Annotated in this window: 58 protein-coding genes and 1 tRNA gene (2 of these 59 only partly in view); 32 read left to right on the top strand and 27 right to left on the bottom strand. The window is 67.7% G+C overall.

The features are described from left to right. The 3 genes from ACW18C_RS15775 to rplS form a co-directional block, all read left to right on the top strand. Positions 1-1,358, top strand: partial view of a DUF885 domain-containing protein gene (locus ACW18C_RS15775; protein WP_492071914.1) — the 3' portion only. 490 nt of this gene lie to the left of the window's left edge; 1,358 of the gene's 1,848 nt are visible here — the last part of the coding sequence; the start codon falls outside the window, past its left edge; its stop codon occupies positions 1,356-1,358. Positions 1,359-1,575: 217 nt separating this feature from the next. Continuing rightward, on the top strand, positions 1,576-2,331 hold the full coding sequence (gene trmD / locus ACW18C_RS15780) for a tRNA (guanosine(37)-N1)-methyltransferase TrmD (protein ID WP_492071915.1): 756 nt from the start codon (positions 1,576-1,578) through the stop codon (positions 2,329-2,331). Position 2,332: 1 nt separating this feature from the next. After that, positions 2,333-2,755, top strand: a complete 423-nt coding sequence (rplS, locus tag ACW18C_RS15785) for a 50S ribosomal protein L19 (RefSeq protein ID WP_008262119.1) — start codon at positions 2,333-2,335, stop codon at positions 2,753-2,755. A gap of 97 nt (positions 2,756-2,852) precedes the next feature. On the opposite strand, the gene ACW18C_RS15790 is transcribed toward rplS, so the two are convergent. The 5 genes from ACW18C_RS15790 to ACW18C_RS15810 form a co-directional block, all read right to left on the bottom strand. Then, a complete protein-coding gene (locus ACW18C_RS15790) occupies positions 2,853-3,338 on the bottom strand; it encodes a PA2169 family four-helix-bundle protein (RefSeq protein WP_492071917.1) in 486 nt (161 codons plus the stop codon). Between the two features lie 73 nt (positions 3,339-3,411). Further along, complete coding sequence (locus ACW18C_RS15795; protein ID WP_492071918.1) at positions 3,412-4,209, bottom strand: tryptophan 2,3-dioxygenase; 798 nt, start codon at positions 4,207-4,209, stop codon at positions 3,412-3,414. A gap of 40 nt (positions 4,210-4,249) precedes the next feature. Further along, positions 4,250-4,780 (bottom strand): CHAP domain-containing protein, encoded by a 531-nt coding sequence (locus ACW18C_RS15800; RefSeq protein WP_492071919.1) that lies wholly within the window; start codon positions 4,778-4,780, stop codon positions 4,250-4,252. A gap of 48 nt (positions 4,781-4,828) precedes the next feature. Further along, positions 4,829-5,956: an acyltransferase family protein gene (locus ACW18C_RS15805; RefSeq protein ID WP_492071920.1), complete on the bottom strand. Its 1,128-nt coding sequence runs from the start codon at positions 5,954-5,956 to the stop codon at positions 4,829-4,831. Positions 5,957-6,100: 144 nt separating this feature from the next. Beyond that, positions 6,101-8,263 (bottom strand): primosomal protein N', encoded by a 2,163-nt coding sequence (locus ACW18C_RS15810; protein WP_492071921.1) that lies wholly within the window; start codon positions 8,261-8,263, stop codon positions 6,101-6,103. Positions 8,264-8,293: 30 nt separating this feature from the next. On the opposite strand from ACW18C_RS15810, the gene fsa reads away from it, so the two are divergent. Genes fsa through ACW18C_RS15825 form a run of 3 tightly spaced genes read left to right on the top strand, consistent with a single transcriptional unit; the run spans position 8,294 to position 10,608 of the window. After that, positions 8,294-8,947 (top strand): fructose-6-phosphate aldolase, encoded by a 654-nt coding sequence (gene fsa / locus ACW18C_RS15815; RefSeq protein WP_271165077.1) that lies wholly within the window; start codon positions 8,294-8,296, stop codon positions 8,945-8,947. Positions 8,948-8,983: 36 nt separating this feature from the next. After that, on the top strand, positions 8,984-9,697 hold the full coding sequence (locus ACW18C_RS15820) for a DUF484 family protein (protein ID WP_492071923.1): 714 nt from the start codon (positions 8,984-8,986) through the stop codon (positions 9,695-9,697). Then, on the top strand, positions 9,679-10,608 hold the full coding sequence (locus ACW18C_RS15825; RefSeq protein WP_492071925.1) for a tyrosine recombinase XerC: 930 nt from the start codon (positions 9,679-9,681) through the stop codon (positions 10,606-10,608). Before ACW18C_RS15820 ends, ACW18C_RS15825 begins: the two co-directional genes overlap by 19 nt. Before the next feature lie 23 nt (positions 10,609-10,631). On the opposite strand, the gene ACW18C_RS15830 is transcribed toward ACW18C_RS15825, so the two are convergent. Beyond that, positions 10,632-11,003 (bottom strand): hypothetical protein, encoded by a 372-nt coding sequence (locus ACW18C_RS15830; protein ID WP_008263403.1) that lies wholly within the window; start codon positions 11,001-11,003, stop codon positions 10,632-10,634. 50 nt (positions 11,004-11,053) lie between these two features. Continuing rightward, the gene (locus tag ACW18C_RS15835; RefSeq protein WP_492071927.1) at positions 11,054-11,845 is read right to left on the bottom strand and encodes an SDR family oxidoreductase; all 792 of its coding nucleotides are present in this window, start codon (positions 11,843-11,845) and stop codon (positions 11,054-11,056) included. A 139-nt stretch (positions 11,846-11,984) separates the two neighbouring features. Here ACW18C_RS15835 and ACW18C_RS15840 point away from each other — a divergent pair, with 139 nt between their 5' ends. Next, positions 11,985-12,362, top strand: coding sequence for a hypothetical protein (locus tag ACW18C_RS15840; protein ID WP_492071929.1), 378 nt, complete (start codon positions 11,985-11,987; stop codon positions 12,360-12,362). Positions 12,363-12,425: 63 nt separating this feature from the next. After that, complete coding sequence (locus tag ACW18C_RS15845; RefSeq protein WP_492071930.1) at positions 12,426-12,983, top strand: lipocalin family protein; 558 nt, start codon at positions 12,426-12,428, stop codon at positions 12,981-12,983. 38 nt (positions 12,984-13,021) lie between these two features. On the opposite strand, the gene ACW18C_RS15850 is transcribed toward ACW18C_RS15845, so the two are convergent. Further along, a tRNA-Ala gene (locus ACW18C_RS15850) sits at positions 13,022-13,097 on the bottom strand. 166 nt (positions 13,098-13,263) lie between these two features. Between ACW18C_RS15850 and ACW18C_RS15855 the strand changes: the two genes are divergently transcribed. The 6 genes from ACW18C_RS15855 to ACW18C_RS15880 all read left to right on the top strand — a co-directional run bounded on the left by ACW18C_RS15855 (position 13,264) and on the right by ACW18C_RS15880 (position 19,323). Continuing rightward, the gene (locus ACW18C_RS15855; RefSeq protein WP_008262663.1) at positions 13,264-13,569 is read left to right on the top strand and encodes a YggT family protein; all 306 of its coding nucleotides are present in this window, start codon (positions 13,264-13,266) and stop codon (positions 13,567-13,569) included. Between the two features lie 122 nt (positions 13,570-13,691). Continuing rightward, positions 13,692-14,573 (top strand): 3-hydroxybutyryl-CoA dehydrogenase, encoded by an 882-nt coding sequence (locus tag ACW18C_RS15860; protein ID WP_492071933.1) that lies wholly within the window; start codon positions 13,692-13,694, stop codon positions 14,571-14,573. Continuing rightward, a complete protein-coding gene (locus ACW18C_RS15865; protein ID WP_154725830.1) occupies positions 14,570-15,127 on the top strand; it encodes a phthalate transporter in 558 nt (185 codons plus the stop codon). The genes ACW18C_RS15860 and ACW18C_RS15865 overlap by 4 nt, the downstream gene beginning before the upstream one ends. Before the next feature lie 37 nt (positions 15,128-15,164). Then, positions 15,165-16,418 carry a DUF418 domain-containing protein gene (locus tag ACW18C_RS15870; RefSeq protein ID WP_492071935.1) on the top strand — a complete coding sequence of 418 codons (1,254 nt, stop codon included), beginning with the start codon at positions 15,165-15,167 and terminating at the stop codon, positions 16,416-16,418. 41 nt (positions 16,419-16,459) lie between these two features. Then, the gene (cobT, locus tag ACW18C_RS15875) at positions 16,460-18,343 is read left to right on the top strand and encodes a cobaltochelatase subunit CobT (protein ID WP_492071937.1); all 1,884 of its coding nucleotides are present in this window, start codon (positions 16,460-16,462) and stop codon (positions 18,341-18,343) included. Further along, on the top strand, positions 18,340-19,323 hold the full coding sequence (locus tag ACW18C_RS15880; RefSeq protein WP_492071939.1) for an esterase-like activity of phytase family protein: 984 nt from the start codon (positions 18,340-18,342) through the stop codon (positions 19,321-19,323). Before cobT ends, ACW18C_RS15880 begins: the two co-directional genes overlap by 4 nt. A gap of 6 nt (positions 19,324-19,329) precedes the next feature. Here the strand turns inward: ACW18C_RS15880 and ACW18C_RS15885 are convergent, their stop codons facing one another. The 3 genes from ACW18C_RS15885 to otsB are packed head-to-tail and all read right to left on the bottom strand — an operon-like array spanning position 19,330 to position 23,314. Next, the gene (locus tag ACW18C_RS15885) at positions 19,330-20,742 is read right to left on the bottom strand and encodes an alpha,alpha-trehalose-phosphate synthase (UDP-forming) (RefSeq protein ID WP_008264209.1); all 1,413 of its coding nucleotides are present in this window, start codon (positions 20,740-20,742) and stop codon (positions 19,330-19,332) included. A 54-nt stretch (positions 20,743-20,796) separates the two neighbouring features. Continuing rightward, on the bottom strand, positions 20,797-22,581 hold the full coding sequence (locus ACW18C_RS15890) for a glycoside hydrolase family 15 protein (protein ID WP_492071940.1): 1,785 nt from the start codon (positions 22,579-22,581) through the stop codon (positions 20,797-20,799). A gap of 4 nt (positions 22,582-22,585) precedes the next feature. Further along, on the bottom strand, positions 22,586-23,314 hold the full coding sequence (gene otsB, locus ACW18C_RS15895; protein WP_492074048.1) for a trehalose-phosphatase: 729 nt from the start codon (positions 23,312-23,314) through the stop codon (positions 22,586-22,588). A 198-nt stretch (positions 23,315-23,512) separates the two neighbouring features. On the opposite strand from otsB, the gene ACW18C_RS15900 reads away from it, so the two are divergent. Genes ACW18C_RS15900 through truA form a run of 9 tightly spaced genes read left to right on the top strand, consistent with a single transcriptional unit; the run spans position 23,513 to position 30,615 of the window. Next, entirely contained in the window at positions 23,513-24,505 is a 993-nt protein-coding gene (locus ACW18C_RS15900; protein ID WP_426025821.1) for a KpsF/GutQ family sugar-phosphate isomerase, read from the top strand. Positions 24,506-24,515: 10 nt separating this feature from the next. Further along, positions 24,516-25,799, top strand: a complete 1,284-nt coding sequence (locus ACW18C_RS15905) for a glycosyltransferase family 4 protein (protein WP_492071941.1) — start codon at positions 24,516-24,518, stop codon at positions 25,797-25,799. Between the two features lie 30 nt (positions 25,800-25,829). Continuing rightward, entirely contained in the window at positions 25,830-27,002 is a 1,173-nt protein-coding gene (locus tag ACW18C_RS15910) for a polysaccharide biosynthesis/export family protein (RefSeq protein WP_492071942.1), read from the top strand. Between the two features lies 1 nt (position 27,003). Continuing rightward, positions 27,004-27,621: a hypothetical protein gene (locus ACW18C_RS15915; RefSeq protein WP_492071943.1), complete on the top strand. Its 618-nt coding sequence runs from the start codon at positions 27,004-27,006 to the stop codon at positions 27,619-27,621. A gap of 33 nt (positions 27,622-27,654) precedes the next feature. Then, positions 27,655-28,056, top strand: coding sequence for an acyl-CoA thioesterase (locus ACW18C_RS15920; RefSeq protein WP_008260913.1), 402 nt, complete (start codon positions 27,655-27,657; stop codon positions 28,054-28,056). Positions 28,057-28,100: 44 nt separating this feature from the next. Further along, positions 28,101-28,679, top strand: a complete 579-nt coding sequence (gene def, locus ACW18C_RS15925; RefSeq protein WP_492071945.1) for a peptide deformylase — start codon at positions 28,101-28,103, stop codon at positions 28,677-28,679. After that, the gene (locus ACW18C_RS15930) at positions 28,679-28,921 is read left to right on the top strand and encodes a hypothetical protein (protein WP_426025816.1); all 243 of its coding nucleotides are present in this window, start codon (positions 28,679-28,681) and stop codon (positions 28,919-28,921) included. The genes def and ACW18C_RS15930 overlap by 1 nt, the downstream gene beginning before the upstream one ends. A 27-nt stretch (positions 28,922-28,948) precedes the next feature. Next, the gene (gene fmt / locus ACW18C_RS15935) at positions 28,949-29,872 is read left to right on the top strand and encodes a methionyl-tRNA formyltransferase (protein WP_492071947.1); all 924 of its coding nucleotides are present in this window, start codon (positions 28,949-28,951) and stop codon (positions 29,870-29,872) included. Continuing rightward, positions 29,872-30,615: a tRNA pseudouridine(38-40) synthase TruA gene (truA, locus tag ACW18C_RS15940; RefSeq protein WP_492071949.1), complete on the top strand. Its 744-nt coding sequence runs from the start codon at positions 29,872-29,874 to the stop codon at positions 30,613-30,615. Before fmt ends, truA begins: the two co-directional genes overlap by 1 nt. A gap of 18 nt (positions 30,616-30,633) precedes the next feature. Here truA and ACW18C_RS15945 read toward each other — a convergent pair whose 3' ends face one another. After that, entirely contained in the window at positions 30,634-31,677 is a 1,044-nt protein-coding gene (locus tag ACW18C_RS15945) for an aspartate-semialdehyde dehydrogenase (RefSeq protein WP_492071950.1), read from the bottom strand. A gap of 747 nt (positions 31,678-32,424) precedes the next feature. Here ACW18C_RS15945 and ACW18C_RS15950 point away from each other — a divergent pair. Continuing rightward, positions 32,425-32,586 (top strand): hypothetical protein, encoded by a 162-nt coding sequence (locus ACW18C_RS15950; protein ID WP_492071951.1) that lies wholly within the window; start codon positions 32,425-32,427, stop codon positions 32,584-32,586. Positions 32,587-32,769: 183 nt separating this feature from the next. On the opposite strand, the gene ACW18C_RS15955 is transcribed toward ACW18C_RS15950, so the two are convergent. The 5 genes from ACW18C_RS15955 to ACW18C_RS15975 all read right to left on the bottom strand — a co-directional run bounded on the left by ACW18C_RS15955 (position 32,770) and on the right by ACW18C_RS15975 (position 36,543). Further along, positions 32,770-33,357, bottom strand: coding sequence for an IPTL-CTERM sorting domain-containing protein (locus tag ACW18C_RS15955; protein WP_492071952.1), 588 nt, complete (start codon positions 33,355-33,357; stop codon positions 32,770-32,772). A 254-nt stretch (positions 33,358-33,611) separates the two neighbouring features. Beyond that, positions 33,612-34,055: a GNAT family N-acetyltransferase gene (locus tag ACW18C_RS15960; protein ID WP_492071953.1), complete on the bottom strand. Its 444-nt coding sequence runs from the start codon at positions 34,053-34,055 to the stop codon at positions 33,612-33,614. Positions 34,056-34,074: 19 nt separating this feature from the next. Continuing rightward, entirely contained in the window at positions 34,075-35,292 is a 1,218-nt protein-coding gene (gene fabB, locus ACW18C_RS15965; RefSeq protein WP_492071955.1) for a beta-ketoacyl-ACP synthase I, read from the bottom strand. Between the two features lie 64 nt (positions 35,293-35,356). Continuing rightward, on the bottom strand, positions 35,357-35,893 hold the full coding sequence (fabA, locus tag ACW18C_RS15970; protein WP_008263519.1) for a 3-hydroxyacyl-[acyl-carrier-protein] dehydratase FabA: 537 nt from the start codon (positions 35,891-35,893) through the stop codon (positions 35,357-35,359). Between the two features lie 77 nt (positions 35,894-35,970). Beyond that, positions 35,971-36,543, bottom strand: coding sequence for an SH3 domain-containing protein (locus ACW18C_RS15975; RefSeq protein WP_492071957.1), 573 nt, complete (start codon positions 36,541-36,543; stop codon positions 35,971-35,973). A 66-nt stretch (positions 36,544-36,609) separates the two neighbouring features. On the opposite strand from ACW18C_RS15975, the gene ACW18C_RS15980 reads away from it, so the two are divergent. After that, positions 36,610-37,596, top strand: coding sequence for a 2-hydroxyacid dehydrogenase (locus ACW18C_RS15980; RefSeq protein WP_008262236.1), 987 nt, complete (start codon positions 36,610-36,612; stop codon positions 37,594-37,596). Here ACW18C_RS15980 and ACW18C_RS15985 read toward each other — a convergent pair. Beyond that, positions 37,593-38,798 (bottom strand): DUF6880 family protein, encoded by a 1,206-nt coding sequence (locus ACW18C_RS15985; protein WP_492071959.1) that lies wholly within the window; start codon positions 38,796-38,798, stop codon positions 37,593-37,595. The two genes, ACW18C_RS15980 and ACW18C_RS15985, sit on opposite strands and share 4 nt — an antisense overlap. A gap of 119 nt (positions 38,799-38,917) precedes the next feature. On the opposite strand from ACW18C_RS15985, the gene ACW18C_RS15990 reads away from it, so the two are divergent. Continuing rightward, positions 38,918-39,169: a hypothetical protein gene (locus ACW18C_RS15990; RefSeq protein ID WP_492071960.1), complete on the top strand. Its 252-nt coding sequence runs from the start codon at positions 38,918-38,920 to the stop codon at positions 39,167-39,169. 3 nt (positions 39,170-39,172) lie between these two features. Here ACW18C_RS15990 and ACW18C_RS15995 read toward each other — a convergent pair whose 3' ends face one another. From ACW18C_RS15995 to ACW18C_RS16005, 3 genes are all read right to left on the bottom strand, one after another. Further along, the gene (locus ACW18C_RS15995; protein ID WP_492071961.1) at positions 39,173-39,910 is read right to left on the bottom strand and encodes a HesA/MoeB/ThiF family protein; all 738 of its coding nucleotides are present in this window, start codon (positions 39,908-39,910) and stop codon (positions 39,173-39,175) included. A gap of 38 nt (positions 39,911-39,948) precedes the next feature. Then, entirely contained in the window at positions 39,949-40,359 is a 411-nt protein-coding gene (locus tag ACW18C_RS16000) for a BLUF domain-containing protein (RefSeq protein WP_154725820.1), read from the bottom strand. An 82-nt stretch (positions 40,360-40,441) separates the two neighbouring features. Then, a complete protein-coding gene (locus ACW18C_RS16005; protein ID WP_492071962.1) occupies positions 40,442-40,885 on the bottom strand; it encodes a BLUF domain-containing protein in 444 nt (147 codons plus the stop codon). 99 nt (positions 40,886-40,984) lie between these two features. Between ACW18C_RS16005 and hslV the strand changes: the two genes are divergently transcribed. Beyond that, the gene (hslV, locus tag ACW18C_RS16010; RefSeq protein ID WP_492027115.1) at positions 40,985-41,539 is read left to right on the top strand and encodes an ATP-dependent protease subunit HslV; all 555 of its coding nucleotides are present in this window, start codon (positions 40,985-40,987) and stop codon (positions 41,537-41,539) included. A 49-nt stretch (positions 41,540-41,588) separates the two neighbouring features. Here the strand turns inward: hslV and ACW18C_RS16015 are convergent, their stop codons facing one another. Further along, the gene (locus ACW18C_RS16015; RefSeq protein ID WP_492071964.1) at positions 41,589-41,795 is read right to left on the bottom strand and encodes a DUF805 domain-containing protein; all 207 of its coding nucleotides are present in this window, start codon (positions 41,793-41,795) and stop codon (positions 41,589-41,591) included. 147 nt (positions 41,796-41,942) lie between these two features. On the opposite strand from ACW18C_RS16015, the gene hisS reads away from it, so the two are divergent. Continuing rightward, positions 41,943-43,433, top strand: a complete 1,491-nt coding sequence (hisS, locus tag ACW18C_RS16020) for a histidine--tRNA ligase (protein WP_492071965.1) — start codon at positions 41,943-41,945, stop codon at positions 43,431-43,433. A gap of 373 nt (positions 43,434-43,806) precedes the next feature. Here the strand turns inward: hisS and ACW18C_RS16025 are convergent, their stop codons facing one another. Next, on the bottom strand, positions 43,807-45,927 hold the full coding sequence (locus ACW18C_RS16025; protein WP_492071967.1) for a M13 family metallopeptidase: 2,121 nt from the start codon (positions 45,925-45,927) through the stop codon (positions 43,807-43,809). A 155-nt stretch (positions 45,928-46,082) separates the two neighbouring features. On the opposite strand from ACW18C_RS16025, the gene ACW18C_RS16030 reads away from it, so the two are divergent. Both ACW18C_RS16030 and ACW18C_RS16035 read left to right on the top strand, forming a co-directional pair. Beyond that, complete coding sequence (locus tag ACW18C_RS16030; protein WP_008264369.1) at positions 46,083-47,918, top strand: cation:proton antiporter domain-containing protein; 1,836 nt, start codon at positions 46,083-46,085, stop codon at positions 47,916-47,918. 200 nt (positions 47,919-48,118) lie between these two features. Continuing rightward, a complete protein-coding gene (locus ACW18C_RS16035; protein WP_008261977.1) occupies positions 48,119-48,760 on the top strand; it encodes a TetR/AcrR family transcriptional regulator in 642 nt (213 codons plus the stop codon). Positions 48,761-48,832: 72 nt separating this feature from the next. Here the strand turns inward: ACW18C_RS16035 and ACW18C_RS16040 are convergent, their stop codons facing one another. The 3 genes from ACW18C_RS16040 to ACW18C_RS16050 are packed head-to-tail and all read right to left on the bottom strand — an operon-like array spanning position 48,833 to position 50,348. Then, complete coding sequence (locus tag ACW18C_RS16040) at positions 48,833-49,432, bottom strand: Smr/MutS family protein (protein WP_287927542.1); 600 nt, start codon at positions 49,430-49,432, stop codon at positions 48,833-48,835. Beyond that, positions 49,429-49,668 (bottom strand): helix-turn-helix domain-containing protein, encoded by a 240-nt coding sequence (locus ACW18C_RS16045; protein ID WP_008258757.1) that lies wholly within the window; start codon positions 49,666-49,668, stop codon positions 49,429-49,431. Before ACW18C_RS16045 ends, ACW18C_RS16040 begins: the two co-directional genes overlap by 4 nt. Positions 49,669-49,691: 23 nt before the next feature. Then, positions 49,692-50,348: a DUF2975 domain-containing protein gene (locus ACW18C_RS16050; RefSeq protein ID WP_492071969.1), complete on the bottom strand. Its 657-nt coding sequence runs from the start codon at positions 50,346-50,348 to the stop codon at positions 49,692-49,694. Between the two features lie 460 nt (positions 50,349-50,808). Here ACW18C_RS16050 and rdgB point away from each other — a divergent pair, with 460 nt between their 5' ends. Then, on the top strand, positions 50,809-51,411 hold the full coding sequence (rdgB, locus tag ACW18C_RS16055; RefSeq protein WP_292148375.1) for an RdgB/HAM1 family non-canonical purine NTP pyrophosphatase: 603 nt from the start codon (positions 50,809-50,811) through the stop codon (positions 51,409-51,411). Next, positions 51,404-52,564, top strand: coding sequence for a radical SAM family heme chaperone HemW (gene hemW / locus ACW18C_RS16060; RefSeq protein WP_492071971.1), 1,161 nt, complete (start codon positions 51,404-51,406; stop codon positions 52,562-52,564). Before rdgB ends, hemW begins: the two co-directional genes overlap by 8 nt. Positions 52,565-52,622: 58 nt before the next feature. Here the strand turns inward: hemW and secA are convergent, their stop codons facing one another. After that, positions 52,623-54,526: the 3' portion of a preprotein translocase subunit SecA gene (gene secA, locus ACW18C_RS16065; protein WP_492071973.1), read on the bottom strand. It continues 946 nt past the right edge of the window; the window shows 1,904 of its 2,850 coding nt (coding positions 947-2,850); its start codon lies beyond the right edge, outside the window; its stop codon occupies positions 52,623-52,625.

Raw genomic sequence — 54,526 nt, forward strand, 5'->3', positions numbered from 1 at the left:
AGGCCTATGTCGCCCGGCTGCGCGCCGCCCAGGTCCAGATGAGCCAGGTCGCCGACGAACTGCGCCAACGCGCGGCGGCCGGCGTGGTGTCGCCCCGTTTCGTTTTTGCACCCTCCATCGCCAATACCCGCAACGTCATCTCCGGCGCCCCGTTCGACGATGAGCCGGACAATCCGGTCTGGGCCGACTTCAACAAGAAGGTCGCGGCGCTGGAGGCCGACCAGGCGACCAAGGACCGGTTGCTGTCCGAGGGACGCGCCGCCCTGACCGGCCCCTACAAGGCCGGGTTCGACACCGTGCTGGCGGCCCTGGCCGAGGTTCAGCCTCTGGCCGACAGCGACGCCGGCGTATGGCGTCTGCCGCAGGGCGAGGCCTATTACAACGCCCGGCTCCAGCTCTCGACGACGACCGACCTGACCGCCGACCAGATCCATCAGATCGGCCTGGACGAGGTGGCCCGCATCCAGGCCGAGATGGAAGTCATCAAGGCCCAGGTCGGCTTCGCCGGCACGCTGCAGGACTTCTTCGTCTTCCTGAAGACCGATCCGCGCTTCCAGTATCCGAACACGCCGGAAGGCAAGGAACAGTATCTGACAGACGCGCGCGGCTTCATCGCCCAGGTGATGGCGGCGGCCCCTCAGTGGTTCTCGACCCTGCCCAAGGCGGCGCTGGAGGTGCGGGCGGTCGAACCGTTCCGCGAGGCGACGGCCTCGATCGCCTTCTATAATTCGCCGGCGCCGGACGGGTCGCGGCCGGGCATCTATTACGTCAACCTGTCGGACATGACCCAGGTGCTGAAGCCCCAGATCGAGGGCATCAGCTATCATGAGGGCGCCCCAGGGCACCATTTCCAGATCGCCTACGCCCAGGAGATCGAAGGCCTGCCGCGCTTCCGCCGCTTCGGCGGCTACGGCGCCTACGCGGAAGGGTGGGGGCTGTACGCCGAGCAGCTGGGCAAGGAGATGGGCTTCTATCAGGACCCCTATTCCGATTTCGGCCGGCTCTCGACCGAGCTGTGGCGCGCGGTGCGGCTGGTGACCGACACCGGCCTGCACGCCAAGCGCTGGAGCCGGGAACAGGCGATGGACTATTTCCGTCAGAACTCCCTGCTGTCCGAGCGCGACATCGAAAAAGAGGTCGAGCGCTACATCACCAATCCCGGCCAGGCGACCAGCTACAAGATCGGCGAGCTGAAGATCGAGGAACTGCGCGACCGCGCCAAGGCGGCGCTGGGCGACCGGTTCGACATCAAGGACTTCCACGCCGTGGTCCTGGGCTCCGGCTCGGTGCCGCTGGACGTGCTGGAAGACCAGGTCGATGGCTGGATCGCGGCAGGCGGCGGGGCGCCGACGACCTAGACACGCCTTTCTCCCTCCCCCTCGGGGGAGGGGGGTCGCGGAGCGACCGGGTGGGAGCGGCCCGGCAGGGACGCACTTGAATGATGTCGGAAAAATTGCTGAGGACGGCGCTTTGCCGCCCCCACCCGACCTCGCTTCGCTCGGTCACCCTCCCCGGAGCGGGGAGGGAAAGGTCTGGAGTCGGATTTTTCCGACTTTATGTGTATGAGCCGCCGCCATGCCCTTCACCGCCACCGTCCTGACCATGTTTCCCGAGGCCTTTCCGGGCCCGCTCGGCGTGTCGCTGATCGGCACGGCCTGGCGCGAGAAGGGCTTGTGGAGCCTGGATACGGTTGACATTCGCGCCTTTTCCACAGATACGCGCGGCTTCCTGGACGACACCCCTGCGGGTGGCGGCCCGGGAGCCGTGCTTAAGGCGGACGTGGTGGCTCGGGCGGTGGATAGCCTGCCGGGGCCGACCAACCCTTCTAGGGGGCGCCCGCTTTTGTACATGAGCGCCCGGGGTCGGCCCCTGACCCAGGCGCGCGTCAAGGAATGGGTCTCGCCTGAAAAGGGTGGGGCCAACGGAATCGTCGTGCTGTGCGGCCGTTTCGAGGGGGTGGATCAGCGGGTGCTGGACGCACGCGGGTTCGAGGAGGTCTCGGTCGGAGACGCGGTGCTCGCCGGCGGCGAGGCGGCGGCCATGGTCGTGATCGAGGCGTGCGTAAGACTGATCCCCGGCGTGCTCGGCGCGGCAGACAGCCTGTCGTCCGAAAGCTTCGAGGATGGGCTTCTGGAACACCCGCAGTACACGCGACCGCGGACGTTCGAGGGGCTGGAGATACCCGAGGTGCTGCTGTCGGGCGACCACAAGAAGGTCGCCAAATGGCGCGAGGCGCAGCGGGAAGAGACCACGCGGGAGCGACGACCAGACCTCTGGGAAGCGCATCTCGCCAAATCACAGGCAAAGAGCGCAAAGCTCGAGGAGAAATGACATGAACATCGTTCAACAGCTGGACGCCGAAGAAAAAGCCCGCGTCCTGGGCGAACGCACCATCCCGGTCTTCCAGCCCGGCGACACCCTGCGCGTCAATGTGAAGATCAAGGAAGGCGAGCGCGAGCGCGTCCAGGCCTTCGAAGGCGTCTGCATCGCCCGTGACGGCGGCGGCATCAGCGAGACCTTCACCGTCCGCAAGATCTCGTTCGGCGAAGGCGTCGAGCGCAAATTCCCCATTCTGTCGCCGAACATCGAGTCGATCGAAGTGAAGCGCCGCGGCGTCGTGCGTCGCGCCAAGCTCTATTATCTGCGTGATCGTCGCGGCAAGTCGGCCCGGATCGCCGAACGCCAGACCGTCCGTCCCGCCAAGGGCGTCGTGGTTCCGGAAACCGGTTCGGCCGCCAAGGGCGACGAAGCCTGATTTGACATTGTCGCGCGCGGCTTGAGCGCGGATCGTGCTGAAATGACGAAGGCCCCGGCGACAGCGCCGGGGCCTTTTTCATGCGCGGTGACTGACCCTACTGCGGGTACAGGGGATTGGATGCGTCCCTCTGGCCTTCCAGGCTGCGATTCAGGTCGTGAACCTCGTCATGATCGGCCTTCACCAAGGCGTAGGCCCGACGGATGGTCTCGTGGGTCGTGGCCGAAATGCTAGCGTCTTCCAACGCCCTTTCGAACTTGGCGGCGATAAAGCCTTCGCCGCTGTCGATGGAGCCGACGACCGTGTCGTCGTTGCGCAGCAGGGCGTGTTTGACGTCGAGAAAGGCGCGGTGGGCCTTGGCCAGGATCGAGCCCTTGGATTCCGGGTCGCCGCCCAGGCCCCGCACGGCCTCGGACAGGTCGTCCGCCACCTGCTGGCGTTCGATGCTGCGGCGCTCGAACAGGCTGGTGTAATCGGGATCGCGGGATTCCACGGCGGCTTCGCCATAGCCGTCGGCGCTGTCCAGGGTCGTCTCGATCAGGCTGTTCAGAACCTTGATGTCGTGGGCGTTGGGATTGGTCATGTCTTCCGTTCCTCCGCGATTGCGGTCGAACGGCGGAATGGCTGGGCGAGACCTTGGTTGCCGCCCCGCGACATCAAAGTTTGGTGCGCAGGGACCACAGTTCCGGGAAGCAGCGCTTGGTCAGGGTCGAGGCCAGATAGGCCGCCCCCTCGGTGCCGCCGGTGCCGCGCCGCCGGCCGATGATCCGCTCGACCGTGACGACGTGCTTGTGCCGCCAGGTCAGCAGGGCGTCGTCCAGATCGACCAGCTTCTCGGCCAGTTGATACAGGGCCCACCAGCGCTCGGTGTCGCGATAGACCTCCAGCCAGGCCGCCTCGACGGCCTCGGACGGCTCATAAGGCTGGGTCACGTCGCGGTTCAGCACCTCGGCCGGGATGGGCAGCCCCGCCTGGGCCATCTGGGCCAGGGCGTCGTCGTACAGGCTGGGGTCCGCGATGGCGGCCTTCAGCGCGGCCAGGGCCTCTGGACGGTCCGCGTGGAACTTCAGGAAGCTGGCGTCCTTCAGGCCCAGCATGGCCTCGAACCGGCGGAACTGGTCGCTCTGAAAGCCCGAGGACGACCCTAGCGAACCCCGGAACCGCAGATAGTCCGACGGAGTCATGGTCGAAAGAATGTCCCAGCTGTGGGTCATCACCGCCTGGATGCGCGAAACCCGGGCCAGGCTCTTGTAGGCCGGGACCAGGTCGCCGGCGCGAACCAGCTGCTGGGCCAGGGCTGTCTCGTGCAGGATCTGCTTCAGCCACAGCTCCTTGGTTTGGTGGATGACGACGAACAGCATTTCGTCATGCTGATCCGACAGCGGATGCTGGGTCGAGAGCAGGTCGTCCAACGCCAGATAGCCGGCGTAGGTGATGTCGCTGGATTGGGTCATGCGCCGCTATCGCCCGCGGGGGGCGGATGCGCAAGCCGGCCTAGTGCTGGCCCTGGCTCGAAGCGTTCGACGCGATCTGACGACCGGCGTCGAAGGCGTCACGGGCGCCTTTGTAGATGAAGCCGTAGGTCGGATAGACGGTCGTGCCCAGGCCGTTGATCGGATTGTACCAGACCTTGACCTGGGACCAGTCGTTGGACGGCGAGACGTCCACGACGGTGACGTTTTCCTCGACCTTGCCGCGGCTGCCGCCCCAGTTGGCGTGGGTCACGCGCACGACCCGGTCGGTCAGGATGTCGGAGACGACGGCGACATGGCCCCGGCTCATCCGGCCTTCGGGACGGAAGACCAGGACCGAACCCGTTTCGGGCGCGTCGCCGGTGCGGAACTTCTCGGTGGCCTGACGCCACCAGGTCCAGGCGTCGCCGAAGATGTTGATGCCCGAGAACATGCGGGCGAAGGTCACGCACTGCCAGTACGGCTCATCGGACTTTGCGGAAACGGGGGTGACGCCCAGCGCAAAAAAACCGAGGGTCGCCGCAACCGCGGCGGCTTTGAGCCGTTTCATCATGCTGAGGTCTCGTCCCGACTGCCGATGGTCTTTTTAGACCATAGGAAATTAGGATTGAAAAACCCTTTTCGGCGTATCGCCGTCCTGCGGTTTGTCGCTTGACGCTGTTTTGCGTCCCTGCGCCATCCCTCTCAAAGCCTTGCGAGCCGGGTGTTCCACCAGGTGGTAGGACAGGGCCGCCACGACCGGCAAAAGCGCCAGAATCGCCAACCACACGAAAAGTTGAAGCTGCTTGTCCGGGGCGTCGGTCAGCTTGGCCGCGAGGTTAACGGCCAGAAGTTTCCAAGGCACGCAGACCATATAGACCGAATAGCTGATCTCCCCCAGATAGACCGCCGGCCTGGACGCCAGCCATCCGGCCCGCTCGTTCGGCAGGGAGGCCAAGGACAGGATCAGGGCCCCGGCCAGCAGGACGGTGATCCCGTCCCATAGGCCGAGCGCCGCGCTCAACACCATCAGACCGAACGACACGGCCGAGGCGGTCCAGGGCGCCTTCAGCGGCGCCTTGCGGTAGACGAGGTACAGGGCGCAGCCCAGGGCGAAACAGGGCACGATCCGCAAGGCGCCCCAGCGGATGGTCGCCTCGGTCAACGAAAAGCCCGCGACGCGCTCGAACCCATAATACAGCACCGTCAAGAAGGCGGCCGTACCGACAACGGCCGCTACCGGCTTCTCACGCGCGCGCCAGAAGACGAAGGCGAACAGGGGGAAACAGAGATAGGCGAACCATTCCGCCGAGATCGACCAGGACGGATGGTTCCAACCGGCGACGGGGGCCAGGCCCCAGGCGTGGACCATCAGCAGATTGGCCGGAAGCGAGACCCACGACAGCACATTGCCGTCCACGTTCATCCCGGCGACCAGGGCGACGGCGGCCAGCAACCCCACCCCGACCAGGGTCGCCACATGCAGGGGATAGACCCGCGCCACCCGCGCCCACAGGAAGCCGCGATACGAAAACCGCTTCTCGCCCGCCGACTGAAGATAGACGTGGCTGAGGATGAAACCGGACAGGACGAAGAACAGTTCGACCCCCAGATAGCCCTTGTCGACAAGGCCGGAGGACCCGGCGCCGGCCAGGTTTTCCCAGTAGGTATAGACGGCCACCCAGATCGCTGCGCCGAAACGCAGGGCGGTGATGGGGCGCAGATCGGCGGGCGTCTGGACGGGGGTCATGGTCTCACCTTGGCACGTCGGGCTTTGCGAACCGTGAAGGCCCGCAAGGACCGCGCCTGTCCCGCCCGGGTCCGGTGGAAACCGGCCGGCAGGGCCGTGTCCGCCCCCGTTCGACCCGGAGGCCGGACCTCCATCTTCATGCCGTCAGAGGAAGGAGTAGGGATCGACGTCGACGGTCAGCCGGACCGAGGCCGGGACCTTCACCCGCGTCAGCCAGGCCCGCAGGAAGGCCTGAAGATTGACGTCGCGGTCGGCCCGCACCAGCAGCCGCTTGCGGCGTCGCCCCCGCACCAGGGCCAGGGGCGCGTCGGCGGGGCCATAGACCTCTAGCCGCTCGGCGTTGGGAATGGCCTGGGCCAGGTCGGCGGCGACCTTCTCCACCGCCGCCGCATTCTCGCTGGACAGGATGATCGCCGCCAGTCGGCCGAAGGGGGGCAGGGACGCCGCTTCCCGCTCGGCCATCTCGGCCTCGACGAAGGCGTCGCGGTCGCCGGCGGCCAGCGCCATCAGCACCGGGTGTTCCGGGGTCCAGGTCTGCAAAATGGCCCGCCCCGGCCGGTCGGCGCGGCCCGCCCGCCCCGTCGCCTGAGCCAAGAGCTGATAGGTGCGCTCGGCCGCCCGCAGGTCGCCGCCCCGCAAGCCCAGGTCCGCATCCACCACCCCGACCAGGGTCAGGCGGGGGAAGTTGTGGCCCTTGGCGGCGGCCTGGGTCGCGACCAGGATGTCGATCTCGCCGTCGGTCATCCGCTGGATCAAGGCCCGCGCCGACTTGGCGTCGGGCGCGGTGTCAGAGCTGAACACCGCCGTCCGCGCCTCGGGGAACAGCTGGCGCACCTCCTCCTCGACCCGTTCGACGCCGGGGCCGACCGAGACCAAGGAGTCCTCGGCCCCGCACGACGGGCACAGTTTGGGCCGCGCCATGGAGAAGCCGGTCAGGTGACAGACCAGACGGCCGGTATAGCGATGCTCGACCAGCCAGCTGTCGGTGTCCGGCGCGGTCAGCCGGTGCCCGCAGACGCGGCACAGGACGACGGGCGCATAGCCGCGCCGGTTCAGGAACAACAGGGTCTGCTCGCCCCGCGCCAGGGTCTCGCCCACCGCCGTACGCAGGGGCTGGGACAGCCAGGTCTGGGGATCGGGCGTATGCTGGCGCAGGTCCAGCAGTTCGATATCGGGCATCACCGCCACCCCGTGACGCGCGCCCAGCTTCAGCCAGTAGTAACGCCCGGCCTGGGCGTTCCACAGGGTCTCCAGCGACGGCGTCGCCGAGGCCAGAACCACCGCCGCCCCCTCGATCCGCGCCCGCGCCACCGCCAGATCCCGTCCGTGATAGACCAGACCTTCTTCCTGTTTGAACGAACTGTCGTGCTCCTCGTCCACCACGATCAGCCGCAGATCGACGAAGGGCAGGAACAGGGCGGACCGGGCGCCGACCACGATATTGCACCGGCCGGCGACCACCGCCTCCCACACCTGACGACGGCGCGGCGGGGCGACGCCGGAATGCCATTCGGCCGGGGCGGCGCCGAACCGGGCCGTGATCCGCTCGATTAGGGCCTGGGTCAGGGCGATCTCGGGCAGAAGGATCAGGATCTGCGCCGCCGGATCGGCCCGCAGCACCCGCGCGATCGCCTCCAGATAGGCCTCGGTCTTGCCCGACCCCGTGACCCCGTCCAGCAGGAAGGGCCGGAAACCACCGCCCGTCACCCCGGCCGCCAGGGCCGAAGCCGCCGCCGCCTGGTCGCCGTTCAGCGTCGCCGGCGCATGGTCGGGGTCGGGCCGTTCGAACGCCGCCTCGGCCGCGATCTCGACGATTTCCAGCACGCCCTCGTCGATCAGGCCCTTGACCACGCCGGACGACACGCCGGCGGCGCGCGCCAGATCGGCGCCCGCCATGGCGCGCTCGCCCAGGGCCTCCAGCACGCCCGTCCGGGCCGGGGTGGCGCGCGCCGGTTGCCGGTCGCCGACCCGCCGCACGCGGCGTTCCGGCTTGGGGCGTGGCGCGCGCAGCCCCTTCAGTGCGGTCGCCGCCATCTCGCCCGGTGGGGACAGGGTCCAGCGCCCGGCCCATTCGACGAAGTCCATCACCCCGGCCGGTAGCGCAGGGTCGGCCAGTCTCGACTCGACCGATTTCAGCCGCCGGTTGGAGCCGGTGGTCTCGAACACCTCGGCCACCACCCCCCGGATCAGCCGCGGCCCCAGCGGCACGGCGACCTGATCGCCGCGCGCCAGGCTCAGCGTCTCGGGAACCTCATAATCGAAGGCTTCCGGCACGGGCAGGGGAATGAGGACCGAGGCGACTTTCACCGAACTGCGCCCTCGGCTATGAAGCCGTCCATGAAACTCTTTCTCGATACCGCCGACGTCGCCGTCATCAAGGACATGGTCCCCACCGGAATGGTGGACGGCGTCACCACCAATCCGTCGCTGATCGCCAAGTCGGGTCGGAACATCGCCGAGGTCATCGCCGAAATCTGCGCCCTGGTCGAGGGGCCGATTTCCGCCGAGGCCGTCTCGCTCGATTTCGAGACCATGGTCAAGGAGGGCGACAAGCTGGCCGCCATCGCCCCCAACGTGGTCGTCAAACTGCCCCTGACCTGGGACGGCCTGCGCGCCTGCCGCGTCTTCACCGACAAGGGGATCAAGACCAACGTCACCCTGTGCTTCTCGGCCGCCCAGGCCCTGCTGGCCGCCAAGGCGGGCGCCACCTTCGTCTCGCCCTTCGTCGGCCGTCTGGAAGACAATGGCGCCGACGGCATCGCCCTGCTGGAGGAAATCCGCGTCCTGTATGACGTGCACGGTTTCGAGACCCAGATCCTGGCCGCCTCGCTGCGCAACGTCGCCCATGTGGCCGCCGCCGCCGTGGCCGGATCGGACGCCGCCACCTTCGGCGCCGACACATTCAAGGCCCTGGTAAAGCACCCGTTAACCGACAGAGGTCTTGATGCCTTCGTGGCGGACTGGGCCAAGACCGGTCAGTCCATCCTGTAAATCGCGCGTCACGGAGAGGTCTGTTTGAGCGGCTCATTGGACCTTTTCGAAACCGCCGAGGCGGAGGCCGTCCCCCATCTGGGCGACGGCCTGCATTGGCCCGAGGTGCGCGGCTGGCTTCAGACCCATCCCCAGACCCTGCTGGACGATCGCTCCCTGCTGGAAGAGATCGGCCTGCGTCCGCACGGCCGCAATGTGGTCGAGTTCGGCGCCGCCGCCCTGACCCGGCTCGAGGCGGTGGTCGAACGCGAGACCGGCGCCCGGCGCGAGGTCGAGATGATCGCCCGGGCCAATTTCGCCGCCCAGACCCAGACCCATGTCGCCGCCCTGGACCTGATGGAGGCGCGCAATCATTCCGACCTGGCGCGCCGTCTGGATGCCGCGGCCCAGGGCCGGTTCGGTCTGGCCGGCGCCGCCATCGCCATGGAAAAGCCGGGCGGCGTGCCCTTCGGCTGGCGTGCGCTGGAGACCGGCGCGGTGGACAATCTGTTGGGCGAACACGGCCTGACCTGGCTGGGCCCGATGTTCGAGGGGCTGGACCTGTTCGGCGCGGCCGGAGACCAGGTGAAGTCGGTCGCCCTGATCCGCATGGCCCCGCATCTGACGCCGGGCGAACCGCCCCGGTCCTGCCTGTGCGCCTTCGGCTCGCCCGAGGAAGCGGGTTTCACCCCGACCATGGGCTGCGAACTGACGGCCTTCCTGGCCCGGGTGGTGGAGCGGATGGCCGAGCGATGGCCGGTGTTGAACTGACCGCCGCCGACGCCCTGCTCGCCTGGCTCGAGCATCTGGCGCACGAGCGGCGTCTGTCGCCGCGCACCCTCGAGGCCTACGGTCATATCGGTCGGCTGTATGTCGCCTTCCTCGAACGCCATCGCGGCGAGGCCCTGTCGCTGAAAGGCCTGGGAACCGTCACCGCCGCCGAGGTCCGCGCCCATATGGCCGAGCGCCGGTCCGGCGATCACCCGCTGGGCGCTCGCTCGCTGAGCCAGAGCCTGTCGGCCATTCGCGGCTTTCACGCCTTTCTGGATCGACGACTGGACACGCCCGCGCCCCAACTGGCCCTGGTGCGCGGCCCCCGGATCAAGCCCTCCCTGCCCCGGCCAGTGACGGAGGACCAGGCGCGCGGCCTGCTGGCCGAACCCGACGCCGACCCGGACGCCGAACCCTGGGAGGCCGCGCGCGACCGCGCCGTCCTGACCCTGCTCTACGGCTGCGGCCTGCGGATCTCGGAGGGCCTGTCCCTGACCCGGGCCGATGCTCCGTTGGGTGAGACGTTGCGTGTTCTCGGCAAGGGATCAAAGACCCGGATCGTCCCGGTCCTGCCCGCCGTCCGCGCGGCGGTGGACGCCTATCTGGCGCTTCAGCCCTTTCCGCTTCAACCGTCCGACGCCCTGTTCCGCGCCCGGCGCGGCGGTCCGCTCAGCCCGCGCCACGTCCAGGCCTCGGTCCAGCGGCTGCGCGGCCGGCTGGGCCTGCCTGAACGCACCACCCCCCACGCCCTGCGCCACAGTTTCGCGACCCATCTGCTGGGCGCCGGCGCCGACCTGCGGTCGATCCAGGAACTGCTGGGCCACGCCAGTCTCTCGACGACCCAGAAATACACCGGCGTCGACGCCGAACGCCTGTTGAACGCCTATGCGGCGGCCCATCCCCGCGCCTAGAGGGACGCCGGTTCGTCTAAAGACTACAGGCCTGGGCGGGCGGGACGTTCCGAACGGTTCGGCTCGACCGTCCGGTACGGGCCGAACTCGCGTCCCAAGGCGCGCGGCTGATTCGGTACATCATAGCTGATGGGGGCCGGACAGTTGTTCTGGTCGCGCCGGTCCAAAAGCAGGTAACGCCTCACCTGCCCATCATCTCGCGAGCGATCCAGCAAAGGCGCAACAGCCCCCGCCGATGACGGCGAAGCGGTCTGTGTCTGAACAAGAGGGTCGCCACACCGGATCATGGCCTGATCCACCACCGGAACGACCCGCACCATGGGTTGATCGACCGGCGGCGCCGGATGAACGATCACCGCCCCGTTCGACAGGGCCAGAATCAGCAAACTCAGCATCGGAGTCCTCCGGTTTCTGGCCCCATCCTAAACCTGCAACTGCGGATTGACTAGATCGCCCTCACCGCGCCACCGTCCAGCCGGATCAGCGAGCCGGTGACATAGGCGGCCAGGGGGCTGGCCAGGAAGGCGGCGGTGGCGCCGAACTCCTCGGTCGCGCCGATCCGGCCGACGGGGATGGATTTCACGGATTCGGCGCGGGCCTCCTGCGGCGTCACGCCGGTGCGTTCGGCCGTCGCCTGGTCCAGGCGGGCGATGCGCGGGGTGTCGATCCGGCCCGGCAGCAGGGTGTTGACCGTGACCCCGTCCGGCCCGACCTCGTTGGCCAGGGTCTTGGCCCAGGCGGCGACCGAAGCCCGCAGGGTGTTGGACACCCCCAGGGCGGCCGACGGCTCGACCACGGTGATCGAGGCGACGTTCAGGATCCGGCCCCAGCCGGCGGCCCGCATCCGCGGCAGCACCCGGTCGGTCAGGCGGAAGACCGACAACACCATGGATTCGAAATGATCGCGCCAGACCGACGGCTCCAGCCCCGACACGCCCGACGGCGGCGGCCCCCCGGTGTTGTTCAGCAGGATCTCGATATGGCCGCCCAGCAACTCCTCGGCCAGGTCGGCGGCCTTCATCAGGGCCTCGTGATCGGCCAGATCGGCCGTGACCACGGCCGCCTTGCCCGGGCCCATGGCGTTCAGTTCGTCGGCCACGGCCTGAAGCCTGGCCGCGTCGCGCGACAACAGGGCCATATGGGCGCCTTCGGCCACCAGGGCCGTGGCCACGGCCCGGCCCAGGCCGGACGAACCGCCGCAGATCAGGGCGCGTTTGCGCGTGAGTTTCAGGTCCATGTCGGCTCCATGCTTTGGCTCAGGCGGCGGATATCGGGTTTCCGTAGCGTCAGCGCAACGCGGCGTTAACCGACGCAGCGCACCTTCGTCTTCATGTGGCCGCCAGCAACCGTCTGGATCGGCCGTGGAGGGCCGGCCCATGTCGACCAAAATAACCTCGAGCGTGCGTCGCCACAGCGACCATTTCGAGCCGCAGGACACCGATCCGAACGAGCAGCGCCGCCTGCGCGGCCAGCTGGAGCAGATCGACTACGCCGCCTATGTCGCCAACAAGGAGCTGATCGGCCAGGCCCTGACCGGGCTGGACGCCGCCTCCCTGCAGAAACTGGCCGTCCTGACCGCCGGCGCCCGCGCCAAATGGGGCGCCGAGGCCCTGCGCCTGGCCCACTCGGGCTCGCCGGTCACCGCCGACCAGGTCGCCCGCCTGACCGCCGCCCGCACCGCCTTCGACGAACTCGCCGAAGTCTACGAGGCCCTGCGCCGGATGGTGGAGCGCGGGTATGCGGTGTTGAAGTAAGGAGACCGAGGGGTCGTCACCTCTCCCAGGAACCGCGGGGGGTGTCGTTCCGTTTGTATCGCCATGTCCCTTAGACGCACTCTTCCAATCCTTGCTCTGGCGGGCGCCGCCGTCGCCCTGACCGCCTGCGCCACCTTCCAGCGCGGTCCTGTCGGCAACGCCGCCGTTCCCCAACCCGCGCAGGCCGTCGACCTGAACCGCTACGCCGGTCTCTGGTACGAGATCGGCCGCTACGAGAACGGGTTCGAGCGCGACTGCGAGGGCGTCACCGCGCGATACGCCGTGCGGGACGACGGCCTCGTGGGTATACTGAACTCATGCCGCCAGGGCGGCCTGACCGGCGAGGAGAAGACGGTCGAGGGCAAGGCCAAGATCGTCGAGGGAAGCCGGAACGCCAAGCTGAAGGTCTCGTTCTTCGGTCCCTTCTACGTAGGCGACTATTGGGTGCTCGCCCGCGCTGAAGACTATTCCTGGTCTATCGTAGGTGAGCCTTCCGGCCGCTATCTTTGGCTTCTGAGCCGCACGCCCCACCCGTCTCGCGACGTCCGCGACGCCATCCTGCGCCGGACCCGAGAACTGGGCTACGATCTGTCCATGGTGCGGGAAACCCGGCAGCCTTAAACCGTAGCCCCAAAGCCCAAGTCATTGAGGATAACGCCTGGTGGAGCCGAGGGGAGTCGAACCCCTGACCTCGTCATTGCGAACGACGCGCTCTACCAACTGAGCTACGGCCCCGTTTCCAGTGCTGGATCGGGCCTCCAGGCGAGGCCGGGACATAGAAGGCGGGCGGGCGTGGTGTCAACGGGCTTGTGCGCGCAATCGAAGCAGGGTCGCGAGGGGCGTTGTCGGAAGGGGGCGGGACAGGCTAAAAGCGCCGCTCGCTCAAGCAGGAGAAGCGTCCATGGGTTTCGCCATCGTCTGGCTGGTCAACGCCGTCATCAGTCTGATGATCTGGTTCATCATCGCCCAGGCGATCCTGAGCTGGCTGGTCGCGTTCGACGTGATCAACTACCGCAACCGTTTCGTCTATTCGGTCGGCACCTTCCTAGACCGGATCACCGCGCCCCTGCTGGAGCCGTTCCGCCGCATCATCCCGAACCTGGGCGGAATCGACATCTCGCCCATCGTGGTGATCCTGCTGCTTCAGTTCGCCAGCGTCCTGTTCAACCGCGCCGCCGCCCCCGCCCTGATCGGGCTGCTGGGCTGAGGCCGGGCGTCGGTCCGGGCGGACACGGTGCGCAGGATTCTCATGTGCAGGGACGATTCCACCCTTGCGCCGCGCCGCCACCTTCCTAAAGGTGCCCGCCCGACCATTATTGACCACGGTTCATGAGCACGATCACCACAGTCGCCGTCCTGGGCGCCGGACAGATGGGCGCAGGCATCGCCCACGCGGTGGCCCTGGGCGGTTATTCGGTCCGGCTTTATGACGTGGCCGCCGCCCGACTGCCGCTGGCTCAGGGCGAGATCGCCGCCAGCCTGTCGCGCCATGTCGCGCGCGGCCTGATCGGCCAGGCCGACGCCGACGCCGCCCTGGCCCGCATCACCGTCACCGAGGTCATCGCCGACGCCGTGACAGGCGCCGACCTGGTGATCGAGGCCGCGCTGGAGGACGAGGCGGTCAAGAAGAGCGTCTACGCCCAGGTCGCGCCGCACCTGGGGCCGCACACCCTGTTGGCCTCCAACACCTCCTCCATTTCGATCACCCGCCTGGCCTCGGCCTCGGACCGACCCGACCGGTTCATCGGCCTGCACTTCATGAAACCGGCGCCGGTGATGAAACTGGTCGAGATCGTGCGCGGCATCGCCACCTCGGCCGAGACCCATTCGGCCGCCGTCGCCTTCGCCGAGAGCCTGGGCAAGACCACCACCGACGCCGAGGACTTCCCGGCCTTCATCGTCAACCGCATCCTGGTGCCGATGATGAACGAGGCGATCTTCGCCCTGTACGAAGGCGTCGGCAACGTCGCCTCCATCGACAAGGCCCTGCGCCTGGGGGCCAATCACCCGATGGGACCGCTGGAGCTGGCGGACTTCATGGGGCTGGACGTGGTCCTGGCCATCATGAACGTGCTGTACGACGGCCTGGCCGACAGCAAATACCGGCCCTGCCCTCTGCTGGTGAAATATGTCGAGGCCGGCTGGCTGGGCCGCAAGAGCGGGCGCGGCTTCTATGACTATTCCGGCGACACGCCGGCGCCGACGCGATGAGCCGGTTCGAGAGCTACAGCGACCTGCCGGGGCAGGCGACGATCCATTCGCGCCCCGCGCCCCTGTATCCGATCCTGGCGTCCGTCGCCGGCGCCGCCTGGCCGCCGCTGCTGCTGACCCTGCCGCTGTGGCCGCCCCACGCCGTCGCGCTCGGCCGTGATCTGGACTGGCGTCTCATGGTGCTGCTGATCGGACTGGTGGTGGTTCCCCTGGGTCTGTGGCGCATCATCGTCGAGCGTCGTGACAGCGGCCGGCCGGGCTCGCGCCTGGGCGTGGTGTGGCGGTTCATGCTGTTCGGCGGACTGGCCGCGGCGGGCTTGCAGGTGGCGGTGGCCCTGGGGATGGTGATCTCGGGCTGGTTCGAGGCCGGCGACGTGATGCAGGCTCTGGGCGCGACCGAGACGACCCTGCTGATCTACGGCGTCGGGGGCCTGCCCATCGCCATGATCGTGGGCGTCAGCTACGCCCTGTGGGCCGGACTGTGCGCCGCCTTCATCGCCTTCGAGGCCAAGCCGGCGGTCAAGGACCGGCTGGGCTTGATGCCGAGGGGCTGAGGCCGGCGGCCTTTCGGCCGCGGGATTGGGGAATCCGATGTCGATGGAAGACCAGGGGAATAACCGCGCCGGGGTCGGCGACGCCGTCCTGGCGCCGGTCGAGGCGGGGGCGCGGATCGTCAGCCTGGACGTCATGCGCGGTCTGGCGGTGCTGGGCATATTGGCCGTCAATGTCGCCTCGTTCGGCCTGCCCTTCATGGTCTATGGCGACGCGGACCTCAGCCCCTTTCCCGTGACCGGCGCCAACGCCGTGGCGCGCTGGGCGGTGGATGTCTTCTTCCACCAGAAATTCATCACCCTGTTCTCGATGCTGTTCGGCGCCTCGATCTTCCTGGTCGGGGGCGAGCGGGGCGATGCGGCGCGCGGGCGTCTGCTGCGACGGCGGCTGTTCTGGCTGGCGGTCATCGCCCTGATCCACGGCCTGGCCTTCTGGTACGGCGACGTCCTGCTGCTGTACGCCTGGTCCGGACTGTTCGTGATGCTGATGCGGTCGTTCTCCGCCCGGCTGCTGATCGGGATCGGCCTGGCCGTGACCCTGGCGCTGGGCGCGATGCAGGCGGGCGCGGCCTGGCTGATGGTCGCCGGCCCGCCGGTGGTCGTCGACGCCATGAGCGAGGGCGGCCCGCAGTATTCGCTCGACGCCGTCAACGCCGCCATCGCCGCCTATCGCAGCGGCTGGGCCGGGGCCATGGGGCAGAACCTGACGGCCTGGCTGTTCCTTCAGGGCGCCAGTCTGACCATGTTCGTCTTTTCGACCGTGGCCCTGATGATGACGGGCATGGGCCTGTTCAAGGCGGGTTTCCTCAGCGGCCGGGCGCCGACGGGGCTCTATCTGGCGGTCATCGCGGTCGGCGGCGCGGTTCTGGCCCCGCTGGGCGTTCTGGAATGGGCCGAGGTCATGGCGCCCCGGGCGAGCCACCCGACGCGCGGCCTGTCGGAGGTCGTCGCCTCCTTCCCGATCTTCATCACCCTGGCCTATGTCAGCCTGATCGTCCTGATCACCCGGCACGGGGCGTCGTGGCTGGCGCCCCTGCGGCCGGTGGGCCAGATGGCCTTCACCAACTATCTGACCCAGACCCTGATCATGACCAGCCTGTTCTACATGCCCTGGGGTCCGCGCCTGTTCGGCCAGGTGGACTATGTCGGCATGTGGGGCCTGGTGGCGGCCGTCTGGGCGGTTCAACTGGTCTGGTCGTCGCTATGGCTGGCGGCCTTCCGCATGGGGCCGCTGGAGTGGGTCTGGCGCTGTCTGACCTACGGCCGCTGGACGCCGATCCGAAAACCGGGCTGATCGCGCTTTTATCGCAGGCGCGAAGGGATTAACTGGGGGCCATGGCCGCCCCGGATACTCCCGCCGAAACCTTCAAGCGCGCGCTGGGCCATGCCGCCCGCGCCCTGGCCGAACAGCCCGAACTGGAGGTGGTGTTCGGGTCGGACGGTCCGCGGCTGGCGGGCGGGGTCCTGACCCTGCCGCATCCGCCGCGCGACCCTTCGGGGCCTGAGAGCGCATCCCTGCGGGGCCAGGCCGACCGGCTGGCGCTGCGCCTGGCCAATCACGACGCGGCCATCAACGCCCGGATGCGACCCGTCGACACCAAGGCGGCCGAGGTGTTCGACGCGGTCGAACAGGCGCGGGTCGAGGCGGTCGGCTCCGAATATCTGGCAGGGGTGCGCGACAACATGGGCGCCGCCCTGGTCACCCGGCTGGAAAAGACCGGCGCCCTGCGCATCGCCGACGCCGACCGCGTGCCGGTGGCCGAGGCCGTGGCCCTGCTGGTGCGCGAACGCCTGACCGGCCGCCCGTCGCCCGACGGCGCCAAGTCCATGCTGGACCTGGTCCGCGCCGGCATCGAGGCCAAGGCCGGTGACAAGCTGGACGCCCTGGCGGCGACCGCCGGCGACCAGGCGGGCTTCGCCGAGAAGATGCGCGAGGTGCTGCGCGCCCTCGACCTGGATCCCGGCGACGGCCGGGGCGAAGACTCCTCCGAGGATCCCGGCCAGGACGAACCCGATCCCCAGGACCCCGAAGCCAGCGACGAGCCGGACGAGGACGAGGACGAACAGGGCGGCGAAGGCTCCCAGTCGATGGAGGGGGACGCCGACGATCAGTCGTCGGAGGACGAACGCGACAGCCGACCCGAGGGCGCGCCCGGCGACCCGCAAGGCGACGCCTCCGAGGACGGGCCGGAACTGAACGAGGGCCAGCAGCCCAATCGCCAGCAGACCGCCGACGACGGTCGGGCCGTGGATTTCTATCGCGTCTTCACCACCGCCTATGACGAGGTGGTGGACGCCGCCGACCTGTGCGACCCGATGGAGCTGGAGCGGCTGCGCAACCTGCTGGACCAGCAGCTGACCATCCTGTCCAGCGTCGTCTCGCGCCTGGCCAACAAGCTGCAGCGCCGTCTGCTGGCGCAGCAGAACCGGTCTTGGACCTTCGATCTGGAAGAGGGGATGCTGGATACGGCCCGCCTGACCCGGATCGTCACAGACCCCACCGCCCCCCTGTCGTTCAAGGCCGAGAGCGAAAGCCCGTTCCGCGACACGGTCGTGACCCTGTTGCTGGACAATTCCGGCTCGATGCGCGGGCGGCCGATCATGGTGGCGGCGGTCTGCGCCGACATCCTGGCGCGGACCCTGGAGCGGTGCGGGGTCAAGGTCGAGATCCTGGGCTTCACCACCCGGGCCTGGAAGGGCGGACAGAGCCGCGAGGCCTGGATCAGCGCGGGCAAGCCCGCCAATCCGGGTCGTTTGAACGACCTGCGCCACATCATCTACAAGGCCGCCGACGCCCCCTGGCGCCGGGCCAAGAAGAACCTGGGCCTGATGATGCGTGAGGGGCTGCTGAAGGAGAATATCGACGGCGAGGCCCTGCAATGGGCCCACAACCGCCTGCTGGCCCGGACCGAACAGCGGCGGATCCTCATGGTCATTTCCGACGGCTCGCCGGTCGACGACTCGACCCAGTCGGCCAACGCCGCCCTCTATCTGGACAAACACCTGCGCCAGGTGATCGCCGAGATCGAGGACCGGTCGCCGGTCGAGCTGCTGGCCATCGGCATCGGCCATGACGTGACCCGCTGGTACCGCAAGGCCCTGACCATCGTCGATGTCGAACAGCTGGCCGGGGCCATGACCGAGAAACTGGCCGAACTGTTCGAGGCCGAGGGCGCAGCCGGCCCCACGCGCCGGACGCGGAAGAAACTGGCCGCATGACCCGTTTGCGCCGTCTGGCCGCCGTCTGGGCCGCCCTGTCGCTGACGGCCTGCGCCACCGCGCTCAGCGCGCCCCAGCCGGACCTGGCGGGGATGGACGGCTGGACCTACGCCCCGGCCCAGCTGAAGCCTGTCGGCCTCGGCCTGCCCGGCGCGATCCTGGCGCCGGGTGTCCATTTCGCGGGCGGGGTGGAGATCGTGGCCGGCCTGGGCTCGCCGCTGCACGGTCTGTCGGACCTGAAACTGACCGGCGACGGCGGCTTCGTGGCCGTGTCGGACGCCGGAGACCTGGTGCGCGGCGAGCTGCGGCTGGACGCCCGCGGGCGGCTGATCGGCGTCGATCGTCTGGCCACGCGTCGGCTGACGCTGGAAGACGGCGGACCGATCATAGACAAGGTCGACGGCGACGCCGAGGGTCTGGCCCTGACCCGCTCGGGCGACCTGCTGATCAGTTTCGAACGCCGTCATCGCATCTGGAATTATGGCCCCCTGTCGGCCCTGAAGACGCCGACGCCCGCAGCCTCGCCTGACGCCGTCTTCCCCGACAATGAAGGTCTGGAAGGTCTGGCCGCCGCCCTTCCGGGAGATCGTCAGGACGGTTGGCGCGCGGCGGGCGAGACGGGCGGCGTCTGGGATTGCACGTCCGCCGGATGCCGCCTCGTCGCCTCGCAACCGACCGAAGCGCCCCAGGGCGCCGATTATCGCAACACCGGCCTGGATCGCGACCCGTCCGGCGACGGCTGGTTCATGGTCCAGCGCCGCTACAGCCCGCCGTTCGACATGCGGGGCCGTCTGCGTCGTCTGTCGTCGGACGGGACGCCGGGGCCGGTGCTGATCGAGCTGAAACTGCCCGGCACGACGGATAATTTCGAGGGGGTGGCGGCCGAGCGGCGCGGCCGGGCGACGCGGCTTTATCTGCTGTCCGACGACAACGCCAACCCCGCCCAGCGCACCCTGCTGCTGGCTTTCGACCTGCGCTGAGGCGCCTCAGGCCGCCCCCGCCCACTGGGTTGATTCAGGCTCGCTCGCCACGGACCGCAGCGCCTTGACGAAGTCGTCGCGCCAGATGCCGACGTCGGTGTCGCGCACCACCTGCATCAGGGCCTCCCATTTCCGGATTCTTTCGGACAGGGGCATGGTCAGGGCCTTCTGGATGGCGTCCGACAGTTCCTCGCGGCTGTAGGGATTGACCAGCAGGGCCTCGCCCATCTGTTCCGCCGCCCCGGCGAACCGCGACAGGATCAGAACGCCGGGATCGTCGGGGTTCTGAGCCGCGACATATTCCTTGGCCACCAGGTTCATGCCGTCGCGCAACGGCGTCACCAGCCCGACCTTGGCCGCCCGATAGATGCCCGCCAGCTGATCGCGGCGATAGGTGCGGTTCAGATAGCGGATCGGCTGCCAGTCCATGTCTCCGAAAGCGCCGTTGACCCGTCCCGCCAGGGAATCCAGCCGCGCCCGCAGATCCTGATAGGAATCCACATCGTCGCGCGAGATGGGCGTCACCTGCAGCAGGAAGACCTCGCCCCGCATCGAGGCGTTGTCGTGAAGGAACTGCTCATAGCCCAGCAGCCGTTCCTCCAGCCCCTTGGAATAGTCCAGCCGGTCCACGCCGACGATCATGGACCGGAAGGCCGCCGACGCCGCCATCCGGTCATAGGTCCGGGCGCCAAGGGTCGAGTTCCGCGCCGCCAGGAAGCCGTCCACGTCGATGCCGATGGGGAAGACGCCGGTCTGAACCCGCCGTCCGAAACACTCCAGCCCGCCGTGGCCGAACAGTTCGCCCTGGGCTTCGCTGACCACATAGTCGGTGAACAGGTCGCTCCATTCCTGGGTGTGGAAGCCGATCAGGTCGAAATCGAACATCGACTCCACCAGCCGCCGGTGGTGGGGCAAGGTGACCAGCAGCTGACGCGCCGGCCAGGGCGTGTGCAGGAAGAAGCCGATCCGGTTGCGGATCCCCAGGCGGCGCAGGTCCCGCGCCATCGGGATCATGTGATAGTCGTGAATCCAGATGACGTCGTCCGGCTGGATCACCGGCGCCAGAACCTCGGCGAACCGTCGGTTCACCCGCTCATAGCCCTCGCCGTAGGACCTTTCGTACTGGGCCAGATCGATGCGGTGATGGAACAGCGGCCACAGGGTCTTGTTGGCGTAGCCGTTGTAATATTCGTCGACGTCCTGTGGCTCCAGATCGACCAGGCCGACCGTGACCCCGGCCCGGTCCTCCACCTTCATCTCGCCGGTGAAGGTCTCGATCGTCTCGCCTGACCAACCGAACCACAGCCCCTCGTATTTTCTCAAGGCGGCGGACAAGGCCATGGCCAGCCCGCCGGCCGAGCCGGCGGCAGGATCGGTGGGGGCCGAAACCCGGTTGGATACGACGATAAGACGGCTCATGATTTCACTTCGGCAACGACCCCAGCCCCGGGGTCAGACACGGTGTTCGGCGGTTTAACGCACGTCGGTCCAAGAACGGCTCAACATCACGGCGCAATTGATGATGCCGACCAGAGAATAGGTCTGGGGATAGTTGCCCCACAGTTCGCCATCCTCGACCGAAATATCTTCGCTCAGCAAGCCCGCCTCGGTGCGACGGCTCAGCATTTCCTGGAAAATTTCCCGGGCTTCTTCGACCCGGCCGTTCTGGTGCAGGGCTTCGATGAACCAGAAGGTGCAGAAGTTGAACGCCGTCTCCGGTTCGCCGAAATCGTCCGGTTCGACATAGCGGAACAGGAAGGCGCCCTTCTTCAGATCGCGTTCGATGGCGTCGAAGGTGGCGACCTGACGCGGGTCGTGGGCGTCGAGGAAGCCCAGATCCGTCAGTTGCAACAACGAGGCGTCCAGTTCGCGACCGCCGAAACTGGCGGCGAACCGCCCCTCGTCCGGCAGGAAGGTCTCGCTCTCGACCCGCTCGCGGATGATCGTGGCCCGTTCACGCCAGACTTCGCCCCGCGCGCTGAGGCCCAGATGGTCCGCCGCCTTGGCCAGACGGTCGCACGCCGCCCAGCACATGACTGACGAATAGGTGTGGACGCGGGCGATGGTGCGGAACTCCCACAGGCCGGCGTCGGTCTGGTCATGCATGGCGAAGGCCCGCTCGCCGACCTTCTCCAGGGCGTGGAAATCCTCGACAGTGCCGGGACGCAGCAGACGCTGGTCATAGAAGGCCTGAACCAGAGGCAGGACGATCTGTCCGTACACGTCGTGTTGCAGATGTTCGTGCGCCTGATTGCCGATCCGCACCGGCTTCATGCCGCGATAGCCCTCGACCGTATCGACGATGCTCTCGCCGATGCCGGGCTCCAGACCCACCCCATAGACCGGCTGCACATGGCCGCCCGCGGCGTCATCGACCAGATTGCGCAGATAGCCGAGATAGTTTTCCAGGATGTCGACCGCGCCCAGCCGGTTCAGCGCCCGCACCGTATAATAGGCGTCGCGGATCCAGCAGTAGCGATAGTCCCAGTTGCGGCCGCTCTCCTTGAACTCGGGCACCGAGGTGGTCATGGCGGCGACGATGGCCCCCGTCTCCTCATAGGCGCACAATTTCAGGGTGATGGCCGCGCGGATGACCGCCTCCTGATAATCCAGCGGCAGATACAGTTTGCGCACCCAGTCCTGCCAATAGGCCACGGTGCGATCCAGCGCCGCCTGAACCCCGGGACCGACGTCCTGATCATAGCCCTCGTCCGGCCCCATGAAGAAGGCGTGCGGCCTTTCCAGGCGGAACACCCGCTCTTCCAGCACATGCGACACCGGACAGTCGGTGGTCAGTCGGAAGGTCACGTCGGGACACATGAAGCGGATATGGTTCGAACCGGACGTGCAGGGCGCCGGCCGGGCGCCCCAGTCGGCGGACGGCCGCAGCCGGATGCGAATGCGCGGCGTGCCTTTCAGCGGCCGCACGATCCGTCCGAAGGCCAGGGGCCGATAGGTGCGTGAGTGTTTCGGATGGCGCGGGGCGAAGTCGATGATCTCGACCGCAGCGCCGTCTTCCGCCGTCAACACCGTGCGCAGCACCGGCGTGTTGCGGATATAGGCTTGGCTGACGTGCTCCAGCCCCTCCAGTTCGACGGACCAGTAGCCGTGCGCCGGATCCTCGCCGTTCATCAGGGACGAGAAGACCGGATCGCCGTCCGCGCGCGGCGCACAGGCCCAGACGAACCGGCCCTGACGATCGATCAGGGCGCTGATGGCGCAGTTGCCGATGGGGAAGAGATCAAGATTGGGTTTCATCGGTTCAGGCCTTCGCCAGGGCTTCGAGCCAGGTCAGGACGGCGTCTACGTCGTCCAGTCGATAGCGGGCGGCCGTCTCGCGTTGCGGCCCCACCAGCACGCCATATCCGCCCAGAGCCGCCGCAGCCTCGAACCCGTGTTCGTCGGTCAGGTCGTCGCCCAGCATGACAGGGATAGCGTCCTTGAACGGGGCGTCCTGCATGAAATCGGTCACGGCCGTGCCCTTGTCGGCGCCGGGCGTCTTGAGTTCCAGCACCATATGGCCGGGTTGCAGGCTCAGGCCCGTTTCGGCCTGCAAGCGTTTGGCCAGGGCCTTGGCCGCGTCCGTCTGATCCGGCGCCTGACGATAGTGCAGCCCGGCCGAGACACCCTTGTCCTCGACGATGACGCCCGGCCGATCTGCGGCGAAGGCCTTGAAACCGGCCAGGGCGACGGCGACGCCAGCGTCAGGCGCGCCGCGGCGGATGGACTTGTCTTTCAGACGACGCTCCAGCCCATGCACGCCGGAAGCCGAGGTCAGGGCGTGATCAGAAATCCGGTCGATCTCGGCTATTGTCCGACCACTGATGATGGCGACACGGCCCGCCAGTCGGGCTTCGACCGCCTTCAGCGCGGCCGTTCGACGCGCGACCGGTCCAACGCCGTCCGGCGTCGGCGCCATGGGCGCCAGAACGCCGTCCATATCCAGGAACAGGGCGATCCCGTCCGCGACGACAGGCGGCGGCGGCAGCAATAGAGCTTCTGCTCCGGCGTGAGACGGCATGTGGCGTGCACTCATTTTGACTTCCCCAGCACCTCGTAACGCGCCACTCCGGCAAAGGTTGACCCGAAAGCGACAAAGTCGTCTGAAAGGACACGTTGCGCGCGGCCTTGGGATGGGGCAGATCGCGCGCCTCGCACCAAGGAGAGCCCACAAGGGGCCTGACAGACCATGACCGAGATCGCCCACTCGTCTCCCGATGACATCGCCGCCATGACCGATCGCGCCCGCGACGTGATGCGGCTGAACATCGAGGCGCTGGAGGCCTTGGAGCGGTCGATCGACGTTTCGATGGCTCGCGCCGTCGACGTCATCATGAGCCGGCCGGGCTATGTGATCGTCACCGGCATGGGCAAGTCGGGCCATATCGGCGGAAAGATCGCCGCCACCCTGGCCTCGACCGGCACCAGCGCCTTCTTCGTCCATCCCGCCGAAATGAGCCATGGCGACCTGGGCATGTTGCGCCCGGACGTGACCGTCCTGGCCATTTCAAACTCGGGCGAGAGCCGCGAACTGCGTGATCCGCTGATCTTTTGCCAGCGCAACGGCATACCGGTCATCGCCATCACCCAGCGGCCCGCCAGTTTCCTGGGCCGCAACGCCGCCGTCTGCCTGACCATGCCCAAGGTGGCCGAGGCCTGCCCCAACGGCCTGGCGCCGACGACTTCGACCCTGATGACCCTGGCCCTCGGCGACGCCCTGGCCATGGTGCTGATGGACCGCCGCGCCTTCAGCGCCATGGACTTCGGCCTGCACCACCCCGGCGGCGCCCTGGGCATGAGCCTGCAAAGCGTGCGCGAATGGATGGGAGACAATGCAGCGGCCCCGGCCAGCGTGCCCCTGAACGCCAACTTCAGTGAAGTCGTTTCGGCCATAACCGAGGGACGAAAGGGCGCCGTCGCCGTGCTTGACCTGGACGGGACGCTGGCGGGGATCGTCACCGACGGCGACCTCCGCCGCGCCTTCCAGCGCGACACCACCAATCTGACGGCGGCCGACATCATGGGTCCCAATCCCATCACCGTCGATCCGGACGCGCGGATGAGCGACGTCGTCGATCTGCTGACCGCGAACAAGATCGCCAACCTGTTTGTCGTCGAGGAAGGCCGGCCGACCGCCATCGTCCACATCGCCGAACTGATGCAGGCCGGCTACGTCGCCTGACGCCTCGAACATGCGAATCCTCTACGACGCCAGCCGGCTGATGAGCCGGGCCGACCGCTCCGCCCCCACGGGAGTCGATCGGGTCTGTCTGGCCTATGCCGAATGGCTGCTGTCCCGCCCCGACGTCGTCACCATACCGGTGAGGGGCCGCAAGAACCGACTGGTGGCGGTCGATACCGAGTGGTTCCGCCGGTTCGTCGGCGAACTACGGGCGCGGTGGAATGGGGCTGCCGATGCGTCGGGCGATCCGGCGCACGAGGCGCGGCTGCTGGCCGCGCTGACCGCATCGGTTCGCCCGAACCTGTCGGTGATCAGCCCGCCGCCCGCGCCGTCGCTCAAAAAGCCGGCGGACAGAAGCCGGGTGCTCAAACAGTTTTTCCGCTCGCGCCATGTCGTCGCGCCGCCGGCCGCCGATCTCTATCTCAACGTGGGCCACACCACGCTGCACGAGCCGACGGCCTTGATTGAGCTGGAGGCGGCGGGTGTGGAACGGGTCGTTCTGCTCCACGACCTGATTCCGATCACCCATCCGGAATTCTGCCGTCCCGGCGACGGCGCCAAACATCACGCCCGGGTCGCCAACACCCTGCGATACGCCAGCCGCGTCATCGTCAACTCGGCCTCCACAGGCGACGAGCTGCGCGCCTTCGCCTCCTGCAACGGCCTGCCTCAACCGCCCGTCCATGTCGCGCATCTGGGGTTGGAGCCCGCCTTCATCGACGGCGACGTCGTAGAGACGACCCGACCGTATTTCGTTCATGTCGGCACGATCGAGGCCCGCAAGAATCTGGCGCTTCTACTGGCCGTCTGGCGGCGGCTGGAAGAACGGCTGGGCGAGAGGACGCCGTCCCTTGTGCTGGTCGGACGCTACGGTTGGGAGAATGAGGCGGTGCTGGACCATCTGGAACGGTCGCCGAACCTGCAAGGCGTCGTGCACCAGGCGTCCAACCTCTCCGACGTCCTGCTGGCGCGATTGATGCGGGGGGCGCGGGCGGTCCTGGCGCCGTCTTCGGTCGAAGGCTTCGACCTCCCGGCGGTCGAGGCCCGCGCCATGGGGCTATCCCTGTTCGCTTCGGACATTCCGGCCCACCGCGAACTCACGCCCGATGCGGCGCTGATCGATCCGCTGGATGGGCTCGGCTGGCTGGCGGCGGTCGAACGCGCCGCCCAGGAAAAACCCGCCCCGCCGACGCCTCAGTCCGCGCCGTCCTGGACGGGACATTTCGACATCGTCGCCGAGGCCATCGGCCTATCGCCGGCTTCGCCTCTGGCGGGCGCCTCCAAAGACTTGTAATCAGTCCGTGAACAAGGGCCGTCCTGCTTCATGACTCGCACCATCCTCCCCCTCGCCATCGTCGCCATTCTGGGCGGGTGCTCCACCCTGCCGCGTGACGGACCTTCAGGCGCCTCGATCAACGCCGGCGCCACGACGCCCCAGGCTCTGGGCAGCTACGCTCTGGTGCCCCTCACCTATGAAGTCACCGAACGGATGAAGGCGGTGCCGCCCCAGTTCTTCGGCACCCTTGTCGCAGCCTCAAGCGAGCAGCCGGCCGATGTGATCGGCATTGGCGACACCCTGGCCATCTCGATCTACGATCCCTCGGGCTCCCTGTTCGGCGGCGCGCTCGGCAGCGGCTCCAGCGCCAATCGCACTCTGTCGACCCTGTCCGGCGGCTCCCAGGCCCTGCCGGGCGTGACCGTCGACCGCAGCGGCTCGGTCGCCGTGCCCTTCGCCGGCCAGGTCCGCGTCCAGGGTCTGACGGCGCCCCAGGCGGCGGCGGCGGTTCGGCGCGCCCTGGTCGGCAAGGTCGCCAATCCCCAGGTTCTGGTCGGCATCGCCGACAACGCCTCCAATACGGTCAATGTCTTCGGCGACGTGCGCCGGCCCGGTCGCGCGCCGCTGGGCGTCAACAGCGACCGGATTCTGGACGTGATCGCCGCCGCCGGCGGCTCCGCGCGTGAAACCGACGACCTGACCATCAGCGTCCAACGCGGCGGCCAGACCTATACGGCCCCCATGACCGCCGTGACGACGGAGTTCGGCGAGAACGTCCGCCTGCAACGCGGCGACGTGGTCAATGTCCAGTACAAGCCGCGCCGCTTCTCGACCTTCGGCGCCCTGAATGCAGTGACGCAGGTCGACATGCCCGCCGGGGTCATGACCCTGACCGGCGCCATGTCGAAGGTCGGCGGACTGAACACCAATACAGCCAACGCCCGTCGTGTGATGGTCTTCCGCTTCGAGCGTCCGGAAGTGGCGCAAGCCCTGGGGATCAACCAGCCCGCTACCCCGCGGGGCGTGCCCGTGGTCTATGAGCTGAACTTCAACGAGGCGGCCAACGTCTTCGCCGCCACCAATATGCAGATCATGCCGGAAGACGTGATCTATGTGCCCTTGGCCGGCGCCGCCGAGGCGCGGAAATTCTTCGAGTTCGTTCAGACTGTCACTCGCGTGGTCTATGACGTGTCGGTGACCAGCGCCGTCAACATCGACTGAGGTGCCGGGGCGCTGGCGGAGCCTGCTGTCCCAACTGAGCGGCCCCGCGTCCGGTCGCCTTCGAAGGACAGACGACGACAGCGCGGCGGCGGCTCCCTTCGACCGTCCGTCCGATCTCGAGCCGTCTGCGCCGGACCCTCTGGAGATCGCGCTGGTCGAGATCGAGACCGGTGCGCTGGAGGTCTATGCCCGCGCCGGCCTCCCGACCAAGCCGGGCCATTACCGCAAGCCGCCCCGCACGGAGGCCTGGACCTTCATCGCCGCCACGCTGTCGCCAGAGGCGCGCTTCGCCCTGACGCTGGACCATCCCTCAGAGATGGGTTGGCGCTTCGCCCGCCTGCAGGACCTGGGCGCGCGGTCCGGCCGGGCGGACCTTCGCGCTGCGTCCCGTCTGCTGAACGAGATCGCTGATCTGCGGGCGGCCCGTCGCGGGATCCTGAAAGAAGATCATCTGTTGATCGCGCTGGAATTGGGCGGCGCCTGGCGCGCGCTCAGGGACTCAAAGGCCGCAACCGCGCCGCGCCTGACCCTGACGCCTCCCCAATCCGCATCGCCCAAGGCCGCAAAGACGCCCCGAAAACCCCGGGCGAAGCGCGACAAGTCGTCCGAGCCGCGCTAGGAACGCCGCCTTCCCGAACGCCAGAGTCTGCCCATGTCCGACGCGCCCGAATATCCGCCCGAGACCCGTCCGGTCGGACGCATCATCGCCATGCCGGCGGACACCAACCCCGAAGGCGACATCTTCGGCGGCTGGCTGCTGGCCCAGATGGACGTCGCGGGCGCCACCCCGGCCTTCGAACTGGCCCAGGGCCGCTGCGCCACCGTGGCCCTGGACGGCATGGTGTTTCACCAGCCGGTCGCGGTCGGCGACGAGGTCAGCATCTACGCCGACGTCATCAGCACCGGCCGCACCTCGATCCGCATCCATGTCGAGGCCTGGAAACGCGCGCGCGGTCAGCCCCTGGCGACCTCGGTCCGCGTGACCCAGGGCGTCTTCACCTATGTGGCCATCGACGAGAACCGCAAGCCGCGCCCGCTGCCGGGCAAGGAATAGGCGCAAATCTTGACCTGACGCCGGGGCGCGCCTACGTCCCGGCCATGGCCATCCGACGTATCCTCACCATCGACATCCCCGCCGACCTGGCGATTCTGAAACAGGTCTCCAAGCCCGTCGCCGCCGTGGACGACGCCGTGCGTGCGCTGATGGACGACATGCTGGAGACCATGTACGCAGCGCCGGGCATCGGTCTGGCCGCCGTTCAGGTCGGGGCGCTGGATCGGGTCATCGTCATGGATCTGGGCGATCGCGACGGAACCGTCTGCGAAACCGAGGAAGAAGACACGCCGGAAGCCGCCGAGGCGCGCAAGAATCCGCGCTTCTTCGCCAATCCGGAAATCCTGTGGACCTCGGACGAGCTCTACACCTACGAAGAGGGCTGCCTGTCGATCCCCGAGTATTTCGACAAGGTGGAACGCCCGGCCCGCGTCCGCATTCGCTATCTGAACCGTGACGGTCAGTCGGTGGAGGAGGAGGCTTCGGGCCTCTACGCCGTCTGCATCCAGCACGAGATGGACCACCTTAACGGCGTGCTCTTCATCGACCACCTGTCGCGGCTCAAGCGGGATCGCGCCGTGACCAAGGTCAAGAAGGCCGCCCGCGACAGGATCGCCGCCTGATGACCCGACGCCCCACTCGCCCCATCCGCCGCGGCCAGTCCCTGGTCATCGACACCCAAGGCCGCCGTCGCCTGACTCGCAGCCAGAAGATCGGCGTCGCCGGGGTCGCGACCCTGGCCGGCGTCGCCCTGCTGGGCGTGGTGGCGGGTCTGCTGCTGGACCGCCTGCTCGATTTCGACGACGCCCTGGACGCGGGCGGCGAGTGGGATGAGGGCGGCGGCGTCTTCACCCGCTGGCAGTAGGCGGCCTAAACCTCTAAAGGCGTGCCCATGCGCCTTGCCTTCATGGGAACTCCCGACTTCGCCGTGCCGTCCCTGGCCGAGCTGATCGCCTCGGGCCACGAGATCGTCGCCGTCTATTCGCAGCCGCCGCGGCCCCGGGGCCGGGGCCAGAAGCTGACGCCGTCGCCGGTTCACGCCTTCGCCGAAACCATGGGTCTGCCGGTCTTCACGCCCGACAGCATGAAGGCCCCCGAGGCCGTCGCCGACTTCCAGAGCCTGGACCTCGACGCCGCCTGCGTCGTCGCCTACGGCCAGATTCTGAACGCCGAGGTGCTGGCCGCGCCCCGGCTGGGCTGCCTGAACCTGCACGGCTCGCTGCTGCCCCGCTGGCGCGGCGCGGCGCCGATCCAGAGGGCCATCATGGCCGGGGACGCCGAGACCGGGGTCCAGATCATGCAGATGAGCCTGGGCCTGGACGAAGGCCCCATCCTGCTGGGCGAGGTGATGGACATCCGGCCCGACGACACGGCCGCCAGCCTGTCCGAACGCATGGCCCATGTCGGCGCCGGCCTGTGGCCCCGCGCCCTGGCCGCCATCGATCGCGGCGGCGTCACGCCGACCGAACAGGTCGGCGAACCGACCTATGCGAAGAAGATCACCCCCGCCGAGGCCCGCATCGACTGGACCCGTCCGGCGGCCGAGGTGGACGCCCATATTCGCGGCCTGTCGCCCTTCCCCGGCGCCTGGTTCGAAGCCCCGTCTGAGGCCGGCCCGGTGCGGGTCAAGGCCCTGCTGTCGTCCCTCGCTGACGGATCCGGCGCGCCCGGCGCGGTGCTGGACGACGCCCTGACCGTGGCCTGCGGGACCGGCGCCGTGCGGCTGATCCGGGTTCAGCGCGAGGGCAAGGCGGCGCAAGGCGTCGAAGAGATGCTGCGCGGCTTCCCCCTGCCGGCCGGGACCGTGCTCGGCTGATGCCGCGCTACAAGCTGACCCTCGAATACGACGGCACGGCCTACAACGGCTTTCAGGCCCAGGAGGACCAGCCGACGGTTCAGGGCGCGGTCGAGGCCGCCATACTGGCCTTCTCCGGCGAGCGGGTGCGGATCGCCGCTGCGGGCCGCACCGACACCGGCGTCCATGCGACGGCCCAGGTGATCCACGCCGATCTGGAGCGCGACTGGCCGGTGGACACCGTCCTGAACGCCATCAACGCCCATCTGATCAAACAGGACGTCTGCGTCCTGTCGGCCGAATACGCGCCCGATCCGGACTGGCACGCGCGGTTCTCCGCCACCGGGCGGGGCTATCTGTACCGGATCCTGAACCGCCGCCCCCAGCCGGTGCTGGAGCGGGACCGGGTCTGGCACGTCAAGAAGACCCTGGACGCCGAGGCCATGCACCAGGCGGCCCAGGTCCTGGTCGGCCTGCACGACTTCACCACCTTCCGCGACGTGGGCTGCCAGTCCAAGTCGCCGGTCAAGACCCTGGACGTGGCCCGCGTCTCCCGCTTCGGCGAAGAGGTGCATCTGGTCTTCCAGGCCCGCAGCTTCCTGCACCGTCAGGTCCGGTCGATGGCCGGCACCCTGGTCGAGGTGGGTCTGGGCCGCTGGACCGCCCATGACGTCAAGGCGGCGCTGGAGGCGAAGGACCGCGCCCGGTGCGGCCCCGTCGCCCCCTCGGCGGGGCTCTATCTCAGCGGCGTGCGCTACGACTGAACCCCGCCTGCGATCCGGTCAGCCGCGCTGCTGAACCAGAACCTCGGCGATCTGCACCGCGTTCAGGGCCGCGCCCTTCCTCAGATTGTCGTTGGAGACGAACAGGGCCAGGCCGTGTTCGACCGTCGGATCGGGACGCACCCGGCCGACGAAGACCGGATCCTGACCCGCCGCCTCCAGCGGGTTCGGCACGGCGGTGACGACCACGCCCGGCGCCTGGCCCAACAGCTCCAGCGCCTGGGCCGCCGACAGCGCGCGCTCGAACTCGACATTGATCGACAGGGAGTGGCCGGTGAAGACCGGCACCCGGACGCAGGTGCCCGACACCGGCAGGCCGGGGATCTCCAGGATCTTGCGGCTCTCGTCGCGCAGCTTCAGCTCTTCATCGGTATAGCCGTCCTCGCCCAGCGCGTAGTTCAGGGCCACCACATTGGCGGCGATCGGCACGACCCACTTCTCCGGCGCGCCGAAGTCCACGGCCCCGCCGTCGCGGGCCAGGGCCGCGCCCTGCCCCACGGTCTCGCGCGCCTGATCCTCCAGCACGCGTATGCCCTCGATCCCGCCGCCCGACACGGCCTGATAGGTCGAGACCGTCAGACGCTTCAGGCCCGCCGCATCGTGCAGGGGCTTCAGCACCGGCATGGCGGCCATGGTGGTGCAGTTGGGATTGGCGATGATCCCCTTGGGCAGGTTGGCCAGGGCGTGGGGGTTCACCTCGGCGACCACCAGCGGCACTTGCGGATCAGAGCGCCAGGCGGAGGAGTTGTCGATCACCACCGCCCCGGCGGCGGCCACCTTGGGCGCCAAAGCCTTGGACGCAGCCCCGCCGGCCGAGAAGAAGACGATGTCCAGACCGGCGTAGTCGGCTGTCGCCGCGTCCTCGACCACGATCTCGGTCTCGCCGAAGCGGACGGTCTTGCCCGCCGACCGGGCCGAGGCGAACAGGCGCAGCGAGGCCAGCGGGAAGTTCCGCTCGGCCAGCAGGCCGCGCATCATCTCGCCGACGAGGCCGGTGGCGCCGACGATGCCCACGTGGGGGGGATTGGACGGGGAAAAGGACATTCAGGCGTCTCCTGGAAGGATGGAGGCGCGGGGTTCAGCCGGATCGACCGCCCCGCGCATCGGCGGGGCTTGGGATCGGGGTTCGGCGCTTCAGACCTCGCGCACACCCGAAACCGCCCCGCCGAAGCCGGTGGTTTTCGAGGTAATCGCTTTGGTCATGGTGCGGGTCACGGCGACGCTCTCTAAGGGCAAGGATTGGTCGTGTAAACAGGCTTTTGGAGATAAGACCGGCGCGGCGTTCCGTTTTCGACGTCTCAACGCGCAAAAATCCGTCACCCCACGGCAAAACCATCGGGCGGCGCGAAATTACAATGCACCCTCGAAATCAGTGCAATGTGCAAAAGAGTGCAATTCGGCGGGCCTCCCTTCGATATCGACGGACGGGAGTATAGGCCCGCTGGAAGGCATGGTGGGTTGGAGGCCGAATCTTTCAGTCAGGCCGTTGTTTTGCCGACGGAATGTTTTCGGAATTAGGATAGCTGGCTCCCAAGCGGGCCTACCCGGCGGCTGCTAGGGGTGGTTAGCGGACATTCGCGTGTTAGGCTTAAAGGCTGCCGACAAGGGAGAGCCGTAGTGATCATCTCGGAGCGAGACGGACTTTACTCCGCACAGCACGTGACCGGGCCAACTCATAATCTTCTCAGACTGAGGCTCGAACGGGGGCCAGCTCGGGAGTTCGGGGTTGTGGTTCTTCCGCCAGTTGGCAATCCCCCCGCCCATACCGGCCTCACCACCAAAGACGTAGTCGTGCCGATCCGCGATGGCGTTGCCCGCGCAAATAGCGAACTCGGCACAGACTTCGCTGTTCTCGAAGCTCAGATCGTTGAGGACGATAGTCCCCAGCCCGCAGTCTACGAATACATCGCGCGCAAGATCATCGAAGAGGCCGCTCGGAGAGATCAGGTCTGAGTGTCCGCAACGGGTCGATTTGCGAAACTAGCCTCCAGCCCGAAAGCAGACCCCAACGCCCGTTGAAATACTGAGTCCCCTAAGCGGACGTCGAGCATGTCTGAGAGGGGTGGGGGAGCGGACATAGAAATAGGCCCCGACCAGAAATGGCCGGGGCCTTTCACCGTTCTTAAGTGTGCTTGTTCAGGTCAACGTTTTTCTACGCTGGAGCATCACAGCCGCGCTGCCTGCCAGCATCAGGACGAACAGAATCATCGCCCATTCCGTCATCGTCGGCACGGCGGCCGGTCCTCCCGACGAGATTGTAACATTCGGCGCTCTTCTGCTTCCGGCAAAGTCATCGCACTTGCCGGCTGCCTCATTTCTGCAGAGATCCATGAAAATGTCAGGCACGACATAGGTCCCTCCGCCCGTAGAAGGGACAGCCATCAGATCAATGCCGATAACGGATGTGACGCCTACAACACCAACGGCGCTGGTCTGTCCCACATAATATTGGCCGCCCCCGCTCACCCCGCCGGTGAAGCTATAGGTGGCGGCCGCCGGTCCTGTTTCGACGACATTGATGCTGATAAGCCTGTCCGCCTGGGGCAGAGAGGCGTCGAATACGAACGTGCCGCTGATCGACCCGCCAGTGGGCGTCCCGCTGCTCAAAACCGGCGTAGCCGGAATCGTCCATGTAACCGGGGCTGCGAGCGCCGGCGTCGCCATCAGACTGACGGTCGCACCCAGAGCGAGGGCCAAGGCAGAAAGATAGGTCTTGTGGTACATGCAGTCCCCCGACTGTTAACGCGCCGCGCGCATGGCGGCACAACTGAGTGATGCACTATCCGACAATGGCGGTCTCTCGCAATGGCCCGGCCTTGGTTAGAAGAGCCAACGCCCCGGTTGAATGTCCGTATCGGGTCGAAGCATGACTTGAACCTCAGGCCGGAAAGCAGACGTTCTGATCGACCTCCGTCGGCCGTCGTCGTTCTCGACTTGTGGCGAAGGTCCAGCCTCCTGCGGTTTCCGCAGGACAGCCCTTACAAATCCAGATGCAGGAACTGGCTGAACTCATTCGCCTCATAGCCGGCGAAGGGCCCGCCGTCGGTGAAGCCGCGGCGTCGGTACATGGCAAGGGCCGGTTCGAAGGCGTCGCCGCGGCCGGTTTCCAGGCTCAGCCGTTTCACGCCTGCGGCCCGCGCGGTCTCGATGATCTGTTCCAGCAGCACCGCCGCCACGCCGCGCCGCAGATGGTCGGGGTGGGTGCGCATCGACTTCACCTCGGCCTGGTCGGCGTCGATCAGCTTCAGGGCGCCGATGCCGGCCAGGGCCGCGCCGTCCCAGGCGCTCCACACCGTGACGTTCGGCTGAAGCAGGCCGGTCAGGTCCAGGGCGTGGACGTGGCAGGCGGGCGAGGAGGCGTGCATGCCCGACAGGTGGAAGGCCAGCAGGGCGCGAACCGCCTCCCCGCTGAGATCATCCACCCGCAGGGCGAACAGGGGCTCAGACCTTGGACAGGATCAGCGTGCCGTTGGTGCCGCCGAAGCCGAAGCTGTTGGACATGACGTGGGTCAGTTCGCCCTCGTGGCGCTGACGCAGGATCGGCATGCCCTCGAAGGCCGGATCCAGGGTCTCGATATGGGCGCTCTCGGCCGCAAAACCGTTCTGCATCATCAGCAGGCAGTAGATGGCTTCCTGGGCGCCCGCCGCGCCGAGCGAGTGACCCGTCAGCGACTTGGTCGAGGAGATCATCGGCATCTGGTCGCCGAAGACGGCGCGCACGGCCTCCATTTCCTTGGAGTCGCCGACCGGGGTCGAGGTGCCGTGCGGGTTCAGATAGTCGATCACCGGATTTCCGGCCTGTTCCAGCGCGATCTTCATGCAGCGCTGGGCGCCCTCGCCCGAGGGGGCGACCATGTCGTAGCCGTCGGAATTGGCGCCGTAGCCGGTGACTTCGGCCAGAATGGTCGCGCCACGCGCCTTGGCCCGTTCGTATTCTTCCAGCACCACGATGCCCGCGCCGCCCGCAATGACGAAGCCGTCGCGGTTGACGTCATAGGCGCGCGAGGCGACCGAGGGGGTTTCGTTGAAGTCCGAGGACATGGCGCCCATGGCGTCGAACATGTTGGACATCGACCAGTCGATGTCCTCGCAGCCGCCGGCGAAGACCACGTCCTGCTTGCCCCACTGGATCTGTTCGACCCCGGCGCCGATGCAGTGGGCGGATGTCGCGCAGGCCGAGCTGATCGAATAGTTGATTCCGCGCATCTGGAACCAGGTCGCCAGCACCGCCGAGGGGCCGGACGCCATGGCTTTCGGCACCGCGAACGGGCCGATCCGCTTGGGCGAATTCTTCTCGATCGTGGTGGCGGCGGCTTGCAGAATGATCTGGGTCGAGGGGCCGCCCTCGCCGACGATCAGGCCGATGCGGTCGTCGCGAATCTCTTCGGCCGTCATGCCCGACGACTTCAGCGCCTCTTCGAAGGCCACATGCGCCCAGGCGGTGCCGTTGGCCAGGAAGCGGGCGGCGCGACGGTCGACCAATTCCTCCCACGGGCCGATCTTGGGCGGGGCCCAGACCTGGCTGCGGAAGCCGTATTTGGCGTGATCGGGCGCATGGACGACGCCCGAACGGGCTTCGCGCAGGGACTGGGTCACCTCTTCGGCGCCGTGGCCGATGGAAGAGACGATGCCCAGGCCGGTGACGACGACACGACGCATGGTGTTTCCTTCTTAAGCTTCTCGACCCGGGGGTCTTCCGCGCTGTCCGCGGTTATATAGGGGTTTAGGCGCCCGCTTGCTCATCCTTGGCGGCGCCAAAGAGTCCCACCCGCATGTCGTTGCAGGTGTAGATGACCTCGCCGTCGGCCTCCAGCACGCCGTCGGCGATGCCCATGACCAGTTTGCGATTGATGACCCGCTTCAGGTTGATCTTGTAGACCACCTTCTTGATGTCCGGGGTGACCTGGCCCGTGAACTTGACCTCGCCGACGCCCAGGGCGCGGCCGCGGCCCGGACCGCCGATCCAGCCCAGATAGAAGCCGACCAACTGCCACATGGCGTCCAGGCCCAGGCAGCCGGGCATGACCGGGTCGCCGATGAAGTGGCACTGGAAGAACCAGAGCTCGGGATTGATGTCGAGTTCGGCCTCGACATAGCCCTTGCCGTGCGCGCCGCCGTCGGCCGATATCTGGGTGATCCGGTCGAACATCAGCATCGGCGGGGCGGGCAGTTGCGCATTGCCGGGACCGAACAGTTCGCCGCGCCCGGAGGCGAGCAGGGCCTCGTGATCGAAGGACGAGGGATATTGGGACTGGGTCAAGGCGGTTCCGTTACGTCTGCTGTTGCTGGCGGGTTACACGACCGCGCGACTTCGCTCAACACCAAGGGTTACGGCGGTCAGTCCCGACCGGTCCCGGCGGGGCGGTTGGCGTTGCACAGCGCCCTCTGCTGGGTTCCGAACACCGCCCGTTCCTGGACCCAGCCGCTCAGGCGGCGCGCCCGAACCTGGCACCAGCCGTCCTCGCACTCGTCCAGCGACACCAGCGAACGGGGCGACAGGCGCGCCCGCACGGCCGAGGCCTGGGACTTGCCGGCGTGGATCATCACTTCCTCGGGCGAGGTGTTGAAGACGGAGCGGCGGCCCGACGACACCGTGCGGTGGATCCAGGCCACGGCCCCGTCCGGGTCGCAGATCTTGCGCCATTCCGTCGTCTCGGCGACCACCTGCACCGGCAGGCCGGCGGCGCGGTATTCCCACAGGATCGGATAATCCAGCCCCGGCCCCTGACGCGCGCGGACGTGCGACGACTTCAGCGAGATCCAGCGCGGCACCTCCAGCCCCGTCGGCGTGGGCCGGCCGTCGGGCATGGTCGCGCCTGCGCCGGCCATGACGCCCAGCCCCAGAATGGCCAGGGCGAGGGCGCTGCGGCGTCGCAGGCTTTGGAAGATGGCGGAGGCTTTGCTAGACACTGGATGGAACGACCCGTCGCGCGGGCTTTCGATCCTGAAATCGCCGCCCGCTAACCAAGGCCCGCAATGTCCGTCCGCAAGCTTAAGGTCGTATTAACCAGACGCCTGCCCGACGCGGTCGAGACGCGGATGCGCGAGCTTTTCGACGCCGAGCTGAACCTGAAGGACCAGCCGATGGACCGGGCGGCGCTTCAGGCGGCGGTTCAGCGCGCCGAGGTTCTGGTCCCCACCATCACCGACGTCATCGACGCCGACCTGATCAATGGCGCAGGCGATCAGCTGAAGATGATCGCCAACTTCGGCGCCGGGGTGGACCATATCGACATCGACGCGGCCGTGGCGCGCGGGATCATCGTCACCAACACCCCCGGCGTCCTGACCGAGGACACCGCCGACCTGGCCATGAGCCTGATCCTGGCCGTCAGCCGCCGCATCGTCGAGGGCGCCCAGGTGGTGGCCGAGGGGCGGTTCGAGGGCTGGACCCCGACCTGGATGTGCGGCCGCAAACTGTGGGGCAAGCGGCTGGGCATCGTCGGCATGGGCCGGATCGGCCAGGCCCTGGCCCGGCGCGCCAGGGCCTTCGGCCTGCAGGTCCATTATCACAACAGGAAACCCGTCTCGGCCCTGATCGAGGAAGAACTGGGCGCGACCTACTGGGACGATCTGGACCAGATGCTGGCGCGGATGGACATCGTCTCGCTGAACTGCCCGGCGACGAAAGACACGCATCATCTGCTGTCCGCCGAACGCCTGGCCCGGCTTCAGCCCCACGCCATCCTGATCAACACCGCCCGCGGCGATCTGATCGACGAGGCGGCCCTGTCACAAGCGGTGGCGACGCGGTCTTTGTCCGGCGTCGGCCTGGACGTGTTCGAGAACGAGCCGGCCATCCACCCCGGCCTGCTGGGCCAGCCCAATGTCGTGCTGCTGCCCCATCTGGGCTCGGCGACGCTGGAGGCGCGCCAGGACATGGGCGACCGGGTCATCGCCAATGTCATGACCTACCAGAACGGCCACCGCCCGCCGGATCGGGTCATTCCAGCCATGCTTTAGGGCGCGGCCAGAAGGCGTTCGGCCGCCTCCGGATATTTCTGCGCCAGCCGCGCGGCCCAGTCAGCCTTCATCGCCAGGGGCGACCGGACCTCGCGGACGCGGCGCTCGACCAGGGCGGCGGCCTCGCGGTGGGCGGGCCAGTTCATCAGGAAGCCCAGGGCGGTCTCGAAATCGGCGTAGGTCGCGGCATGGGCCAGGGCGCGGTCCAGGGCCTCGACATCGTCGAAGTCGGGCAGACGGGCGAGATAGTCCCGTAACGCCGGCGCTGAGAGGTCGCGTTCGAACATCGCCCAACGCAGGTCCTGGGCCTCGGCCTTGCGCCCCTCGGCGTCGAGCAGGTCGATGGAAGCCGCCTCCCAGGCGGGGGGCAGGGGCGGCGGGCCCGCTGCGGGCGACCGACCGAAGGTGAAGCGCCGGTTCGCGGCCGACGGCTTCAACGCCGCCTCCAGGGCCTGCCGCGCTTCGGCGATCCGTCCGGCCGCCAGCAGCCGCCGCGCCGCCGCCGCCGCGAAGTCCGGCGAGCCCTGTTCGTCCGGTGTGACCAAGGACAGCCACAGATCCAGATTCTCGGCCCGGTCCGCCAGTCGCCGGATCGCCGTGCGCGCGCCGCGGACGCCCGAACTGGTGTCCAGCCCCGCCAGCACGGCCCGCGCCAGTTCCGGCGTCAGGGCCTCGCCCGCCGCGCCGATCCAGCGGGCGTAGTCGAGCGGATGGCGTTCGATCGCGGCGGCCAGACGTTCCATCGCCGCCGGATCCATGAGGGCCGTCTGGGCGACCGTCCAAAGCTCGGGAGCCGCCGCCTCGAACGCCGCCGTCATCTCGCCGCGCGGATCCTTGACCCGCAAGGTCAGACCGCGAAACAGATCGAACCAGGCGATCAACCGGTCCAGCCCGGCGACGGGCGCCCTGGGCGCCAGATCATCCACCACCGCGCGGCGCAGCATGTCGAGGTCGCGCAGCAGGTCCGGCCGTTTGCGCCAGGATACCCGCGCCCGTGCAGACGCCAGGGCCGTCAGCCGCTTGTCCAGCTCGACCGTCAGGGGCTCGACCCCCGCCTCGGCCGCCAGCACCAGCCGCAGACGACGCTTCAGCAAGGCGTCGCCGTCCGCCGCCTGCATTAACAGCTCGCCCAGCCGATCCGCCCCCAGGGACGCCAGACTGGCGGCGTTCAGACGTTTGGGCGAGGCGGGGCGTCGGGCCATCGGGTCTCCTTTTCACAAGTCTGTCGAACCGGACTCACACGGCTGTCGAAAACCACGGGCAGGGGAGGAACCGCCGCGAGCGAGCTTCGTTTCCGGCGACCTGTCTGAGGAAGCGTGCGTTGGACTCCTACTATTGTATCGTCAACCTGCCGGGCGTTCCGGTGCGTGACATCTGTGTTCTGGGCGCGAGCGACGACTCGGCGGCGAATCAGGCTCTGGCCGAGCTCGCCCGGACCTGGGTCGGTTTCGAGACCCTCTATCTGTACTGCGGCGAGCGGCTGGTGACGGTGCTCAGCAACCCCGCCCTGGGCTTCGCGCCGCACACCCCGGATCTGGATCTGGCCGACGTCCGTTTCGCCACGGCCGCCTGAGGGTCAGCCGCCGCAAACCGGGCACTGGGGGTCGGCCGTCACCCGCACCGTCCGCGCCGTCGCCGCCAGACCGTCGTACAGCATCAGCCGCCCGGCCAGAGCCTCGCCCGCCCCCGTGATCAGCTTGATCGTCTCCAGCGCCGCCATCGACCCGACCACGCCCGCCAGGGCGCCGACCACGCCGACACGGGCGCAGGTCTCGGCGTCCGGCGGGATCTCGGGCACCAGGCACTGGTAACAGGGCCGACCGGCGAACACCCCCACCTGGCCGCTCCATCTCCCCAGCGCGCCCGAGACCAGAGGCTTGTCGGCCGCCACGCAGGCGGCGTTGACGATCAGCCGGGTCTCGAAATCATCGGTCCCGTCCAGCACGATGTCGAAACCGCCGATCCGATCGGCGGCGTTGTCCGGCGTCAGCCGTTCGGCCAAGGTCTGGATCGTCACATGCGGGTTCAGCCCGCCCAGGCGTTCGGCGGCCGCTTCGACCTTGGGCCGGCCCACCTCGGGCGTGGAAAAGGCGATCTGTCGCTGCAGGTTCGACAAACCCACCACGTCGTCGTCGATCAGACCCAACGTCCCGACGCCGGCTGCGGCCAGATAGAGGGCCGCCGGCGCGCCCACGCCGCCGGCCCCGACGATCAGCACCCGCGCACGCTTCAGGGCCTGCTGGCCCGGCCCCCCGATCTCGGACAGGACCAGATGCCGGGCGTAGCGTTCGACTTCGTCTTCAGAGAAAACCATGCCCTTCTCTAGCGAGGGGCAGGCTTGGGCGCGAGGCCTCAGGAGACGGCGGCCAGGCTCCGGCTCGCCTCCGACACGATCCTGTCGGCGCTCGCGCTCACGCTCGGATGATCCAGCCCCTCGGCCAGCAGGCGCTCCAGCCCCGGCGACGCGTCCGTCTGGGCCATGGCCCAACCCGGGAACAGGCGCTGATCGATCACAAGCTCGGCGAGGATGCGGATATTGGTGTGGCGTCGATCGGCGCGCAGCCGGCCCATCAACCGATCCAGGTCGACCCGCGCGCCCTCAATGGCCTGAAAGAACCGGCCGTCGTGGCGCATCAGCACCCCGGTCACATGATCCCGGCGATTGTTCCGGTCCGACGCGCCGATGATGTCGATCAGGGGCAGCAGGCCCACGCCCGCGTCGCCCACGGCGTCGCTGACATAGACAATACGGAACAAACTCATTGATTACTCTTACGCTTTTACAATTTACAGCCACAAGGACCGAAGTAAGGCCATAGAGTTAACGAAACACGCAGGAAAGGCGTCAGACCGCACAGCTCGAGACACGCAATCCGTCGCAGGACAACAGCCGCTCCAGCACCGAGGCGGCGAGCTGGTCCAGTCGGCGACCGCCCAGATATTCGCCCGCCTGATGAGGCGACATGGCGTTGAGTTTGACCGGCTCGGCCACACGACGGTGAACGATGGGGCGATCCTCGACGATCTTGAGATTCCGGTGCCGACCATCCGAAAGAAGGCGCGTGATCAACCGATCGAGGTCCGCGCGCATGCCTTCCAGCATCATGGCGGCCTGACCCTCATGAAACATCATGGCGCTGCCGATCATGTCGCGACGGTTGTTGCGTTCAGACGCACCGAGAATGTCAGCCAGCATCAAGGGCGAGCGTTCAACCGCCGCGACTGTTTCACTCACGAGAAGCACACGATAGAGCAATTTTCGATCTCCCATGTCGGATTTTCCGGTCAAGGATGGCGCGTTATAAGAGAAACATGGGTATAAATATGACGACGTTATCCGGCGTCGCGCGCTCTTGATCGACGAGGCCCGTCGCGCCATCTGCGGATCATGACTCAATCGAATTTTCCCGACTGGCACGGCACCACCATTCTGGCGGTGCGCAAGAACGGCCGCACCGTCATCGCGGGCGACGGTCAGGTCTCCATGGGGCCCACCATCGTCAAGGGCGCGGCGCGCAAGGTGCGGACCCTGGCGGGCGGCAAGGTGCTGGCCGGCTTCGCGGGCGCCACAGCCGACGCCTTCACCCTGATCGAACGGCTGGAGGCCAAGCTGGAGCAGTATCCGGACCAGCTGGCGCGCGCCTGCGTCGACCTGGCCAAGGACTGGCGCACCGACCGCTATCTGCGCCGGCTGGAGGCCATGCTTCTGGTCGCGGACAAGTCGTCGATCTTCACCGTCACCGGCGTCGGCGACGTGCTGGAGCCTGAACACGGGGTCGCCGCCGTCGGCTCGGGCGGCAACTACGCCCTGTCGGCCGCCCGCGCCCTGATCGAGGAGACCGACCTCGACGCAGAGGCCGTCGCCCGCAAGGCCATGAAGATCGCCGCCGAGATCTGCGTCTATACGAACGGCAATCTGACGGTGGAGACGCTGGAGGGGTGAGTGGAGGAGCCAATTGCCCCACAGCGACAGATCCGCCGCGTCTGCCTGCCTAGGACTCTTTGCTCTTCACTTGATCGCAGGGCCACGGAACGAAGGCGATGACCCACAGCCCCACAATGTTGAGCCAGGGGATAAAGGCCAACACGACCCACCAGCCTGAAAAGCCCAGTCGTTTGAGCATGCGCACGGCCGGCACGGCCAGGATCAGCAGCACAGTTGCGAAGATGGCCCAATGCCAGATTGAAAAGCTGTCCATTACCCGCTCCAGCGCGCGAACTACGCAATCATGAATAGTACATTCGCAGTTCGTCGGTAAACGCCCGGCAGTGAATCCTTAACTTGGCGACGGGGCAGCGGAGGTAGGCGAGTTGCGATCATCTCCCCCTTGGCTTAAGCGCGCGCCATGACCGATGACGCCCCCCTTCGACCCCTCGCCCGCAATCCGCGCGGTTTCGCCGACAAGCGCGGTCGCGATCTGACCGCCGAACGCCGCATCGTCGCGCGTGTGTCCGAGGTCTATGAGCGTTGGGGCTTCGAACCGCTGGAGACGCCCGCGTTCGAATACGCCGACGCCTTGGGCAAATTCCTGCCCGACGCCGACCGGCCCAATGAAGGCGTCTTCGCCCTTCAGGACGATGCGGGTTCGGACGAGCCGGGCGACTGGATGGCCCTGCGTTACGACCACACGGCGCCCCTGGCCCGGTTCGCGGCCCAGACCTGGGAAACCCTGCCCAAGCCCTTCCGTCGCTACGCCTATGGTCCGGTCTGGCGCAACGAGAAGCCCGGCCCCGGCCGGTTCCGCGAGTTCTGGCAGTGCGACGCCGACACCGTCGGCTCGGACCGGCCCGAGGCCGACGCCGAGATCATCGCCATGGCCTGCGAGGGTCTGGGCGCCGCCGGCCTTGATGCGGGCCAGGCCCAGATCCGCGTCTCGAACCGCAAGCTGTTCGACGGTCTGTTCGACGCCGGCGGCGTGACCGAGGCGGGCCAGCGGCTGACGGCCCTGCGGGCCATCGACAAGTTCGACCGGCTGGGCTGGGACGGCGTCGTCCAACTGCTCGGCGAAGGCCGGCTGGACGACTCCGGCGACTACACCAAGGGCGCAAGCCTTCCGGCCAGGGTGACCGGCGCCATCGAGGCCTTCCTGGCCTCGGCCAATACGCCCGGCCTGTCGCGGGCCGAGACGCTGGACGCCGTCGCCAGTTCGGGCGACCTGGGCGCGGCGGGCGAGGCGGCGCTGAACGAACTGGCCGCCATCGACCGGGCGCTGGGCGCCATGCGGGTCGGCCAGGAGGCGGTGAAGTTCGATCCCACCATCGTGCGTGGGCTGGAATATTACACCGGCGCGGTGTTCGAGGCCGAACTGCTGCTGGAGACCACGGACGACAAGGGCCGTCCGGTCCGGTTCGGCTCCATCGGCGGCGGCGGGCGGTATGACGATTTGGTCGCCCGCTTCACCGGCCAGAGCGTGCCCGCCACCGGCTTCTCCTTCGGCGTCTCGCGCCTGGCCTCGGCCCTGCGCGCCGCCGGCCGCGGGGCGGAAGACGCCGTGCGCGGCCCTGTGGTGGTCATCGTCTTTTCCGACGACGACATGGCTCATTATCTGGCCGCAGTCGCCGAACTGCGCGCCGCCGGGATCGCCGCCGAGCTCTATCTGGGCCGTGCGGGCATGAAGGCCCAGATGAAATACGCCGACCGTCGCGGTTCTCCGGCCGTCGTCATCCTGGGCGGCGACGAGATTGCGGCGGGCGAAGTCACCATCAAGGACCTGGACGCCGGCCGCGCCGCCGCCGCCGGCATCACCGACAACGACGCCTGGAAGGCCGAACGTCCGGGCCAGATGAAGATCCCTCGGGAGGGCCTGATCGCTGCGATCAAGGCTATTATCGAATAAGCTTCGAGAATAACTTGCGCGAAATATGACTTATCAATGATAAGTCGAAGAAAGTTCGACTCCGCCCGATACGTGCGTTGACGCCGCAGGGTCCGATAGGCCAAATGAACTCACTCGAGGGCAAGCGTTGCTCAAGCGCGCAGCACTCGAAGGCGTTTCGGGGAGGAAACGTCCGCTCTTCAAAGAGCGCGAAAGCCCGCTGCGATGTATCCCCCGCAGCGGGCTTTTTCGCGCCTGGAGCCCCGCAAAAAATGCACGACCTATAGATTTTTTCGATGGGATCTACAGATTTCGGGCCCGATTTTTCACCCTGTCTCCATATGAAAAAGGCCGAGGCGAACCCCGGCCTTTTCCGTTCTCGAATGGGCGCCGCCTACCAGATGCGGACGCGCTCTTCCGGCGTCAGATAGTATTTGGTCCCCGGCTCGACGTCGAAGGCGTCGTACCAGGCGTCGACGTTGCGCAGCGGGCCGATGACCCGGAACTGGGCGGCCGAGTGCGGGTCGGTGGCGACCTGCTGCTTCAGGGCCTCGTCGCGATATTTCGACTGCCAGACCTGGGCCCAGCCGTAGAAGAAGCGCTGGTCGCCGGTCGTTCCATCCAGCACCGGGGCGGGCTTTCCGGCCAGCGACAGATGATAGGCCTCAAGACCCACGGCCACGCCCGAGGCGTCGCCGATGTTCTCGCCCATCGTCAGACCGGGGTTGATGGCGTAGCCGGCGATCGGTTCGTAGGTGGCGTATTGCGCGCCCAGACGGGCGGTCAGGGCCTCGAAATTGGCCTTGTCCGCAGGCGTCCACCAGTTGCGAAGCACGCCGTCGCCGTCGGACTTGGAGCCCTGGTCGTCGAAGCCGTGGCCGATCTCGTGGCCGATCACGCCGCCGATGCCGCCGTAGTTGACCGCCGGGTCGCCGTTCGGATCGAAGAAGGGCGGTTGCAGGATGGCGGCCGGGAAGACGATCTCGTTATTGGCCGAGTTGTAATAGGCGTTCACCGTCTGCGGCGTCATGCCCCACTCGGTCTTGTCGACCGGGTCGTTCAGACGGGCGAGGTCGTAGTTCCACTCGAACAGACCGCGCCGCTCGGCGTTGCCGACCAGGTCGTCTGCACGGATCTCAAGGCCGGAATAGTCGCGCCACTTGTCCGGATAGCCGATCTTGACGGTGAATTTCCGCAGCTTCTCCTGGGCCGCCGCCTTGGTCTCGTCGCCCATCCAGCTGAGGTTGTCGATGCGGTGCGACAGGGCGGTGCGCAGATTGGCGACCAGGTCTTCCATCTTGGCCTTGGACTCGGCCGGGAAATACTGGGCGACATAGAGCCGGCCCGTCGCCTCGCCCAGCGAACCCTCGGCGAAGGAGATGGCGCGCTTCTCGCGGGTGCGCTGTTCCGGCTGGCCCGACAGATCGCGCGAGCGGAAGCCCCACTGGGCGTCCGAGAACCTTTGCGACAGCAGGGGGGCCATGTCGTCGGCGGTGTGGAAGGCTTCCCACGCCTGGAGCAGTTCGATCGGCGTCTCGGCGTAGAGGGCCGCGATCTTGGGCATGGCCGTGTCCTGGCGCACGATCAGGCGAGGCACGCCGCCCAGTTCGGCCGCATCATAATAGGCCTGCCAGTCGAAGCCGGGCGCATCCTGGGCCAGTTTGGCGATGGTGACCTCGTTATAGGTCTTGTCGCGGTTGCGGTTCTCGACCGGGGTCCAGTGCGCCTCGGCGATCTTGGTCTCCAGAGCGACGATCTGGGCGGCGGTCTCGACCGGGTTCGCCCAGCCGATCATGCCCAGCATGTCGGCGACATAGGCCTGATACTTCTCTTTCTTGTCGGCGTAGCGGGCGTCCAGATAATAGTCGCGGTTGGGCAGGCCGATGCCCGACTGACCGGTCGAGACGACGTAGCGGGTCGGTTGTTTCGCATCGATGGTGATGCCGGTGCCGAAGAAGGAGCCGCCGAAACGGCCGACCGTCTGGCCCATGTAGACGGCCATCTTCTCATGGCTGTCGGCGGCGCGGATGGCGGCCAGATAGGGTTGCAGCGGCTGGGCGTCCAGCTGATCGATGCGCGCCTGGTCGATATAGGACCGATAGGCGTCGGCCACCTTGGCCTCATCCGAGCCGGGCGTCAGGTCGGTGCGTGCGGCCAGACCCGTGACCAGTTCCTTCATCCGGTTGTCCGACAGTTCGCGCAGCAGGGCGAAGGAGCCGTAGCTGGTGCGGTCCGAGGGGATGACCAGCTTGTCGAAGGCCGCGCCGTTGGCGTAGCGGAAGAAGTCGTCGCCCGGCTTCACCGAGGTGTCGCGGCCGTTCAGATCGAAGCCCCAGGTTCCGTAGCGGGGGGCGTCCACGCCCTGCCAGCCGGCTGCGGTCTCCTCGCCCGAGAACAGCGAGACGATCGAGCAGGTCTCGTCGATACAGGCGTGGTCGTGGTCGATGTCCTGGGCGAAGGCGGCGGCAGGCGCCAAAAGGGCGCCGACAGCGGCGCCGATAAGCAGTCTTTTCATCACTGTATCCTAGGTTCCACCCCTGAAGCGGGCAGGTCGGAGCGGACCCTAGACCCGAGGTTAGGGCTGTCGCCTTAAAAAAAGTTCATGAAACGGTCGCGACGTCTCGCCAGGGACGGCGGTTCCGGGTCACATGCCGGGGATACGGAGGGCGAATGCAGGGGCACGGCGCAGACTACAAGGATCTGGTGGTCTTCCTGGCGGCTGCGGGGGTGATCGTACCCCTGGTCAATCGGCTGAAGATCAGTCCGGTTCTGGGCTTTCTGGCCGCCGGGGTGGTGTTGGGCCCCAGCGGGCTGGCGCGGTTTTCGGACACGCTTCCCTGGCTCTCCTATTTCACCATCAGCGATCCGGTTCAGCTGGCGCAGTTGTCGGAACTGGGCGTCGCCTTCCTGCTGTTCATGATCGGGCTGGAGCTGTCGTGGGAGCGGCTGCGCGCCATGCGACGGCTGGTCTTCGGCCTGGGGCTGATGCAGGTCGTCGTCTGCACCCTGGTGCTGGCGGGCCTGTTCGTGCTGCTGGGCCAGAGCCTGGTCAGCGCAGCAGTGCTGGGCATGGGCCTGGCCCTGTCCTCGACGGCGGTCGTCATGCCGGTCCTGGCCGAAAGCGGGCGGCTGAAGGGTACGGTCGGTCGGTCGACCTTCGCCATTCTGCTGGCCCAGGATCTTTCGGTCGCGCCCATCCTGATCACCGTCAGCGTGATGGCCGCAGTCGCCCAGGCGGGCGGGTCGCTGGATCCGGCGGTTCTGGGACGGTCGTTGTTCACCCTGGTGCCGGCCGCCATCGGCCTGGGCCTGCTGGTTCTTATGGGTCGTGTGGTGCTGCGGCCGATGTTCCGCTCGGTGGCCCAGGCGCGCAAGTCGGCGCAGGGCGGCGAGCTGTTCGTCGCCGCCAGCCTGCTGGTCGTGGTGGTCGCCGGACTGGCGGCCCAGGCCAGCGGCCTGTCGATGAGCATCGGCGCCCTGGTCGCCGGGGTGCTGCTGGCCGAGACCGAGTTCCGGCGCGAGGTCGAGGTCTCCATCGAACCGTTCAAGGGTCTTTTGCTGGGGGTCTTCTTCGTCGGGGTCGGCCTGGGCCTGGACCTGGGCGCGGTCGCGGCCAATCCGGTCCTGCTGTTCGGCCTGGCCCTGGCCATCACCGTGGTCAAGACCGGCGTCATCTTCGGCCTGGCGCGCCTGTGGGGCCTGGGCGCGCGCCCGGCGCTGGAGACCGCCCTGGTCCTGGCGCCGGCGGGCGAGTTCGCCTTCGTGGTCTTCGCCACCGGCATGGTCGAGGGGATCGCCCCGCCGGCCCTGACCAGCACCGTGGCCCTGTCGGCGACCCTGAGCATCTTCTCCATTCCCCTCCTGGCCCTGCTGGGCCAGAGGCTGTCGCGCGAAAAGGCGCCGGCCCTGCCGACCACGCCCGAGGGCGCAGCCCCGCCGGAACAGGCCGACGGCGCCGTCATCATCGTCGGCTTCGGTCGGGTCGGACGACTGATCGGGGAGCTGCTGAAGGAACACGACCAGGCCTTCATCGCCCTGGACACCGACGCCGCCGCCGTGGCGGCGGGACGTCGCGACGGATTCGACGTCTTCTACGGCGACGCGGGTCGCGCCGAGATGCTGGCGCATTGCGGCGTCCTGTCCACCCGCGCCCTGATCGTCACCATGGACGCCCCGACCAAGGTGGACGAGGTGGTGACCACGGCTCGCGCCTTGCGCGACGACCTGATCATCATCGCCCGCGCCCGCGACGACCAACATGCGGCGCGCCTCTATGCCTTGGGCGTCACCGACGCGGTGCCCGAAACGACCGAGGCCAGCCTGCAGCTGGCGGAGAACACCCTGGTCGATCTGGGCGTGCCCATGGGTCTGGTTCTGGCCTCGATCCACGAGAAGCGGGATCAGTTTCGCCGGACCTTCCAGGCCGCCATACCCGCCGGAGGACGCAGTAGAACCACCCGCGCGTTGAGAATGCCTCAGATTGGGACAGGTAACCATAACAGTTAAGCTTAGAAATCGGGCTGTTAACCGCGACATTAGCTTTTGCGACCCATTTTCGTCATGGTTCCGTGATGCAAGCCCTGCTTCAGCATCGCGCGGTTGGCGGGCGAAGCAACATAACGTCTCGCCTCGCGGTCTAAGCGACTGACCCAGTCAACTTCGGGCCGTCAGGGCTTCCGAAATGCGTAGAGTAAAAGCCTGATTTCATGACCGATACCGTTCTCTCGACCGAAGCCGCTCCCCGCCTGAACCGCCGTCAGGCCGCCAAGGTCCGGACGCGCCAGAAGGTTCTGGACGCCGCCCGCTCCCTGTTCGCCGAGCGCGGCTATGAGCCGGCCACGATCCGCGACATCGCCAAGGGCGCCGGCATGTCCACCGGGGCGGTCTTCGCCAACTTCCAGGACAAGGCCGAACTGTTCGAAGCCGTCCTGACCGAGGACATGACACGCCTGGCCGAGGTGGTCGAGGCGGGCGCGCCCCAGGGCGAACCCGTTCGCCAGCGACTGCTGGGCGCCCTCAGCGCCGGCTATCACTCCTCGCTGGACCAGTTGCCCTTGTTCCAGGCCATCGTCGCCCGGTCGTGGTTCCAGCCCCTGGCCGCCGAGATGCGCGCCCGCGCCGCGACCAAGAACCTGCTGCTGGCGATCGGCGGCATCCTCCAGGAAGCCGTCGCCAAGGGCGAGGTGAACAAGGACGCCGACATCCGCCTGTTGGTCGAGCTGATCTGGGACGCCTATCTGTCGAACTATCGCCGCGCCGCCTATGACGAATGGGACGCTCAAGCCCTGTCCGACCATATGGGCAAGCAGATCGACGTGATCCTGGCCGGCGCGCTGTCCGCCAAATAATCCAATCGAAGCGCCTGAAAAGGTCGGGGCCGCCGCCCGGTCCCGGCCTTTTTCATGCCCGGCGTTCCGCGCTCAGGCCTTACGCTTCAGGGTGACGTAGAAGGCGCCGTTGCCGCCGTGCCTCTGGTGGGCGACGGTGAAGCCGGACACGACGCCGCGCAGGCCCGGCGACTGCATCCATTCCCCGAACGAGGCGCGGATCACCCCGCCCCCCAGCCGTCCCTGGCCGGTGATGACCAGGACCGCCCGCATGCCCCGCGCCTGGCACGACGTCAGAAAGGCCTGCAGCTGATCCTCGGCCTCGAACCGGCCGAAGCCGTGCAGGTCGATGCGCGCCTCGATGGGGTCCCGCTCGCGCGACAGCCGGTGTTTGCGGCGCGGCTCCAGATCCTCGGGCGCGGAGCGGACACGCGAGGCGGCGGTGCGGGACGCCGGGGGGCGAGAGTCGACCGGCGGGGCGGTCGGGAGGTTGCGTTGCGGCGAGACCTTGGGCAGGCGGCGCGGATGCTCGGGCGGGGCGACCACGACATGGGCCGGAGCCTCGGCGCCGGGGGTGACGCGGGCGGCCTTGCGGCTGCGCGGGGCGGCGACCGTGCCGGTGATGCGGCTCCAGATGCGACGGTCCTCGGGCGTCAGCCCGTTCTCGTCACGGCCGGGGCCCTTGCGCTTCATGCCTCGGCGTCGTCGTCGAAGGCGTCGCCCGGACCGGGTTCGTGAACCAGCAGATCGCCGGGCTGACAGTCCAGTTCGCGGCACAGGGCGTCGAGGGTCGAGAACCGCACGGCGCGCGCCTTGCCCGTCTTCAGGATCGACAGATTCGCCACCGTCACCCCGACCCGGTCGGCGAGTTCGGTCAGCGACATGCGGCGTTCGACGAGGACGCGATCAAGCTGGACGCGGATGGCCATGGGGAAGTCCTACTGGAAACGGCTCAGATCGTCAGTTCGGATTCGCGGCGCAGGCGCGCCCCCTCGCGGAAAACCTCCGCCAGGACGAAGACGATCAGGACGGAGAAGATCGGGGTCAGCAGTTCACCCAGCCCCTGGGGGTCCATGACGCCGGGCGCCAGACGGGCGGCGACGAAGCCCTGGGCCAGCCAGACGCCGCCGGTCACGACCGCCAGGGTCAGACCGATCTGGCGCAGACGGCGGACATTGTCGGGATGGAAGGGGTCGCCCATGGTCAAGGTGCGGAAGATCCGACGCAGGCTGCGCAGGATCAGCATGAAGCCGCCGAAATAGGCGGTGGCCGCCCCCAGGCCGAACAGCAGAAGCATACGGGTCAGCGGCAGCTGTCGCCCGCCGGACTCGCCGCTGACGGTGATGTTCACATTGTCCAGGGGAATGAAGACGGCGGCGACCAGCAGCAACAACAGCAGGCCGGTGATGAGCCAGAGCAGGATATAGGCGACGTCCAGCGCCACCTTCAGCACGCTGGAGACCGAACCCGGGCCCAGGGCGCGGAACGGGGCCTTCAGCGGCGCGGTCATGGCGCGCAGCCAGCGAGGAGCGGGCCATTTCGGGGTCAGCCATTTGGGACTCGGCGCCTCGCCTCGCTTCAGCGGATGTCGCGGCGGGAGCAGGCGCATGGTCGGTCTCAGGCCGGAGGGAAGGGCGCGACGGCTGCGCGGGGTCCGGCGAACCCGCGCGCAGCTCTATACATCGCGGTCTTCGTCAAGGTCGTCAAAGCTCTCGTGATCGATACAGGGCTGGACTTGGGCGCGATCAGAGGGCTTGAACCAGAATGGCGACCAGGGCGGTCGGCAGGGCGGCGATCAGGACCGTGTTGACGAAAGCGGCGCAGACCTTGTCCAGCCAGAGCGACATGTTCATCGTATGCATCAGGGTTCTCCGTTGTTCCTGTTTGGGTGATAATCACCCGCTTGGTTTATTATCCGCATGATCGTTCCGGATTTTCCGGAAGTCCTGAACGGTGCGGCCCCGTTCCTGACGATCAATAGATAGGCCGTGCGCTGCTAAAAAGCACGTTACATATCGTTTAACGATATTAAACTTTGGCAATAGACTGTTTCAGGGCCGTGATAATCGATGACTCTCAAGCTTTTCAAAGGGATGCGGATCGTCGCCGCCACCCACAACCCCGGCAAGGTTCCGGAGATCGCCGCCCTGCTGGGTGAAGATTACGAGATCCTCACCGCCGGCCAGTTGAATCTGCCCGAGCCGGACGAGACCGAGACCACCTTCGCCGGCAACGCCATGTTGAAGGCTCGTCATGCGGCCGCCTTGTCAGGCGAGGTCGCCCTGGCCGACGACTCGGGAATGTCGGTGGCGGCCCTGGACGGGGCGCCGGGCATATTCTCCGCCCGCTGGGCCGGACCGGGCAAGGATTTCGCCGTGGCCATGAAGAAGGTCGAAGACCGGCTGGAGGAGATCGGGGCGACGGACCGCGCCGCCTGGTTCACCTCGGCCCTGGCCGTGGCCTGGCCGGACGGGCCGTGCGTGGTGGTGGAGGGCGAGGTGCACGGCCGGCTGACCTTCCCGCCGCGCGGCGACCGGGGCTTCGGCTATGATCCGATCTTCATTCCCGAGGGCGGCGACCTGACCTTCGGCGAGATGGAGCCGGCGGCCAAGGAGGCGATCAGCCACCGCACCCGCGCCTTCGCCAAGCTGCGGGCCGCTTTGATTGACTGATTTCCTCGCCCCAGGAACGGACGTCGGCCTCTATGTCCACTGGCCCTATTGTTCGCGCATCTGCCCCTATTGCGACTTCAACGTCGTGCGCGACCGGGGGCGGGTCGAGGAACAGGCGGCGCTGGTCGAGGCGATCCTGGCCGACATGCGGGCGCAGCGGGCCCTGACGGGGTCGCGCCGGCTGGCCTCGATCTTCTTCGGCGGGGGCACGCCGTCGCTGATGGCGCCCGAGGCCGTGGCCCGGATCATCGCCCAGGCGCGCGACCTGTTCCCCCCGGCGGGGGCGATCGAGATTTCGCTGGAGGCCAATCCGACCGACGCCGAGGCGGCCCGGTTCGCCGCCCTGGCGGGGGCCGGAGTGAACCGGCTGTCGATGGGGGTGCAGGCGCTGGACGACGCCGCGCTGCGGTTCCTGGGGCGGGATCATTCGGCGGCCGAGGCGCGGCGCGCGGTCGATCTGGCCGGGCGGGCCTTTTCGCGCCTGTCCATCGACCTGATCTACGCCCGGCCGGGCCAGACCCCGGCCGACTGGACCGCCGAGCTGGGCGCGGCCCTGGACATGGGGTTTGAGCACGTCTCGCCCTACCAGCTGACCCTGGAGCCGACGACGGCGTTCGGGCGGGCCCTGGCGCGCGGGACCCTGATCCCGCCGGACGAGGACGCCGCCGCCGCCCTGTATGAGACGACCCAGGCGGTGTTGGAGGCGGCCGGGTTCGACGCCTATGAAGTGTCGAACCATGCCCGGGGCGTGGCGGCGCGGTCGGCGCATAATCTGCACGTCTGGCGCGGCGGCGACTATCTGGGGCTGGGGCCGGGCGCCCATGGCCGGCTGACCCTGGACGGCGTGCGAACGGCGACGGTCGCCCACCGCCGGATCGCCGACTATGTGGCCGGAGTCGGGGCGGGGACGCCCTGGACGGAGACGGAGCGGTTGGACGCCGCCGGGGCGGCCGAGGAGCGCCTGCTGCTGGGCCTGCGTACGGTCGAGGGGGCGCCGGTCGGGCTGCTGGCGGACCTGGGGCGGTCAGCGGACGCGGCGCCGACGGCGGATCTGATCGCCGACGGCTTTTTGAAACTCAGCGGCGATCGCCTGGTGGCCACGCCGCGCGGACGGCCCGTGCTGGACGGGGTGTTGAAGGCGTTGCTGACATAAGAAAGCGGGCCCGGATCGAAATCCGGGCCCGCTTTGCGATCACGTCGGTTGGATGCGCTTAGACCAGCGCCCCGTGGCAGTGTTTGAACTTGCGACCCGAGCCGCAGGGGCAGGGCGAGTTGCGGCCGGTCATTTCCCAGCCGGGCGGCAGGGCTTCGACCGGAAGCTTGGAGCGGTCGTCGCCGATCAGGGTTCCTTCGGGATTCTGGGCCGACGGATTGGTCATCTCGTTCTCGCCGGTGCCGGGGTTCAGGTGGATTTCCTGGAACTCGGGCATTTCCGGCGGCGGCTGGAAGCGGAACTCGACCGTCATCAGCCAGCGGGTGACATTGTGGCGCAGGTCGTACAGCAGGTTCTCGAACAGCGAGAAGGCCTCGGTCTTGTACTCGTTCAGCGGATCGCGCTGGCCGTAGCCGCGCAGGCCGATGACGCCGCGCAGATGGTCCAAGTGGACCAGGTGCTCGCGCCATTGCATGTCGATCATCTGAAGCATGAACTGCTTTTCGAGACCGCGCGTCTGGGCCGCGCCGATCTGTTCCAGCCGTTCGGCCGCACGGGCGTCGGCGGCGGCCAGCAGCCGCTCCTCGATCTCCTCGTTCGACACGCCCTCCTCGGCGGCCCAGTCGTGCAGCGGCAGTTCGAGACCCAGGGTGGTGCGGACCTTTTCGTCCAGGCCGTCGATGTCCCACTGTTCGGCATAGGCCTTGGGCGGCATGTAGCGTTCGACCAGGTCGGACACCACGTCGCGGCGGAAGTCGCCGACCAGTTCCGACAGGTCCTCGGAGTCCATAAACTCCTGGCGCTGCTCGAACACGGCCTTGCGCTGGTCGTTCACTACGTCGTCGTATTTCAGCAGATTCTTGCGGATGTCGTAGTTGCGGGTCTCGACCCGCTTCTGGGCGGTCTCGATGGCGCGGTTCAGCCAAGGGTGGGTGATGGCCTCGCCTTCCGCGACCCCGAACGTCTTCATGATCGAGTCGAGACGGTCGCCGGCGAAGATGCGCAGCAGGTCGTCCTCGCAGGACAGGTAGAATTTCGAGGTGCCGGGGTCGCCCTGACGGCCGGTGCGGCCGCGCAGCTGGTTGTCGATCCGGCGGCTCTCGTGGCGTTCGGTGCCCAGGACGAACAGGCCGCCGGCGTCCAGGGCGATCTTCTTCTGGACGGCGATGTCGGCCTTGTACTGGGCCTCCTGCGCCTTCTCCATCTCGGGCGTGACCTCGACAGCCATGTTGCGCTGTTCCAGCAGCCACTTCTGCATCTTCATCTCGAGGTTGCCCCCGAGCTGAATGTCGGTGCCGCGGCCGGCCATGTTGGTGGCGATGGTCACCACGCCCGGCAGGCCGGCGTCGGCGACGATATAGGCCTCCTGCTCGTGCTGGCGCGCGTTCAGGACCGAGTGCGGGATGCCGCGCAGCTTGGTTTCGTAGGTAATGTCATAGGCGGCGTCGCCGATCTTCTCGGCTTCCTTGGCCTTGCCCTCGTACTGCGGCTTCAGCTTGCGCGAGACCTCGACCTTGTACTCGTAGGTGCGGAGCAGTTCTGACAGTTGCTCGGAACGCTCGATCGAGACCGTGCCGACCAGGATGGGCTGACCCGCCAGGTGGCATTCGGCGATCTGTTTGGCGATGGCCTGGTTCTTCTCGGCGTGGGTCCGATAGACCTCGTCGTCGTAGTCCTTGCGCTGGATCGGCCGGTTGGTCGGCACCTCCAGCACGTCCATCTTGTAGATGTCGCCGAATTCCTGGGCCTCGGTCGCGGCCGTGCCGGTCATGCCCGACAGCTTCTCGTACAGGCGGAAATAGTTCTGGATCGTCACCGAGGCCAGGGTCTGGTTCTCGGGCTGGATCTTGACGTCTTCCTTGGCCTCGATGGCCTGGTGCAGACCTTCGGACAGCCGGCGGCCGGTCATCATCCGGCCGGTGAATTCGTCGATCAGGACGATCTCGCCGCCCTTGATGATAT

The sequence above is a fragment of the Brevundimonas sp. FV1ye7S genome (genome assembly GCF_058680995.1).

Bases quoted from the DNA above. Each gene is read 5' to 3' on its own strand.
- def (WP_492071945.1), top strand. From the start codon at position 28,101: ATGGCCATCCGACGTATCCTCACCATCGACATCCCCGCCGACCTGGCG.
- ACW18C_RS15910 (WP_492071942.1), top strand. From the start codon at position 25,830: ATGACTCGCACCATCCTCCCCCTCGCCATCGTCGCCATTCTGGGCGGG.
- ACW18C_RS15885 (WP_008264209.1), bottom strand. From the start codon at position 20,742: ATGAGCCGTCTTATCGTCGTATCCAACCGGGTTTCGGCCCCCACCGAT.
- ACW18C_RS15995 (WP_492071961.1), bottom strand. From the start codon at position 39,910: ATGGTTTTCTCTGAAGACGAAGTCGAACGCTACGCCCGGCATCTGGTC.
- ACW18C_RS15890 (WP_492071940.1), bottom strand. From the start codon at position 22,581: ATGAAACCCAATCTTGATCTCTTCCCCATCGGCAACTGCGCCATCAGC.
- ACW18C_RS15830 (WP_008263403.1), bottom strand. From the start codon at position 11,003: ATGCTGAGTTTGCTGATTCTGGCCCTGTCGAACGGGGCGGTGATCGTT.
- ACW18C_RS16035 (WP_008261977.1), top strand. From the start codon at position 48,119: ATGACCGATACCGTTCTCTCGACCGAAGCCGCTCCCCGCCTGAACCGC.
- ACW18C_RS15805 (WP_492071920.1), bottom strand. From the start codon at position 5,956: ATGACCCCCGTCCAGACGCCCGCCGATCTGCGCCCCATCACCGCCCTG.
- ACW18C_RS15905 (WP_492071941.1), top strand. From the start codon at position 24,516: ATGCGAATCCTCTACGACGCCAGCCGGCTGATGAGCCGGGCCGACCGC.
- ACW18C_RS15930 (WP_426025816.1), top strand. From the start codon at position 28,679: ATGACCCGACGCCCCACTCGCCCCATCCGCCGCGGCCAGTCCCTGGTC.
- ACW18C_RS15860 (WP_492071933.1), top strand. From the start codon at position 13,692: ATGAGCACGATCACCACAGTCGCCGTCCTGGGCGCCGGACAGATGGGC.
- ACW18C_RS15825 (WP_492071925.1), top strand. From the start codon at position 9,679: ATGGCCGGTGTTGAACTGACCGCCGCCGACGCCCTGCTCGCCTGGCTC.
- trmD (WP_492071915.1), top strand. From the start codon at position 1,576: ATGCCCTTCACCGCCACCGTCCTGACCATGTTTCCCGAGGCCTTTCCG.
- fabB (WP_492071955.1), bottom strand. From the start codon at position 35,292: ATGCGTCGTGTCGTCGTCACCGGCCTGGGCATCGTCTCTTCCATCGGC.
- ACW18C_RS15795 (WP_492071918.1), bottom strand. From the start codon at position 4,209: ATGACCCAATCCAGCGACATCACCTACGCCGGCTATCTGGCGTTGGAC.
- ACW18C_RS15790 (WP_492071917.1), bottom strand. From the start codon at position 3,338: ATGACCAATCCCAACGCCCACGACATCAAGGTTCTGAACAGCCTGATC.
- hisS (WP_492071965.1), top strand. From the start codon at position 41,943: ATGACCGATGACGCCCCCCTTCGACCCCTCGCCCGCAATCCGCGCGGT.
- ACW18C_RS16025 (WP_492071967.1), bottom strand. From the start codon at position 45,927: ATGAAAAGACTGCTTATCGGCGCCGCTGTCGGCGCCCTTTTGGCGCCT.
- ACW18C_RS15945 (WP_492071950.1), bottom strand. From the start codon at position 31,677: ATGTCCTTTTCCCCGTCCAATCCCCCCCACGTGGGCATCGTCGGCGCC.
- ACW18C_RS16030 (WP_008264369.1), top strand. From the start codon at position 46,083: ATGCAGGGGCACGGCGCAGACTACAAGGATCTGGTGGTCTTCCTGGCG.
- ACW18C_RS16000 (WP_154725820.1), bottom strand. From the start codon at position 40,359: ATGAGTTTGTTCCGTATTGTCTATGTCAGCGACGCCGTGGGCGACGCG.
- rdgB (WP_292148375.1), top strand. From the start codon at position 50,809: ATGACTCTCAAGCTTTTCAAAGGGATGCGGATCGTCGCCGCCACCCAC.
- ACW18C_RS15855 (WP_008262663.1), top strand. From the start codon at position 13,264: ATGGGTTTCGCCATCGTCTGGCTGGTCAACGCCGTCATCAGTCTGATG.
- ACW18C_RS16040 (WP_287927542.1), bottom strand. From the start codon at position 49,432: ATGAAGCGCAAGGGCCCCGGCCGTGACGAGAACGGGCTGACGCCCGAG.
- truA (WP_492071949.1), top strand. From the start codon at position 29,872: ATGCCGCGCTACAAGCTGACCCTCGAATACGACGGCACGGCCTACAAC.
- ACW18C_RS16050 (WP_492071969.1), bottom strand. From the start codon at position 50,348: ATGCGCCTGCTCCCGCCGCGACATCCGCTGAAGCGAGGCGAGGCGCCG.
- fsa (WP_271165077.1), top strand. From the start codon at position 8,294: ATGAAACTCTTTCTCGATACCGCCGACGTCGCCGTCATCAAGGACATG.
- fmt (WP_492071947.1), top strand. From the start codon at position 28,949: ATGCGCCTTGCCTTCATGGGAACTCCCGACTTCGCCGTGCCGTCCCTG.
- ACW18C_RS15800 (WP_492071919.1), bottom strand. From the start codon at position 4,780: ATGATGAAACGGCTCAAAGCCGCCGCGGTTGCGGCGACCCTCGGTTTT.
- ACW18C_RS15865 (WP_154725830.1), top strand. From the start codon at position 14,570: ATGAGCCGGTTCGAGAGCTACAGCGACCTGCCGGGGCAGGCGACGATC.
- ACW18C_RS15835 (WP_492071927.1), bottom strand. From the start codon at position 11,845: ATGGACCTGAAACTCACGCGCAAACGCGCCCTGATCTGCGGCGGTTCG.
- hslV (WP_492027115.1), top strand. From the start codon at position 40,985: ATGACTCAATCGAATTTTCCCGACTGGCACGGCACCACCATTCTGGCG.
- ACW18C_RS16015 (WP_492071964.1), bottom strand. From the start codon at position 41,795: ATGGACAGCTTTTCAATCTGGCATTGGGCCATCTTCGCAACTGTGCTG.
- ACW18C_RS15880 (WP_492071939.1), top strand. From the start codon at position 18,340: ATGACCCGTTTGCGCCGTCTGGCCGCCGTCTGGGCCGCCCTGTCGCTG.
- ACW18C_RS15985 (WP_492071959.1), bottom strand. From the start codon at position 38,798: ATGGCCCGACGCCCCGCCTCGCCCAAACGTCTGAACGCCGCCAGTCTG.
- ACW18C_RS15920 (WP_008260913.1), top strand. From the start codon at position 27,655: ATGTCCGACGCGCCCGAATATCCGCCCGAGACCCGTCCGGTCGGACGC.
- ACW18C_RS15870 (WP_492071935.1), top strand. From the start codon at position 15,165: ATGTCGATGGAAGACCAGGGGAATAACCGCGCCGGGGTCGGCGACGCC.
- ACW18C_RS15980 (WP_008262236.1), top strand. From the start codon at position 36,610: ATGTCCGTCCGCAAGCTTAAGGTCGTATTAACCAGACGCCTGCCCGAC.
- ACW18C_RS15900 (WP_426025821.1), top strand. From the start codon at position 23,513: ATGACCGAGATCGCCCACTCGTCTCCCGATGACATCGCCGCCATGACC.
- ACW18C_RS15845 (WP_492071930.1), top strand. From the start codon at position 12,426: ATGTCCCTTAGACGCACTCTTCCAATCCTTGCTCTGGCGGGCGCCGCC.
- ACW18C_RS15840 (WP_492071929.1), top strand. From the start codon at position 11,985: ATGTCGACCAAAATAACCTCGAGCGTGCGTCGCCACAGCGACCATTTC.
- ACW18C_RS16045 (WP_008258757.1), bottom strand. From the start codon at position 49,668: ATGGCCATCCGCGTCCAGCTTGATCGCGTCCTCGTCGAACGCCGCATG.
- rplS (WP_008262119.1), top strand. From the start codon at position 2,333: ATGAACATCGTTCAACAGCTGGACGCCGAAGAAAAAGCCCGCGTCCTG.
- ACW18C_RS15955 (WP_492071952.1), bottom strand. From the start codon at position 33,357: ATGTACCACAAGACCTATCTTTCTGCCTTGGCCCTCGCTCTGGGTGCG.
- cobT (WP_492071937.1), top strand. From the start codon at position 16,460: ATGGCCGCCCCGGATACTCCCGCCGAAACCTTCAAGCGCGCGCTGGGC.